The organism is Clavibacter tessellarius (genome assembly GCF_001618005.1).
In the GTDB taxonomy this organism is placed as follows: domain Bacteria; phylum Actinomycetota; class Actinomycetes; order Actinomycetales; family Microbacteriaceae; genus Clavibacter; species Clavibacter tessellarius_A.
The window spans coordinates 1-54,841 of sequence record NZ_LQXA01000047.1; the positions used below are offsets into that span (position 1 = coordinate 1).

The following is a 54,841-nucleotide window of genomic DNA, read 5'->3' on the forward strand; positions in this document are numbered from 1 at the left end:
CCGCGAGCACCCGCCGGTGGTCCTCGCCCGTGTCCTCCAGGCCGAGCTTCGCGAAGATGCTCGTCACGTGCTTCTCGACCGCGCCCGTGCCGATGACGAGCGCCCGCCCGATCGCCGGGTTGGTGCGGCCCTCGGCCATCAGCCCGAGCACCTCGAGCTCGCGCGGCGTGAGGGCGCTGAGGGGATCGCGTCGTCGGGCCATCAGCTGGGTCACCACCTCGGGGTCGAGCACGGTGCCGCCGGACGCGACGCGGCGCACGGCGTCGTCGATCTCCTCCAGGCGCGTCACCCGGTCCTTGAGCAGGTAGCCGATCCCGGCGGTGCCGCTGCGGAACACCTCCTCGGCGTACGCGGCCTCCACGTACTGGGAGAGCAGCAGCACGCCGATCCCCGGCACGCGGCGGCGGGCCTCGACCGTCGCGCGGATGCCCTCGTCGGTGTACGACGGCGGCATGCGGACGTCCATCACCACCACGTCGGGGACGTCGTCGGCGAGCGCGGCGAGGAAGGCATCCGCGTCCTTGTACTGGGCGACCACGTCGATCCCGGCCTCCACGAGCACCCGCGCGAGCCCCTCCCGGAGCAGCACCGCGTCGTCGACCACGATGGCCCGGATGCGCGCTGCATCCGGGCCGTCGTCCATGGCCCCGATCGTATCGAGCGGGCGGGTCACGCGGCGGGCGGGGCGGCGATCGCGCCGTCGGATCCCGTGCCGTCGGCGGCCGACCCGGCCGCGGCGGTGCGCGGGTCGGTCGGCACGCCGTTCAGCGCGACGAGCGGCACGCGCGCGGTGATGCGCGTCGGTCCGCCGGCGGGGCTGGAGATGCTGACGTCGCCGTCGAGGGCGCCGAGCCGACCGAGGAGCCCCTCGAGCCCGTGGCCCTCCTGGACGGACGCGCCGCCCTGCCCGTCATCCGTCACGCGGGCGGCCAGCACCCGGTCGCCGTCGAGGTCGCTCACGAGCGCCAGCGTCACGTCGGCCCGGGTCGCGCCCGAGTGCTTCGCGACGTTGGTGAGCAGCTCGCTGACGGTGAAGTACAGGTTCCGCTCGACCTCGGTCGGCAGCGCCAGGCTCTCGGGGAGCTGCACGTCGAGCGCCACGGGGACCGTCGAGCGGGACGCGAGCGCCTCGAGGGCGGCCACCAGCCCGCGGTCGAGGAGGATCGGCGGGGCGAACCCGCGGGACAGCGCGCGCAGCTCCTCGAGCGTGTCGTGGGCGTGGGCGGACGCCTCGGCGATGAGCGTGCGGGCGCGCTCGGGATCCGCGTCCAGCGCGCGCTCGGCGGCCGCGAGGTCCATGCGGAGGCGCACGAGCCGCTGCTGCGGACCGTCGTGCAGGTCGCGCTCGATCTGGCGGAGCGTCTGCCCCTCGGCCGTGACGGCGCCGGCGCGGGACCGCTCGAGGCCCTGCACCCGGCGCTCGAGGGCGTCGGACCGGAAGCCGCCGAGGAGGGCGTGGTCGGTCCAGTAGTGGGCGAGCGTGGCGCCGCGGGTCCAGAGGGGCAGGAGCACGACGGACAGGATCATCGTCACGCCCGAGAGCACGAACGCCAGCGTCCAGGTGCGCGCGGGGTCGTAGCCGAAGCGCTCGAGGAGCAGGTTGATCTGCCAGCCCTGCGCCAGCACCGCGATCCCGCCGAGGGCCGGCGCGATGAACCCGAGCGCCAGGAGGACGCCCGCGCCGAGCGTGACGATGGCCACGACCGGGTACACGACGACCGCGTGCAGCAGGTACAGCCAGTAGTGCGGATTCGCGACCGCCGAGAGGAGGCGCATGGCGCGGTTCTGCGTCCAGCGCGGGGTCCAGTCGACCGGCCGGATCGGCCGCGGCTCGGCCCACCCGATGCGGACCCGCTCCACCGCCCCCAGCCCGCGCGCCGCGAACAGCGACCCGAAGAGCACGACGGAGAGCGCCAGGGCAGCGAACAGGCCGGACGCCGACCACAGGAGCTCGCTGATCAGGCTGAAGACGATGTTGGGGAGCGCGAGGTAGACCGTGGCGCACAGGATCCCGGTCAGGAGCATGTAGCCGATGTCGCGGGGGAAGCGCCGCCAGGCGGAGGAGTAGAGGGAGCGGCGGCGCGCGACGGGCGGGGCCGCGTCGTCCGGGTCCACGTCGTCGCTCCCGCCCGCGGCGTCGGACGGAGGACCGCCGGCGTCGGACGCGTCGGCGGCGTCGGGCAGGAGCTCTTCGGGTGGCACGGGCGTCGATTCGGCCTCGGTGGTGGGCGGTGTCGTGTTCATGATCCCAGCCTCGCGAGCGACGGGCACGTGGCCCATCCTGCTCGCTCCCGGATCGAGGTGGGGTATGCCCCCGTGCGGCGGGCGCGGGCGCGGGCCGCGGAGCCGACGTCGCCCATCGTCTCTCCGGGAGCCGCACCTAGGCTGTTCTGCAAATGAGGGAACCGAGGACGCCGGCGATGGCCGGGCGGGGCACGCGCGTCGCACGCGGCGCCGTCACGGCCGCCTTCGCGATCCTCGTGTCGATGCTGTCGCACCTCGCCGGCGGCGGCCCCATCCCGGGAGCGGTCGGCCTCGTCGTCGCGGCGGCGCTCGCGCTGCCGACGTGCGTGCTGCTCGCCGGCCGCACCGTGTCGACCGCGCGGCTCGCGGTCGCCGTCGCGTGCAGCCAGGCGGTCCTGCACCTCCTCTTCACCGTCGGCGCCCCGACCACGACGACCCTGCAGGTCGTCGGCGGGCACCACGGCATGGGCGGGCACGTCGTGAGCGCCGGCGGGGCCGCGGCCGGCGCCGGCGACATGGGCGGCATGCACCACGGATCCGCGATGTGGGTCGCGCACCTGCTCGCCGCCGTCCTCACGATCGTGGCGCTCCGCTCCGGCGAGCGCGCCTTCTGGGACCTCGTCGCGCTCGCGCGCACGAGCCTCCGCGCGCTGATCCTCGTGGCCGCGCTCGACGTCGTGCCGCGCGCCGAGGTGCGCCACCGCGTCGCGCGCGCGATGCGCCCGGAGATCCGCGACCTCGGCGTCTGCGTCGCCGCGTCGCCCCACCGTGGGCCACCCGCCGCGGCCTGATCCGGCCCCGGTCCGGCGCGCTCCCGCGCGCCCGGACGACGCACGACGCCTCCCGGCGCCGTGCCCTCGCGCGTCCTCGGACGCGCACCCCGACGCGCCCGCGCCCTCCGCGACCCGAGCCCATCCGACCCGCTCGGATCGCCCACCCGGAGAGCCGCCGTCCCGCCGCGCCCGATCCCGGCGCCCACCCAGGACACCCCATGCCCCCACGCTCCGCCCTGCCCTCCCCCGATCCGGTCACCGACCACGACCGCCCCGATCCCGACGACCCCGTCTTCGTGCCCCGCACGCTGGCCGTCCCGCGCATCCGCGCCCGCCCCGCGCTGCTCTGGGCGTGCCTCCCGCTCGCCGTCGCCGTGACGCTGGCCGCCGCCGCCTTCACGGGCGCCACCACGCGGACGCTGCTGGTGGATCCCGGCGACGTCGTCACCTACGGCCTGCCCGTCGCGCGCGTCATCCACGACGCCGCCGCCGCCGTGACCATCGGCCTGCTCGTGGTCGCCGCGTTCGCGCTGCCCGGGCAGCGGAAGCACCCCGGGATGGCGAGCTTCGCGCAGTGGCGGGCGACCCGCTGGGCGACCCGCGCCGCCGCCGTGTGGCTCGCCGCCAGCATCGCCGTGCTCGCCCTCTCGGGCGCGAACGTGATCGGCGTCCCGCTCACCTCCCCGACCTTCCGGGGCCAGCTCGGCTACTTCGCGTTCCAGCTCGAGCTCGGCCAGACCCTGCTCGCGTCGCTGGTGTGCGTGGCCGTCGCGTTCGGCATCAGCGCGTGGACGCGGAGCGTCTCCGGCATCGGCGTGGCCGCGGCCGTCGCCCTCGCCTCGCTGCTCCCGCTCTCGCTGTCGGGCCACGCCGCGGGCACGTACGAGCACGCGAACGCGGTGGACAGCCTCGGGATCCACCTCGTCGGCGTCACCGTGTGGGCCGGCGGGCTGGTCGCGGTGATCCTCTGCCAGAAGCTCACGAAGGGCGCGCTGCCCGCGGTCGTCGCCCGCTACTCGACGCTCGCCGGATGGGCGTTCGTCGCGGTCGCGCTGTCGGGGATCGTCAACGCGTCGCTCCGCATCGGCACGCCGCTCGACCTCATCACGACGCCGTACGGGCTCCTGCTCCTCGTGAAGACGGCGATCCTCGTGGCGCTCGGCGTCGCCGGGTTCGCGCACCGCCGGATCCTCATCCCGGGGCTCGTCCGCGACGCGACCCGGCGGACGGCGTTCCTCCGCCTCGCGGTCGGCGAGGTCGTCGTGATGTCCGTGGCGATGGGCGTCTCGGTGGCGCTCTCGCGCAGCGCCCCGCCCGTGCCGCAGACGACCATCGCCGACGTCGACCCGCTCGCGTCGCTCATCGGCTTCACCTTCCCCGACCCCGTGACGCCGCTCCGGATGCTGACCGCCGTCCACCCGGACTTCCTGTTCCTCGGGGTCGCCGCGGTCATGGCCGGGCTCTACCTCGTCGCGGTGCGGCGCCTCCGCCGGCGCGGCGACGCCTGGTCGGCCGCGCGCACGGTGCCGTGGCTGCTCGGCTGCGCGATGCTCGTCTACGCGACGAGCGGCGGGCCCGCCGTGTACGGGGCGGTGCACTTCAGCACCCACATGATCCAGCACATGATGCTGATGATGTACGTGCCGCCGCTGCTCGTGCTCGGCGCCCCCGTGCTCCTGCTGCTGCGCGCGCTGCCGGCCCGGAAGGACGCCAGCCGCGGCGTGCGCGAGTGGGTGCTCGCCGCGATACACTCCCGGTACTCGCGCCTGGTGACGAACCCGATCGTCGCCGCGGTCGTCTTCGCCGGCAGCCTCGTGGCCTTCTACTACACGCCGTGGTTCGAGTGGTCGCTCGCCACCCACCAGGGCCACATGCTGATGACCGTCCACTTCCTGATCAGCGGGTACCTCTTCTTCTTCGTGCTCATCGGGGTGGATCCGGGCCCCACGCGCCCGCCGTACCCGATCCGGCTGATGCTCCTGCTCGCGACGATGGCGTTCCACGCGTTCTTCGGCCTCGCGATCATGTCGGGCACGCAGATCCTCGCGATCGACTGGTGGCACCAGCTCGGCCTCGCGACCGACGCGCAGCTGCTCGCCGACCAGGCCGCGGGCGGCGGCATCGCGTGGGGCGCGGGCGAGCTGCCCGTCGTGCTCGTGGCGCTCATGGTCGTGCGGCAGTGGTCCGGATCCGAGCAGCGCGCCGCCACCCGCTACGACCGGGCGGCCGCCCGCGACGGCGACGCCGAGCTCCGCGCCTACAACGCGCGGCTGTCCGCGCTCGACGAGCGCGCCGACGAGCGGCGGCCGACGCCGTGAGCCGCCACAGCGCGGGCGACCGTCGCCTGCCCTCCCCCCTCCACCCCGCAACCGTCCGAACCGACGACAGGAGCACCGCATCATGAGCAAGAAGTCCAGCGCCGACCGCGACCGCACCCGCGAGATCCGGGAGAAGGCGAACGCGCAGCGCCGCCTCGAGGAGGCGAAGCGGAAGCGCCGCCGCCTCCTCACCCAGCTCGGCGTCGCCGGCGCCGTCGTGATCCTCGTCGCCGGCATCTGGGGCGGCGCGAGCCTCCTCCGCCAGCAGGCGGAGGCCGGCAGCGTGGCGCCCACCGCGGACGCCACCGTGCAGCTGGCGAGCGCCGGCGAGGCGCACCTCGCGACCGAGCCGGATGCCGTGTCGGTCGGCGCCGCGGACGCGCCCGTGACGCTCGACATCTACGAGGACTACTCCTGCCCGCACTGTCAGGAGTACGAGGCCGCCACCGGCCCGCTCCTCGACCGGGTCGCCGCATCCGGGCAGGTGCGCGTCGTGTACCACCCCATCCGGATCGTCACGAACTACGGCCGCGTCGCCGGCAGCACGGCCGCGTGCGTCCTGCAGCACGACCCGTCCGCCTGGCCCGGCGTGCACTCCGCCCTCTTCGCGAACCACTCGGCCGCGACCGACTCGTGGACGGGGAAGGACTTCTCCTCCTGGCTCGGCTCGCAGGGGGTCACCGACCCCGAGGCCCTCACCTGCACGGAGAAGGGCGCGTACGCCGGCTGGATCACGGCCAACACCGACACGGCGACCGCCGCGGGCGTCACCGGCACCCCGACGCTGATGATCGGCGGGCAGAAGACCACCACGGTGAGCGGGCAGCAGCTCGTCGACGCGCTCACCGCGGCAGGAGCGACGCTGTCCGCGGGCATCGCGGAGGGGTGACGATCGCGGCCCGCCCGGCACCGGGCGGGCCGCGGCGGCATCAGCCCGCGGGAGCCTCCGCCGGTCGCCGCCCGATGGACGACTGGAACCGCACCAGGTAGCCGTCGGGATCCCGCACGAGGAACTGGCGGACGCCCGTCTCCTCGTCGCCGATCCGGTACCAGGTCGTCTCCGGCTCGAGGAAGAGCGCGATGCCGGCCGCGGCGAGCGCCTCCGCCACCGCGTCGGCGTCCTCGACGGCGATCTGGAAGTTGATCCCCCGCCCGAACGGCCGCTCCAGCGGCCCCGTCACCCAGTTCCGGATGATGCCGGCCTGCTCGAGCATGAGGTGCGCCCCGCCGCGCGCGATGTACGCGAAGCCCTCGTCCGGGCGGTCGTACCGCACCTGGAAGCCGCACAGGTCGCGCCAGAACGCGAGGCTCGCGGCGAGGTCGGTGACCAGCAGCTCGGGGACCAGGTCGGGCTCGTCGTCGGGATCCATGCGGCCATGCTCGCAGACGGGTCGCGGGCCGGACCGACACCGGCTGGCGTCACGCGACCAGGTGCTCGGCGATCGGCCATCCGTTCATGACGACGTGCGCGGCGATGATGGCGGGCAGGTTCCGGTGCCGCCACCACAGGATCCCGAGCAGGAGCCCGAACGACCCCTGCGCGACGACGACGCGGGCCACGTCGAGCACCGGGGCGCCGGTGCCGTGGGAGGCCAGGTGCATGAGCGCGAAGACCAGCGACGCGAGGGCGATGCCGGGCGCGGGGCCGAGCGACGCTTCGAGCCGCGTCTGCAGCCACCGCCGGTAGAAGAGCTCCTCGCCGATCCCGGCCGTCAGCGCCGTCGCCACCGCGGTGACGAGCAGCGTCGCGGGGTCGACGCCGTCGAGGTCCGGCCGCGGGTTCCACGGCGCGACCTGCGCCAGGAGCGCCCACACCACCACGACCACGATCGGCGCCCACCATCGCTGCGCATCGCGGACGCGGTCGATGCGGACGCCGCGCAGCACGCCGACCACGGCGGCGGGGAGGGCGATCAGCAGGAGGGCCTTCAGGAGCACGTAGCCCTCGCTCCGCGCCAGCCCGAGCGCTCCCACCGCGAGCGGGAAGGCCGCGGCGAGCGCCAGCAGGATCCACGTCGCCGCCCGGTGCCGCGCCGGCTCGGACACGATCGCGGGCTGCTCCAGCACCCGGCGCGGCAGCGTCAGCGTGAGGGCGATGCCCACGGCTGCGGGGAGGAGCACCGCCCACCACGGGACCGAGGGCGCACCCGCATCTGACGACGTCGGCGCTCCGTCGGGCACGGCGACCAGGACGATCCCGAGAGCCAGGACGCCTAGGGCCGCGCAGAGCACGAGGACCGTCCGGCCGAGGATCCGGTGAGGCACGCGCGCGCTCATCCGCGCCCCGGCGCTGGCTGCCCGTCCGGCCCCTCGCCGCGGAAACGGGCCGGGACGAAGCCCGCGAAGTCCTCGCCGATGCCGCCGGGTTCGGAGAAGCCCTCCACGAGCGCGGTCGCCTCCGCGATCAGCTGCTCGCGCGTCAGCCGTCCTCCGCCGACCGTGAACCCGTACGTGCCGCCCGCCGGGCCGCTCAGCCAGTCGAGGTCGTAGGCCGGGGTCGCGCCCCGCGGCTCCCGCTCGGCGATGCGCCACCGCTCGCCGAGCACCGCGACCTCGGACGCCTCCATGCCCCGAGCCTACGGACGCCGACCGGCCCCGTCCTCGCCCGGAGCCGGCTCCGGCTCCGGCTCCCGCCCGGCGGGCACCCGGCCGCCGTCCGTTACCGTCGACGGATGATCTCCACGCTCCCGCCCACCGCCGAGCTGCACCTGCACGTGGAGGGCACCCTCGAACCGGAGCTGGTGTTCGAGCTGGCCGAGCGCAACGGCGTCGAGCTGCCGTACGCCGGCATCGAGGACCTCCGCTCGCGCTACGCCTTCACCGACCTGCAGTCGTTCCTCGACCTCTACTACGCGTGCACGGCGGTCCTCCGCACGCGCCGCGACTTCCACGACCTCGCCGCCGCGTACCTGGAGCGGGCCGCGGCCGACGGGATCCGGCACGTCGAGATGTCGTTCGACCCGCAGGCGCACACGTCCCGCGGCGTGGCGATCGACGACGTGGTCGACGGCCTCCTCGACGCCCTCCGCGACGCGCGCGTGCGCCACGGCATCTCCGGCGGCCTGATCCTCAGCTTCCTCCGCGACCGGCCGGTGGAGGAGGCGATGGCGACGCTGGAGTCGGTCGCCGGCCGCGCCCACGAGATCCTCGCCGTCGGGCTCGACTCGGCCGAGGTCGGCTACCCGCCGTCGCTCTTCGTCGACGTCTTCGCGCGCGCCCGCGAGCTCGGCCTGCACGCCGTCGCGCACGCCGGCGAGGAGGGCCCGCCCGCGTACGTCTGGGAGGCGCTCGACCTGCTGCACGTCGAGCGGGTGGACCACGGCGTGCGCTGCCTCGAGGATCCCGCGCTCGTCGACCGGCTCGTCGCCGACCGGATCCCGCTCACCGTCTGCCCGCTCTCGAACGTGCGCCTCGGCGTGAACGAGACGCTCGACGAGCACGCCCTGCCGGAGCTCCTCGCGCGCGGCGTGCTCGCCATGGTCAACAGCGACGACCCGGCCTACTTCGGCGGCTACCTCGGCGAGAACCTCCGACAGCTGCGTGTGGCGCACGCCTTCGACGACGACGCGGTCGCGCTCCTCGCCCGCAACTCGTTCCACGCGGCGTTCCTGTCGGACGAGCGCCGCGCCGAGCTCCTCGCGGCGGTCGACGCCTGGCGCGCCTCCGCGCTCTGAGCCCGACCTGATCTCGGCGGCCGGGTCGGCAGGTCGGTCGGTCGGGGACGGCGGCGACCGCCCTCAGTCGACGACGGCCGCGACCGCCTCGACCTCCACGAGCTGGTCGTCGTACCCGAGCACGGTGACGCCGAGGAGCGTGCTCGGCGGATCGTGCGGGGCCAGTGCGTCGCGGACGACCTCCCACGCGGTCACGAGGTCGGCCTGCCTGCTGGAGGCCACGAGCACGCGCGTGCTCACGAGGTCGGCGGTCGTCGCGCCCGCCGCCTCCAGCGCGATGCGCAGGTTCGCGACGCACCGCGCCGCCTGCGCGGCGTGGTCGCCGACGCCGACGGTGCGGCCGTCCGCGTCGAGCGGGCACGATCCCGCGAGGAACACGAGCCGCGCGTCGGCGGGCGCGGTGGCGGCGTAGGCGTACTCGGCGGCGTCCGCGAGGGAGGCGGAGCGGATCAGGGTCACGGCGGTCATGGGTCTCCCGTCTCGCGCGCGGGCGGATCCGCGGCGCGTCCCAGCCTGCCAGCGCGTAGCCGCCCGCATGTCCGCGCGCGTGTCCGCCCGGCGCGTTCCGCATGTCCGCCCGGCGCCACCGCTATCCGCTCCGCCCCCGCGCGGCCGGATCCGCAGGCCGCGTCCCTAGCATCACCGCGTGACCGACTACGTCCGCTTCCAGAGCGCCGTCCCCAACCGCCGCGGGACCTTCCCGGGGGTGTTCGCCCTCGCCGACGGGCTGCGCCAGAGCGGCCGGCTCTCGGCCGAGGAGGGCGAGTGGATGGACGCGGTGAACGCACGCGCGGCCGAGTCCTACGCGGATCCGCGCTCGGTCGACCCCGACTGCTACGACCGGGTGCGCAACCCCGGCGCCCGCGCCTGGTTCCTCGCCAGCGCCACGGACCTCCTCGGGTTCACGGCCGACTACCTCGCCCTGCTCGACCGGCACGACGTGCCCTGGCAGGAGCTCCGCACGCGGACGCCCGGCCGCATCGTCTACGCCGACGACGTGCAGGTCATCGCGACCCCGCACACGATCGACGACTGGCCGTTCCGCTAGGAGGTCCGATGCTCCCTTGGCCAGACGGCCGTCTGCCCTTCATCTGCGCGACTGGGGACTGTCCGCACGGAGGCGCCCCGGCTCCTAGCTTCTCAGTGCGGTGACCGACACCGCACCCAAGGAGGCACATCACCCATGTCCATCCGTTCGAGGGCCACCCGGCCCCTCATCCCGCGCAGGATGTTCGCGACCATCGCGCTCACCGCCGTCGCGACCCTCGGCTTCGTCATCGCCGCCCCCAGCAGCGGCGCATTCGCCATCGACCACGACTCTCCCCAGGCCCGCGTCGCCTTCTCCCTCGAGCACGGCCACTACCTCGACGACATCAGCGCCGGCCGGATCACGGACGCCGACATCGACGCCGTCGGCAAGACGGGCCTGACCTTCTCCGGGCGCCACATCGACAAGTGGCTGGACCTCTCGCCCGAGGAGGAGGCCGCACGGCAGAAGGCCGCCACGGCACTGCGCTCGGCGGCCGCGGGCGACCCGGACGTGGCGGTGATGGCGCAGAAGATGCGATCCCTGCAGTCGCAGGTCTCCGCTGCCAAGGCCAGCAACTCCGCCGCCGCGGCCGACGCCTCCGCCGCCGCGGTCGAAGACTCCGCCACCGCGGCCAAGGACTCCGCCACCAGCTCCTACCGGCCGGCCCCCCTGTCCCCCAACGCGCCGGTGACGGAGAGCAAGTGGTGGAACCCCTTCCACATCCACATCCCGCCGATCCACATCCACATCCCGCCGATCCACATCCCCATCCCCCACTGGAGCTTCTTCATCGGCAACGCCATCATCCGAGGGATCATCTCCGCCCTCGGCGGCTCGATCGCCGGCGTGATCTGCGTGCTGATCCCCGACCTCACCAAGCTCACCTGCGTCTTGCTGGCCGCGGTCGCGGCCGGCTTCATCGAGTTCATCAAGACCAACGGGATCTGCGGCGGTCACGGCCTCACCTTCCGGCTCCCCATATTCTCGATCCACTGCGGGCGCGACTGACGGCACGCCCGACGGTGCGCTTCCGGCGCACGCACGACGACGGCCCGGGGCCGAGCGGGGATCCTCTCCGCTCGGCCCTCGGTCGTCCCCCGCTCGGTGCGTGGACGCCGCCGGTCCCCTCCGCGCCCGCCGGGCTACCCTCGCCGGATGCCCGACTTCGTGCGCTTCCAGAGCGCCGCCCCGAATCGCCGCGGCACCTTCCCCGGCGTCTTCGCCCTGGCGAACGGCCTCCGGGACGAAGGCCGCCTGTCCGCGGAGGAGATGGCGTGGATCGGGGCGTCCAACGCGCACATGAACGCGACGTACGCGGATCCGTCCACGGTCGTCCCGGGCTGCTACGACCGCACGCTCAACCCCCGGGCGCGCGCCTGGTTCCGCGTCGGATCCGTCGACCTGCTCCGCGTCACGCGCGAGTACCTCGACCTGCTCGACCGGCATGACGTGCCCTGGCACGAGCTGCGCACCCGCACGCCCGGGCGCATCACCTACGAGGACGACGTGCAGGTGGTCGCGGTGCCGCACACGCACGACGAGTGGCCGTTCGGCTAGGTCCGCGGGCTCAGGCCGGGCGGGATGCGCGGGCCGCCCGCGCCGCCCGCGCTGCCCGCGCTCGGGCGAGGATCCCCTGGATCACCGCGGTCTTCGCGTCCGCGTAGGCGTCCATCGACTCCCACCGCCGGGTCATCAGCTCCCGCTTCGTGCGCGCGTAGAGGTCGCGGTCGGCCCGGTCGGCGCGCAGCCGGTCGCGGAGCAGCAGGTACGCCTCCACCGCGGGATCGCCCTCCTCGTAGACGTGCACGTGCGCGTCCCGCGCGGGCGTGCGCACCAGGCGGTGCCCGGGCTCCCGGACGCGCAGCTCGTACCCCGCGGCGACGAGCCGGGCGACGTGGTCCTCCTCGGCCGTGATGTCCGCCACCACGAGCACGACGTCCACGATGGGCTTCGCGGCGAGACCCGGGACGAGCGAGACGGCGTCGTCCGGAGCGCGACCGCCACGGCGACGGACGCCAGCACCAGACCCATCCCGAGGACCTGGACGGCGGACAGCCTCTCGCCCGACCATCCGATCCCGATGCCGACGGCGACGAGGGGGCTGAGCAGCCCGAGGAAGGCGGGCACCCGGGCCGGGAGCGCACGCAGGCCGCGGAACCAGAGCGCGTACGCGAGCGCGGTGCCGACGAACGCCAGGTAGGCGTATCCCGCCACGTTGACGGCCGTGAGCGGCGCCACGGGCAGCGGCTCGGACACCGCGGTGGCCACGGCGAGGAGGATCCCACCCGCGAGCAACTGCCACGACGTGGTGAGGAGCGGCGGGTGATCCGTGCCCCACCGCTTGGCGAGCACCACACCCACCGCCATGCAGGTCGCGCCGGCGAGCGCGGCGGCGACACCGACGGCATCGAGCCGGGCATCGGCCCGGAGGACGATGAGCGCCACGCCAGCCAGCCCGACCGTCCCGGCGACGATCACCCGGAGCGCCATCCGCTCGCCGAGGATCCGGGCGGCGAGCACCGAGACGAGCAGCGGCTGGATCCCGCCGATGACGGCCGCCACCCCGCCCGGCAGACGGTCGGCCGCGACGAAGAGGAACGCGAAGAACGCCCCGATGTTGAGCGCCCCGAGCACGGCGGACCGCCACCACCACGAGCCGCGTGGGAGGCGACGTCCGATCGCGAGCAGCACCAGTCCGGCCGGCAGGGCGCGGAGCGTGGCCGTGAGCAGCGGATGCCCCGGCACCAGGAAGGCGGTCGAGGTCGCGTAGGTCGTCCCCCAGAGCGCGGGAGCGATGGCGGTCAGGAGGATGAGGCGGAGGCGGTAGCTAAGCACTGAGTCAATCTAGCTCACCGCTTAGCGGGTATGGTCGAGAGCATGGACCACGTCGACCGCATCCTCGAGCAGTGGCGCGCCGAGCGGCCCGACCTCGATCCCTCGCCCATGGCCGTCGTCGGCCGGCTCGCGCGGGCGTCGGCTGCCCTCGCGGCGGGGACAGACGCCACCTTCGCCCGGCACGGGATCGACGCATCGACCTTCGACGTGCTCGCCACGCTGCGGCGCCAGGGCGCGCCCCACCGACTGGCGCCGGCAGAGCTCGCGCGGGAGTCGATGATCACCACGAGCGCGGTCGCCCAGCGCCTCAACCGCCTGGAGGCGCTCGGCCTCGTGACGCGGCTCCCCCGCCCCGAGGACGGCCGGGGGAAGCTCGTCGAGCTCACCGCCGAGGGCCGGCAGCTCGTCGACCGCGTGCTCCCCGACCACCTCGCGACCGAGGAGGAGCTGCTCTCCCCGCTCGATGCCCGGGAGCGGCGCACGCTCGCGGAGCTGCTCGGACGCCTCGACCCGACGAGCCGCTAGCCCGGCGCGCTACTCCGGGAACGCCACGTGCTGCATCACCCACGCGTGCATCACGACCGCGGCCGCCGCCGACGCGTTGATGGAGCGGGTGGATCCGAACTGCGAGATCGCGACCGTCATGTCGGCCGCGGCCACCGCCTCGTCGCTGAGGCCCGGGCCCTCCTGGCCGAAGACGAGCACGCAGCGCTCGGGGAGGCGCGTGGTCTCCAGCAGCACGGATCCGTCGACGTTGTCGATCGCGACGATCGGCAGGCCCTCGCCGCGCGCCCACTCCACGAGGTCGGCGATGGTCGCGTGGTGCACGACGTGCTGGTACCGGTCGGTGACCATCGCGCCGCGCTTGTTCCAGCGACGCCGGCCGACGATGTGCACCGTGTCAGCCGCGAACGCGTTGGCGCTCCGCACGATCGATCCGATGTTCATGTCGTGCTGCCAGTTCTCGATGGCCACGTGGAACGGGTGCCGGTGCTGGTCGAGGTCGGCGACGATCGCCTCCATGCGCCAGTAGCGGTAGCGGTCGATCACGTTGCGGGTGTCGCCGCGCTCCAGCAACTCGGGGTCGAGATGCGGCTCATCCGGCCACGCCTCGGGGCCGCCGGGCCAGGGGCCGACGCCGTGCGTGCTGTGCTCGTGGGTGGGCGCCGGCTCGGCGCTCGATGGCGGCTCGCCGCTCGATGCCGCCTCCACGCTCGATGCCGCCTCCACGCGGGGCGCCGCATCGATGCTCGGCTCCGCCTCGACGGCGGGCGTCGGCTCCTGGCCGTGGGGCTCGGGCATCAGATGTAGATCGCCGGGTCGACGAAGAACGCCGGGTCGACGTGGGCGTCGGGCCCGCGCCCGGCGCGCTTCCCGGTCTCGACCGCCGGGATGCCGGTGAGCACGGATCCCGCGGGCGCGTCCTTCACGACCACGGCGTTCGCGCCGATGACGCTGCCCGCGCCGATGACGATGGGCCCGAGCAGCTTCGCGCCGGCGCCGATGGTGACGCCGTCGCCCACGGTCGGGTGCCGCTTGCCGCGCACGAGGCTCTTCCCACCGAGCGTGACGCCGTGGTACATCAGCACGTCGTCACCGATCTCGGCCGTCGCGCCGATCACCACGCCCATGCCGTGGTCGATGAACAGCCGCCGCCCGATGCGCGCCCCCGGGTGGATCTCCACCCCGGTCAGCGCCCGCCCGACTTGCGCGAGCAGCCGGGCGGCGAGCCGGATGCGCCGGCGCCAGAGCGCGTGCGACACCCGGTGCAGCCACACGGCGTGCAGCCCCGGGTAGCCGAGCATCATCTCCAGGTACCCGCGCGCGGCCGGATCGTGGGCGCGCGCCGAACGGAGGTCCTCGACGACGCGGGCGACGACTCCCACGCCTAGTCGCGCAGGTCGTCGAACAGCACGGTCGAGAGGTACCGCTCGCCGTAGTCGCAGACGATGGCGACGATGGTCTTCCCCGCGCTCTCGGGCCGCCTTGCGATCTCGAGCGCGGCCCACACGATGGATCCAGACGAGATGCCGCAGAGGATCCCCTCGTCGGTCGCGAGCGCGCGCGAGACGCGGATGGAATCCTCCAGCGAGACGTCGACGACCTCGTCGTAGACCTCGGTGTCGAGGATCTCGGGCACGAAGTTCGCCCCGATGCCCTGGATCTTGTGCGGGCCGGGCTTCCCGCCGTTGAGGATGGGCGAGTCGAGCGGCTCGACCGCGACGATCTTCACGTCGGGCTTCCGCTCCTTGAGCACCTGGCCGACGCCCGTGATGGTGCCGCCCGTGCCGACGCCCGCGATGAACACGTCGACGGCGCCGTCGGTGTCCGCCCAGACCTCCTCGGCCGTGGTCTCGCGGTGCTTCTGCGGGTTGGCCGCGTTCGCGAACTGCTGCGCCCAGATGGCGTTCGGCGTCTCCGCGACGATCTGCTGCGCGCGCTCGACGGCGCCGCGCATGCCCTCGGGCCCGGGCGTCAGCACGATCTGGGCGCCGTACGCGCGCAGCACCAGCCGGCGCTCGATGCTCATGGTCTCGGGCATCGTGAGGATGACCGTGTAGCCGCGCGCCGCGCCCACCATCGCGAGCGCGATGCCGGTGTTGCCGCTCGTGCCCTCGACGATCGTGCCGCCCGGCTCGAGCTGGCCCGATGCCTCGGCCGCGTCGATGATCGCCACGCCGATGCGGTCCTTCACGCTGGACGCCGGGTTGTGCGACTCGAGCTTCACGAGCACGGTCGCGTCGAGCCCCTCCGTGAGCCGGTTGAGGCGCACGAGCGGCGTGCCGCCGACCAGCTGGGTGATGTCGTCGTAGACGCGACCTGCCATGGGTTCCACCTTCGTCGTGATCCTGATCGGTGCGGGGCCGAGCCGCGCGCACTTGCTCGTCGTCGAGCCTATGCGAGCGCAACCGCGCGGGTGGCGACGGCATTCCGGGCCGGGCGGACCGTCTGTCGGGAGGAGCTGTGGAGGGGGCCGTCGCCGCCTGCACCGAGCGGGTGAGGATGCGGCCGACCACCCCGAGGCGATCCCGCTGCCGACGCGGTCCGCACCCGAACCGGGATCCCTCCTGCTCACGAAGGAGAGACATGCCCGTCCACCGCACCGCTCCGCATGCGTGACGCACCCCGGCCGGAGCAGGGAGATGAGGTCCGGCGGAACCCTCCCGACTGGACGCCGCCCGGCTTGTGGGCGCCGCTGTCCGGGCACCTCACGGTGGCTCTGCTCAAGGCGCCTCTGGTGGTGCTGGCATGCCAGGCCCTCCTGCTCGTCCCCGCCTGGGGCCCCGGTTCCCTCGACCGGACGATCGGAGGGGTGACCGCCATGACCCTGGTCTTCTGCACCGTCGAGGTCGTGGTCGAGCGTCCCTTCGTCGTCCGCGGTCGGCTGGTGTCCCCGGGCGGATGGGGCTTCGCGGTCCTCCCGTGGCTCGCCGGGTCCACGGCCGCCGCCGCGGTGGTCATCGTGTGGCTCGGCATCCCGACCGGTGCCGTGCTCGCCTCAGTGATGGCCGGCGTCGAAGGACTCGAGACGCTGTGGAGACGAGCCTGGCGACCCGGCCAGACCGACGCCGAGTTCCACGAGAAGTGGATCGCGTTCCGGGAGCTGACGAAGGAGACCTTCGCGCCCGACGTCGCCGAGATCCGCCACCGCCTGGACGAGCGGGCGATGGACGGGTACCGACGGAAGATCGCCGAGCGCGACGCGCAGCGGGCGCGGGACGAGGATCAGGAGCGAGAGGCGCAGCGGGCGCGGGACGAGGAGCGGCAGCGCGACGACGGGGACCGACCGCCGCGCGACGCGTGACCTGGGGCCCTCGGACCCGGCAGGCTGGACCCATGAGCGCGCGCATCGAGGTGGAGGGGCCGGGCGGCCCCGAGGTCATGACCCTGACGGACGGCCCGGTGCCGGATCCCGGGCCCGGCGAGGTGCGGATCCGCGTGCACGCCGCGGGCGTCAACTTCATCGACACCTACCGCCGCAGCGGCGTCTACCCGATGGCGCACCCGTACGTGCCGGGATCCGAGGCCGCGGGCGTGATCGAGGCGCTCGGCGACGGCGTGGCCGGCGTGCACGTGGGCGACCGCGTCGCGACCGCCGAGGCCGAGGGCACGTACGCGCAGCACGCGCTCATCCGCGCGGAGACGCTGCTGCCCGTGCCCGACGGCGTGGGCATGGAGGTCGCCGCGGCGCTCCCGCTCCAGGGCCTCACCGCGCACTACCTCGCGACGAGCTCGTACCCGGCCGGTCCCGGCGATCGCGCGCTCGTGCACGCGGGCGCCGGCGGCGTGGGCCTCCTCCTCACCCAGCTGCTCGCGGATCGCGGGGTCGAGGTGATCACGACCGTCTCCACCGAGGAGAAGGCGGCGCTCTCGCGCGCAGCCGGCGCCACGCACGTGCTCGGCTACGACGACGTGCCCGTGCGCGTCCGCGAGCTCACCGACGGGCGCGGCGTCGACGTGGTCTACGACGGCGTGGGCCGCGACACGTTCGACGGGTCGCTCGCCTCCCTGCGCATCCGCGGGACGCTCGTGCTCTTCGGCGGCGCGAGCGGGCAGGTGCCGCCCTTCGACCTGCAGCGGCTCAACTCGGGCGGATCCCTCTCCGTCACCCGCCCCACGCTCGCGCACTTCCTGCTCGACGCGGAGGAGCGGCGGTGGCGCGCGGGCGAGCTGTTCGAGGCGGTGCTCGACGGATCCCTCGACGTGCGGGTCGGCGCGACGTACGCGCTCGCCGACGCGGCCCGTGCGCACGAGGACCTCGAGGCCCGGCGCACGACGGGGTCGATCGTCCTGATCCCCTGAGGCCGGATCGGCGGGCTCGCACCGGCACCGCCTAGCCTCGTCGCATGCCCGCATCCGGATCCGCGCCGACGCGCCTCGGCTTCCTCACCACCGGCCCGTTCGACCCGGCCGACCCCGCGACCGGCCTCGAGGAGGCGCTCCGGCTCGTGGAGCTCGGCGACGCGCTCGGCCTCGACACCGCCTGGCTCCGCCCCGACCACCTCCGGCACGCCATCTCCTCCCCCGTCGCGATGCTCGCCGCCGCCTCGCAGCGCGCGCGCCGCATCGGCCTCGGCACCGCGTCCATCCCCGTGCGCGCCGAGAACCCGCTCCGCCTCGCCGAGGACCTCGCGACCGTCGACCTCCTCTCCGGCGGCCGCCTCCGCCCCGGCCTCTCGGTCGGCAGCCCGAAGCGCGTCGCCGCGGTCGACCGGGCCGTGCATCCGACGACGGCCGAGCACGAGGAGCCGGGGCGCGAGCGCCTCCTGCGCTTCCGCGACCTGCTGCGCGGCGGCCGGGTGCCGGGCGCGGACGACCGGCCCGACGGATCGCACGACGCGCACGACGCGCACGACGAGGAGGCCCTCACCCCCACGGTGCAGCCGGCGTCCCCCGGCCTCGCCGACCGCTTGGGGTACGGCGCCGCGACCCTCCGCACGGCGGCGTGGGCCGGATCCAACGGCTTCCGCCTGCTCTCCTCGGACGTGACCGAGCGCGGGTCGGGCGCCGCCGGCTTCGCGGCCGACCAGCGCGGCCTCATCGACGCCTACCGGGCGGCGCACCCGGATCCGGCCGCCGCGCACGTCACGCTCGCACTCGTGGTGGTGCCCACCGACGGCGCGACGGCCGAGCAGATCGCCCGGTACCGGGCCGACGCCGCGTCGCGCGCCGAGCGGGCCCGGCGCGCCGACCAGTCGGAGGATCCCGGGGCCGCCTCGAGCATGGTCCGCGCGCCGGACCTGGTGGGCCCGTCCGACGAGCTCGCCGCCGCGCTCCTGGCGCACCCGGCTGTGCAGGCCGCCGACGAGCTCGCGATCGCGCTGCCCGCCGGACTGCCCGCGGCCGATCTCGCGCGGATCCTCACCGACGTCGCCGAGCGCCTCGGCCCCGCGCTCGGCTGGTCGCCCGCGGCCTGACCCGCTGCACGCACGACGACGCCCCTCCCGCGCACGGCGGGAGGGGCGTCGTCGATCCGGGCGGGGATCAGTGCATGCTCACGGCCTCGGTCGAGGCGCCCTCGCGGAAGCGCTCGATCGGGACGCGCACCATCGACCAGGAGATGATCGAGGCGCAGGCCACGCCGATCGCCGCCGCCAGGAACACCACGTGGTACCCGTCGACCTGCTGCTGGAGCCGGTCCTGGACGCCGTCGGTCGTCGCCGCCGTGACCGCGGACGCGAACAGCGCCGTGAAGACGGCCGTGCCGATGGATCCGCCGATCTGCTGCGTGCCCGTGAGCGCCGCGCCCGCGACGCCCGCGTCCCGCGGCTCGATGCCGGAGAGCGCCACGTTCTGCATCGGCACGAACACGCATGCGAGCCCGATGCCGAGGAGGATCTGGCCGGGCAGCACCTGCACGACGTACGCGCCGTCGACCGTGATCCGGCTGAACCAGAGGAGCCCGGCGGCAGCGATCAGCGGCCCGACCGTCATGAGGATGCGCGGGCCCACCCTCGGCAGGAGCCGCGCGACCTGCGGCGCCGTGAGCATGATGGTCGCGGCCATCGGCAGCGACGCGAGGCCCGAGATCAGCGGCGACATGCCGAGCACGATCTGGAAGTGCAGCGTGAGGTAGAGCAGCCCGCCGAGGAGCGCCGCGCCCACCATCACCGACGTGAGGTAGGCGCCGCCGCGCGTGCGGTCGGCCACGACGCGGAGCGGCAGCAGCGGGTTGCGCGCCTTCGACTCCCACCAGACGAACGCGACCATGATGCCCACGCCTAGCGCGAGGAAGCCGATGGTGTCGAGCTGGCCCCAGCCGTTCTCGGCGCGGGAGAAGCCGTAGACGATGGAGGCGAGGCCGACCGTGACGAGCAGCGCGCCGGGCACGTCGTAGCTGCGGTCGCCGTCGGCGCGGCTCTCCTTCACGAGCGGGATGCCCGCGACGATCGCCACGATCGCGATGGGCACGTTGACGAGCAGGCACCAGTGCCAGCTGAGGTACTCCGTGAGCACCCCGCCGAGCAGCAGGCCGACGGCCGCGCCGGATCCGGCGATCGTGCCGTAGACCGCGAACGCCTTGACGCGGTCGGGCCCGGACGGGAACGTCACCGACAGCAGCGCGAGCGCGGCGGGCGCGAGGAGCGCCGCGAAGACGCCCTGCAGTCCGCGGGCGATGAGGAGCATCTCGCTCGAGACGGCGAATCCGCCGAGCGCGCTGGCCGCAGCGAAGCCCACCATGCCGAGGAGGAAGGAGCGCTTGCGACCCCAGTAGTCGGCGACGCGGCCGCCGAGCAGGAGGAGCGAGCCGAACGCGAGCGCGTAGACGGTGACGACCCAGGTGCGGTCGGCGTCGGTCATGCCGAGGTCGCGCTGCGCGGCGGGCAGGGCGATGTTCACGATGGTGCCGTCGAGCACGACCATGAGCTGGGCGAGCGCGACGACGGCGAGGAGGATCCACTTGCTGCGGGCGGAGGTCGCGTCCGGGGCGGCGGGGGCGGCGGCCTCGGCGGAGGCGGCCGGACCGGCGGGAGAGGTGGAGGGCGTTGCGTGCTCAGGGGTGCGTGCGTGCGAGATCTGATGCTCCTGGATGGTCGTGCGGCGCCCGGGCGGGCGAGGACGGTCCAATCTAGGGCCGCCCTGAGCACAGAGTCAAACGAACCGGTTCGTTTGACATACGCTGTTCACATGGCAGCGACGACGGGGTCCGCCCGATCCACCACCGACGAGAAGCAGGACGACGTCCGGCACCGCATCCTCCTGGCCGCACGCGAGGAGTTCGCCGCGCACGGGCTGGCGGGCGCGCGGGTCGACCGCATCGCCCGCTCGGGCCGCGCGAGCAAGGAGCGGCTCTACGCGCACTTCACCGACAAGGAGTCGCTGTTCCACGCGGTGCTGAAGCTCAACGGCGTCGAGTTCTTCTCCGCCGTGACGCTGGATCCCGCCGACCTCCCCGGCTTCGTCGGCCAGCTCTTCGACCACGCGTACGAGCACCCGCAGCACCGCCGCATGCTCGCGTGGGCCCGGCTCGACGGCCTGGAGCTCGACGTGCCGCACAGCGCGACGTCGCCGTCGGCCAAGGTGCAGGCGGTCCGTCGCGGGCAGGAGGAGGGGCACATCGACCCGTCGTGGGATCCGCAGCGCCTCCTCACGATGCTGTTCGCGCTCGCGCAGGCGTGGGTGCAGTCGCCGTACCCGGCCATGCACGCGGACGGCCCGAAGGCGCGCGCCGCCGACCGGGCGGCCGTCGTGGAGGCCGCCCGACGGATCATCACGGCGCCACCCGCGCGGTAGGCGTCCGGCCGGCGGCGCATCCGTCACGGCACCCTGCGGATTCGCCGGATGAGGGAGACGCCTCCCAGGACCCGCCCGTAGCGTTGGGGCATGTCCGACACCCTGACCCGCGAGTTCGAGGCGGGGTCCAGCCACTCCCACCCCCTCCGCCGGTTCCTGCGTCGCTGCCGGGCCTGGATCGAGCTGCACCCGAAGGCGCGCTGGCTCTACCGGATCCTGGTCGGCCTGCTCGGCGTGGGCATCGTGCTCGTCGGCATCGTGCTCATCCCGCTGCCCGGTCCCGGCTGGCTCATCGTCTTCCTCGGCATCGCGGTGCTCGGCACCGAGTTCCCCGCCGCGCACCGCGTGAACGTCTTCCTCAAGCGCCAGCTCCACCGCTTCTGGGACGCGTGGCGCCGCTGGCGCGCTTCCCGCGCCGCCCGCAAGGCGGAGCGCGTCCGCCGCTGACCACCGCGCGACGAGAGCGGCCGCCCCTCGGGGCGGCCGCTCTCGTCGTGTGAGGCGTCGCGGCGGATCAGCTCGCGAGCGCCGGGTAGTCGGTGTAGCCCTCGGCGCCAGGGCCGTAGAACGTGGCCGGGTTCGGCTCGTTCGTGGGGGCGCCGGACTCCCAGCGCTCGACGAGGTCGGGGTTCGCGATGACCATGCGGCCCACGGCCACGACGTCGGCCGTGCCCTCGTCGACGAGCTGGACAGCCTCGTCGTACTCGGTCTGCACGCCGAAGCCGCTGTTGATCATGAGCGGTCCGCCGAACGTCTTCCGCAGGCCCTGCACGAGCTCGCCCGCGGGCTCCGCGTGCAGGATGCTCACGTACGCCATGCCGAGGGGCGCGATGCCGGACAGCAGCGCCTCGTAGGTGGCGCGCGTCTCGTCGGCGTCCTCCTCGAGCACGTCCTGGATGTTGTGCGACGGCGAGATGCGGATGCCGACGCGGTCCGCGCCGATCTCGCGCGCGACCGCGTGGGCCACGTCGATGCCGAGCTTGGCGCGGGCCGCGGGCGATCCGCCGTACGCGTCCGTGCGCACGTTCGACACGGGCGACAGGAACTCGTGCAGCAGGTAGCCGTTGGCGGAGTGGATCTCGACGCCGTCGAACCCGGCGTCGACCGCGTTGCGCGCGGCGACCGTGAGCTCGTCGACGATGAGCGGGACCTCGTCGGTCTCCGGCTCGCTCGGCACGGGGTAGGGCTTCTTGCCGGTGGGCACGTGCACCTCGCCCTGGATCGCGATGGCGCTCGGAGCGAGCAGCGGGAGGCCGCCCGTGATGTCCTCGTGCGAGACGCGGCCGCCGTGCATGAGCTGCATGACGAGGCGGCCGCCCGCGGCGTGCACCGCCTCGGTGACCCGGCGCCAGCCGGCGATCTGCTCGTCCGTCACGATGCCGGGCTGTCCCGGGTACGCCTTGCTGCGCTCGCTGGTGAACACGCCCTCGGTGACGATGAGGCCGGTGGATGCGCGCTGGCGGTAGTGCTCGACGATCAGGTCGCCGGGGACGCCGTGCTCGTCGGCCCGCATGCGGGTCAGGGGCGCCATGGCGACGCGGTTGGGGAGCTCGAGGGCGCCCAGGGTGACGGGGGAGAAGAGCTTCACGTGGTGGATCCTTCGTCTCGCGGGTGGCCCGGCGCGCACGGCGACGGATCACGTCGGGATGCGGGCGGGGACCAGCGGCCCGGGCGGACCGCCTTCCGGGAACACGGACGGGCACGGACGCCATTCCTCGCCCGCTGCTTCTCCCAGGCGCTCGTCAGGGTCGACGGCGGCCGGGCGCGTCGGCGCGGCGGGGCGACGTCCACGAGCGGTGCACGAGCACGATGTCGTCCGCGGCCAGATCGTGCCAGCCGCGCAGGAGGCGACGGGAGTCCCAGGCCACGGAGGCGTAGGGCAGCCACTCGAGGATGACCGGGCCGAAGGCGAAGCCGTTCTTCACGACGCCGCGGAGGAGGGCGCGCCGGAACCCCAGCGTGCCGGGCTCGGAGAAGCGCTGCACGCGGATCCCGACCATGGCCTTGCCCGGCGTGGCACCCGTGCGGCCGAGCCACCACGCGGAGATGAGCAGGTAGGCGACCACGCTGATGGCGGCAGCCACCAGGGCCCCGCTGAAGTACGTGCGGAACACGTCCCGGGCGGCGGTGCTGCCGAGCCCCTCTGCATCGATGCGCTGGAGCGCCAGGGCGCGGAGCGAGAGGATCCACGCGAGCAGGCAGACGAAGACGACGACCAGGGCCACCGCGCGGTCCAGCATCACCCCCACCGCGCGTCGGCCGACACCGGCCAGGCGCCACTCCGGAGCGATGTGCGGGGGCAACGGCCGCTGGTGGTACGGGAGGAGGCCGATGTCGAAGCCGGGCTGCGGGCCGACCGCACCCGCCGCCGTGCGGTCGTGTCGTGCGTGCTCCTGGTCGTGCGCGTCGCTCATCGTGTCCCCTCGCGTCGGTGGCGCGCCCCTCCGACGCGGCGCAAGGGTACCGATTCCGAGCACGCCGGCAGGCCCGCGGCCCGCAAGGGTGACGTGCGCGCCGGGACGTGCTATGCGAGGGGCTCCTCCGCCTCTGCGCGCGCCGCGGCGCGGCCTGCAGCACGCAGCGAGGGCCCGGCACCCTCGCGGATGCCGGGCCCTCCCGGTCGTGCTGGACGTGCGGTGACGCTCGCGTCAGCCCTGGATCTCGCCGCGGGACACGGCCTCGGCGTACTTGCGGAGGTCTGGTCCGGGCTCGAAGTCGATGAACCGGCCCTTCAGCTGCTCGAAGAGGCGCTGGTACACGGTCTCCCAGTCCTTCCCCTCGAGCTCCTTCGCCGCCTGCTGCACGGCCTCCTGGAGCACGCGGTCGCTGTCGTCGAGGATCTTGTCGCGCGCCTCCTGGTTCCAGACGATCTCGGAGGTCTCCATGATCAGGCCTGGACGTCCCCGCGCCAGGCGCCCTCTTCGGAGCCGCGCTTCTCGATGAACTCCTTGAAGTTCTTGAGGTCGCCCTTGATGACGTGGTCGTCGACGCCGATGACGGCGCCGACCTTCTCCACGAGGCCCTTCGCGGCCCAGTCCAGCTGGACGGTGACGCGGGTCTCGGTGTCGCTCAGCTTGTGGAAGGTGACGACGCCAGCGTGGTCCTCGTCGCCGCCCGTGGAGTTCCAGGCGACGCGCTCGTCGGGGTGCTGCTCCGTGATGTTCGCCTCGAACGTGCGCTCGACGCCGCCGATCTTGACCTTCCACTCGGTGAGCGTGTCGGTGACCTGCGTGATCGACTCCACGTAGCTGAGGAAGTTCGGGAACGACTCGAACTGGGTCCACTGGTTGTAGGCGGTGCTGACGGGGACGTTGACGTCGACGGTCTCGATTACCTGGGGCATTGCTTCTCCTCGTTCGATCTCGGTGCGTGGGGTCGGGTCGCGATGCGACCCGGGAGCCCGGGCTCCGGTGAGGACACCGGGGTGGGCACGCGTCCGACGCTACGCCCGGCCCGCGACGGGAATCCTGCACCCGGGGAATGCACAGGCAACGATCACGCGGCGGTCACGCCTCGCGCGGGGACGGGGTCGCCGGGCCCAGCATCCGGGTGAGGAAGGCGCGCGCCCACGTCGCGTAGACGCGCGACGCCTGGGCGGAGTCCGGGTCGCCGAGGTCGATGACGCTCTCGCTGGGGAACGGGACGGATACGACCGCGGGCCGCGACGCGATCACCTCGGCCGTGACCCGGTTGAGCAGGCGACCGTGCCGGGCGGCGATGGTGCGCCAGGGGCCGGGGAGGCCCGCGCTGTCGTTCAGCGGCGGCACCTCGGAGACGAACACGTGCGCCCCCGCGGGGAGGCCTCGGATGAGATCGTCGATGGTGGCGCACAGGAGCCGTCGCCAGGTGCGCTGCGGCGTGAGCCGGATGCTGTCGCCGACGCCCAGCATGAGCAGCACCACGTCGACGCCCTCCAGGAGCTCGGGATCGCGGACGGTGCCGGCCGCCGTGTGGATCGTGAGGTCGGAGAAGGGGCGCGTCGACCACTCGACACCGCGGGCGGTGCGCCGGGACAGCTGGCGAGCGAAGTGGCCGGCCATGCCGAGCTCGTGCGAGAGGACGCCGAAGCCGACGGCGGTGGCCTCGCCCATGACGAGGATGCGCTGCGGGGCGTCGCCCGGGACGGTGCCGGAGCCGGCGTCACGCGGGAAGACGTTGCTCTGCAGACCGGCGCGGAGGGCCAGGTACTGCACGAAGATCACGGGTCGGACGACGCCCTGCACGACACGCCTCAGCCGACCTGCCACGCGCCGCACCCCCCGGTGATCGTCGGATCCAGGCTACTCCCCCGGGTCAGACGCCGCGCCCGCGCAGGAAGGGCATGGGGGACGTGGCCACTCCGCCCTGGCGGATCTCGAAGTGGAGGTGGCATCCGGTGCTGTAGCCGTCGTTCCCGACCGCGCCGATCTGCTGGCCCGCCTGCACGGTCTGGCCCGTGCGCACCATGACGCCGTAGGAGTACATGTGGCCGTAGACGCTGGTGACGCCGCCGCCGTGGTTCAGGGTGATCGCGTTGCCGAACCCGCTGGATCCGCCCGCGAACTGCACCGTGCCGGCCGCCGTCGCGTAGATGGGCGTGCCGCAACCCGCGCCGAAGTCGTCGCCCGCGTGCAGGCGCCAGACCTTGGCGATGGGATGCAGGCGCATCCCGAAGGACTGGTAGGAGCCGTAGCTGCGGATGGGCATGGTCCAGCCGGAGGCCGAGGGCGCGCCGCCGGCCGACGGCGGACGGGGTGCGTTGGCCGGCGGTCGCGCGGCGGCGTTCGCCGCGGCGGCAGCGGCTGCGGCCGCGGCACGGGCCTCGGCCTGGCGGCGCGCCTCGGCGGCGGCCTCCTCCTGGCGCTTCCGCTCGCCGATCGCGAAGCCCTCCTCGACCGAGATGCGCGAGTCGCGGAGCGTCGTGAGCTGGGCCTGGAGCTCGGAGCTGCGGGCCTCCTGCTCGGCGAGCGCCTGATCCGCCCGGGCCTGGGCCGCGGACGCCTCCTGCAGCTTCGCCTCCGCGTCGGCGGCGAGCGCCGCGAGGGCGTCCTTCGCGACGGCGGCCTGCTTGCCGAGCGACTCAGCGGTGCGCGCCGCGGTGACCGCGTTCGTGAACGCGGTGTCCTGCCGGTCGGCGAGCTTCGTGGCGGTGCCCATGCGGGCGAGGAGCGCGTCGGCGTCCTCGCCGCTCGCGAAGAGGCGGAGGGAGACGTCGCCGCCGCCGCGCCGCGCGAGCTGCGCGACGAGCTGGCCGACCTGGCGCTTGGCGTCGTCGGCCTCCGTCCGGGCCTTGTCGGCCTTTGTCTCGAGCGCCTGCGCCTTCCCGGTCGCCTCGTCGAGCGCGTCGACCGCGGCCGCGTGCTCGTCGGCGCGCTGCAGGGCGAGGGCGGTGGCGGCCTCGACCTCGCCGGCGAGGCCGGAGATGAGGGAGGTGATGCGCGTGACCTGGTCGGCGGTGCCCTGCTCGCTCGAGCGCGCGGCCTGCACCTCGGACCAGGTGGGGTACTCCTCCGCCGCCTGCGCCGACGGCACGCCGAGGCCGATCAGCAGGCCGCTCGCGGCGAGCACGGCGGCCGTCCGGATGCGCGGCGCGGTGCGGGCCCGCGGGCGCGATGCGGCGCGGCGGGAGGGGCGGGCGATGCGGGAGATGGCGGGCCTCGTCGGTGTCGGTGGAGCGCGGTTCTTTCGACGGTAACCGAAATACGCAGGAACACCATCATCCACTTTCGTTTCCGCAGTTGAGGAAATCCACTTCGCGGCACGGGAGGGGACGCGGTCCGGCGAGGCGGGTGCACCTCCGCGCTCCGGACACCGGCGACCCCGCGTGGCAGACTCGATCGACACGAGGAGCGCGACGCCGCATGAGCCACGACACCACCCCCGCATCGCCCGGAGCCGGAGCCGGAGCGGACCCCGACGTCACCGCGCCGCGCGACACCGAGCTGCAGAGCACGACCTGGACCCTGGTCCTCGCGCTCAGCGCCGAGCAGGTCTCGGGCGACGGCACCCGGTCCGCCCGCCTGGCCGAGGCGCAGGCCGCGTTCGAGCGCCTGCTGCCCGCCGACCACGTCGTCGTCCGCTGGACCCGCGCGGTCGGCCGCATGATGACCGAGGAGGCGCGCCTCTGGACCCGGTGGGAGCTGTTCACGCCCACCGTCGCGACCCCGCTGAAGCTGTGGTCGGAGGGCTACGTCGACGAGGCCTGGTTCGCCGAGCGGCTCGAGGACGACCCGTTCGTGCCCGTCGTGATGAAGGCGCCCGAGGGCCAGGCGGGGGTCGGCGCGTGAAGGTCCTCGTCACCGGATCCCGCGGCAAGGTCGGCCGCGCCGCCGTCGAGGCGCTCGTCGCCGCCGGGCACGACGTGACGGGCGTCGACCTCGTGCGGCCCGTCTTCGACGCGGGCGTCGTGGTCCCCGGCCGCTACGTGATGGCCGACCTCACCGACCAGGGATCCGCGTTCGCGCTCGTCGCCGGCATGGACGCCGTCGTGCACGTCGCCGCGATCCCGCAGCCCACCGGGCACCCCGCCCACGTGGTGCTGCAGACGAACCTCATGTCGACGTTCCACCTCATCGAGGCCGCCGTGCGCTTCGGGGTGCCGCGCTTCGTCAACATCTCGAGCGAGAGCATCGTGGGCAACTTCTTCCCCGAGCGGCCGTTCCTGCCGGACTACGCGCCCGTCGACGAGGACCACCCGCTGCACCCGCAGGATCCGTACGCGCTCTCGAAGGCGTTCGGCGAGCAGCTGATGGACGCGGCCGTGCGCCGGTCCGACATCCGCGTGATCTCGCTCCGCCCGAGCACCGTGCACAACGAGGACAACTACGCGTCGAACCTCGGGAAGCAGGTGCGCGACGCGTCCGTGCTCACGGCGAACCTGTGGAGCTACATCGACGCGGACGACCTGGCGGACGCGATCGTGCTGTCCGTCGCGTCCGACCTGCCGGGCCACGAGGTGTTCTACATCGCGGCGGCCGACAACGCGGGCGGTCACGACTTCGCCGCGGAGCTGCGCCGCCACTACGGCGACGCCATCGAGCTGCGGTCGCTCGAGCGCGTGGACTCCTCGGGCATCTCGACCGCGAAGGCCCGCCGCCTGCTCGGCTGGGAGCCGAAGCGGAGCTGGCGCGACCACCTCGACGCCGACGGGGACGCGCTGCCCCGCTAGGCGGATCCGCCGGCGGGCGCCGGTCCCGTCGAGGCGCGGGCGACGAGCGACGTCGACACGACCGTGGTGCCGGCATCGCCGCCGTCGAGCCGCTCGATGAGCCGGCGCGCGGCCGCGGCGCCGAGCGCGGCCCGGTCGACGGCGATCGTGGTGAGCGCCGGCGCGAGGAAGCGGCTGGTGCCGAGGTCGTCGTGGCCGACGACGCTGACATCGACCCCGATGCGGAGGCCGGCCGTCTCGGCGGCCGAGTAGACGGCGGTCGCGAGGTAGTCGCTGCTCGTCACGATCGCCGTGGGGCGCGTGGCGGCGGGCTCGGCGAGCGTGCGGGTGAGCGCTTGCACGGCGGCGTCGTGCTGCATGGCCGTCTCGATGACGCGCGGAGCGAGACCGCGCTCGGCGCAGATCCGGTGGAAGGCCGCCACGCGCTCGTCGTCGGCGCTGCGGTCGCGGGGCGCCGCGACGATGGCGATGCGCCGGTGCCCGAGGCCGGCCAGGTGCGCCATGGCCTGCGCGACCGCCGCCTCGCCGTCGACGTGCACGCGGCTCGCGTCGATCCCGGTCGCGTGGCGCGCGCCGTTGATGAGCACGACGGGCTTGCCGGTGGATCCGTCCCAGTCGGCCGCCGCGCTCCCCCCGCCGATGGGCGCGAGCGCGAGCCCGTCCACCCCGCGCGCCGCGAAGGTCGCGACGAGCTCGGCCTCGCGCGCGGGCGAGTAGTCGGCGGATCCGATGACGACGCCGAGACCGGCCGCCGCGCATGTGGCGTCGAAGCCGTCGATCACGTCGAGGAAGAAGGGGTTCCGCATGTTGCGGATGAGGAGGCCGACCGCGCCCGAGCGGCCGGTGCGCAGCGCGACCGCGGAGGTGGACGGAACGTAGCCGAGGCGCGCGGCGGCCTCCTTGACGCGCGCCCGCACGACCTCGCCGACGCCCGACCGGCCGTTGAGCGCGAAGCTCGCCGCGGTCGCCGAGACGCCGGCCTCGCGGGCCACGTCGGTGAGCGAGACCCGGCGGCGCGGGGCGGGGTCTCGGGTCATCCGTCATTCCTAGCGCCTGGGGGCCCGCGCGCCGGCCGGGGCCGGGCCGAGGACCGGTTCGACCGCCGGCGTTAAGGCGGCGTTCACGTGGCGGACCGGAGCGGGCCGCTCCTCGACTTTAACGTTTTAGTCATCCCCGACGAAAGGCCCACCCGCATGTCCCTGCTCCGCACCCGCGTCGCCGCCACGGCCATCGCCGCCGTCGCCGCGCTCACCCTGGCCGGCTGCACCTCGGCCAGCACCGGCACCGGATCCACCGCCGCGGCGGGCTCCGGCGACACCTCGGCCGGCACGCTCATCACCTACAACTCCCCCACCTCCTTCGCGAACTTCGGCGCGCTGCTCACGCAGTTCGGCTCCGAGCAGTCGGTCGCCGCGCCCAGCGACACCAAGAACTCCGGCCAGGCGCTCGCCGCGCTCGTCGCCGAGCAGGCCGCACCCCAGGCCGACGCCGTCTACCTCGGCATAGCCTTCGGGCCGAAGGCCGTCGCGGCCGGCGTCACCGAGCCCTACGAGCCGGCCGGCTTCGACGCGATCCCCGACGGCCTCAAGGACCCCGAGGGCCGCTGGTTCGCCGTGCACACGGGCGCCATCGCCTTCATCTGCAACAACGAGGCGCTCCACGGCCTCCCCTGCCCCACCAGCTGGGCGGATCTGCTGAAGCCCGAGTACAAGGGGATGACCGGCTACCTCGATCCGTCGCAGGCCGCCGTCGGCTACTCGGTCGCCGCCGCCGTGAACCTCGCGATGGGCGGGACGATCGACGACTTCGGCCCCGGCATCGACTACCTGAAGCAGCTCAAGGCGAACGGCGCGGTCACGCCCGCGCAGACCGCCACGGCCAAGGTCGTGCAGGGCGAGATCCCGATCCTCATCGACGCCGACTTCAACGGCTACGCGGCGAAGTACAACGACGGCGCCCCGCTCGACGTCGTGATCCCCGCCGAGGGCTCCCTCCAGGTGCCCTACGTCGCGGCGCTCGTGAAGGACGCCCCGCACCCGGAGCTCGGGAAGGAGTGGCTCGACTACCTGCTCTCCGCGGAGGGCCAGTCGACGCTCGCGGGCGGCTACGTGCGCCCGATCTCGGGCGAGGTTCCCGCGGAGATCGCCGACAAGGTCGAGAGCGCGGAGGACTTCGCGCGCGCCCAGGTCGTCGACTACGCCGCCCTCGCCGACGCGCAGGCGGCCTTCGTCACGCGCTACCAGGCCGAGGTCCGCTAGACCGTGCCCACGCGCCCCCTCCGGGTCGGCTGGGGCGGCCTCGTCGTCGCCCTCCCCGCCCTCGCGCTCCTCGTCTGGTTCCTGCTGCGGCCCCTCGCGGGTCTCGTGATCGACTCGCTGCACCGCACGGTCCTCGGCGTGCGCGAGGGCGGGCTCACGCTCGACAACTACGCGGCGCTCGTGGCCGACGACCGGCTCCGCGCCTCCCTCGTCACCACGGTGCTGCTGTCCGCGGGCGTCACGCTCGTGACGCTCGCCATCTGCACGCCCGCCGCCATCACGCTCGCCCGCTCCGGGCCGCGCACGTCCGCGCTGGTGGACGCCGTGCTCGTCTTCCCGCTCGCGTTCCCGGGCATCGTCATCGGCTTCTTCGTGATCGTCATGCTCGGCCGCAACGGGCTGCTCTCGCAGGCGATCGAGGCCGTCACGGGCGATCCCGGCGGGCGCTGGGCCTACACGGCCGGCGGGCTCGCGGCGGCGTACGTCTACTTCTGCATCCCGCGCGTGATCGGCACGCTGCGCGGCGCCGCGTCCGGGCTCGACCCCGAGCTCACCGCCGTCGCCGCGTCGCTCGGCGCGTTCCCCGCCCGCGTCGCGTGGTCGGTGACAATGCCGCTGCTGCGCGGCCCGCTGCTCGCGGCGGCCGGCGTCTGCATGGCGACCTCGCTCGGGGCGTACGGGACGGCCGCGACGCTGTCCGAGGGGATCCGCGTGCTGCCGCTGGATGTGGCCGACGCCCTCTACAACCAGGGCGACCAGGGCCTCGCGGCCGCGCTCTCCGTGGTGCTCGCGCTGCTCGCGGTGCTGTCGCTCGTGCTGTGCGCGGTCGGGGCGCGGATCGTCGACGGGCGGGGGGCCCGCTCGGGCGGGGCGTCGGATGCGCTGGTCGCATCGGTCGCGCCGGTCGCCGTGCCGCCCGCGCACGCCGCACCCGCGGCCGCTGCTGCCCCCGACCCCGCCGCGGCGCCCCTCGCCGCAGGCCGGGGCATCCGATGAGCCGCCGGCCCGGGCACCGCGATCGCGTCGGCCCCGCCGCCCTCGCGCTGTGCGTCGCGTTCGTGCTCGTCCCGATCCTCGGCACCCTCGCCGTCTCCGTGTCGCCCGACGCCTCCCGCGGGCCGCTCGTCGGCGGGATCACCGCGGACTGGTACGCGATGGCGTGGGAGCTGCTGCGCCCGCGCGTCGGCCCGACGCTCGCCGTGACCGCGGTCGTGCTGGTGCTCGCGCTCGTCGTCGTGCTGCCGCTCTGCCACGCGCTCGCCCGCCGGCTGGTGCCGGGCGGGTCGGCCGTGCGGCAGATCACGATGCTCCCGCTCGCGGTGCCGGGCGTCGCGCTCGGCCTCGCCCTCGCGGCGTCGGATCCCGCGCTCCGCTCCAGCGGCACCCTCCTCGTGGTGGGCCAGCTCCTCATCGCGCTGCCGTTCCTGGTGGCCGGGCTCGTGCCGTCGCTCGCGGCGGTGGAGCTCGTCGAGGCGGAGCGCGTGGCCGCGACCCTCGGCGCGGGACCCGTGCGGCGGCTCGTCACGATCACGCTGCCGGCGATCCGCCTCCCGCTCGCGGCCGCGCTGCTCATGGCCGCGGCGCTGTCCATCGGCGAGTTCAACCTCAGCTTCTTCGTGGTGCCGCCCGCCAACCAGACCGCGCCGTTCGCGCTCTACTCCGCCTTCACCACCCAGCGGCTCGAGCTCGGCGCCGCGGGATCCCTGCTCTTCGGCGTGGCCCTCGTGCCCGCCGCCGTCGCCGCCGCCCTGCTGGCGCGCAACGCCCTCTCCCGGAAGGAGAACGCATGACCGTCATCGACGCCCCAGCCGTCCCCGCGACCGCCGCCGTCCCCGCGCTGCGGCTGGAGGGGATCGGGCACCGCTACGGATCCACCCAGGCGGTCGCCGACGTGAGCCTCGAGGTCGCGCCGGGCCGCGTGCTCGCGCTCGTCGGCCCCAGCGGCTGCGGGAAGTCCACGCTGCTGCGCCTCATCGCGGGCCTCCTCACCCCGTCGAGCGGATCCCTCCACCTCGACGGCGAGGACGCCACCCGCCTCCGCGCCGAGCGGCGCCGCATCGGCTACGTGCCGCAGTCGTACGCGCTGTTCCCGCACCTGAGCGTGCGCGACAACGTGGCGTACGGCCTCCGCGCGCAGAGGGTGCCGCGCGCCGAGCGCGACGAGCGGGTGGACCACGCGCTCGAGCTCACCCGCATGACCGCGTACGCCGACCGCTCCCCCGCCCAGCTCTCCGGCGGGCAGCGCCAGCGGGTCGCGCTCGCCCGCGCCCTCGCGATCCGTCCCCGCGTGCTCCTGCTCGACGAGCCGCTCTCCGCGCTCGACCCGCAGCTGCGCGACGGCATGCGCCGCGACCTCCGGCGCCTGCTCGCCGAGGCGGACTGCTGCACCATCATCGTCACGCACGACCAGGCCGAGGCGCTCGCGCTGGCCGACGAGGTCGCGGTGATGCGCGACGGGCGCCTCGTCCAGCGCGACTCCGTCGACGGGGTGTGGAGCAGGCCCCTGGATCCGTTCGTGGCGGAGTTCGTCGCGGGCGCCGCGGCCCTGCCCGCCATGGCGGCCGACGGCGAGCTCGTCGTCGCCGAGGGCTGGCGCATGCCGCTCGCGCCGTTCCTCGCGGACGGCGCGGCCCCGGTCGACGGCGCGTGCTTCGCGGTGGTCCGGCCGGTCGACGGCGCGAGCCTGCACGAGCGGCCGGTCGACGGATCCCGCGCCGCCGTGATCGTCGACGTCGAGCCGCGCGGATCCAGCTGGTCGCTCCGGCTGCGGCTCGTGGGCGACGGATCCAGCGCGGTCGACGGCACCGAGCTCACGGTCTCGAGCGCCACCCCGCGCCTGCCGGGCCACGCCGTGCACCTGCGCCTCGACGCATCGGGCACGACCGTGCACGCCTCCCCCGCCGCCTCCCCGGACGCGGCACCCCCGACCCCCGGCCCGGACGCGCGACGCCGCGACCGCGCCCGCACGAGAGGACGACGCGCATGACCTGGACCCTCGACATCCTGGGCGTCGCGGCCACCGCGCCCGTCGCCGGATCCGCCGCCAGCGGCTACCTGCTCCGCGGCCCGCACGGCTCGGTGCTCGTGGACTGCGGCCCCGGCATCGTGCGCGAGCTGGCCGAGCGCGGCGCCCTCGACGACCTGGTCGCCGTGGTCGTCACGCACCGGCACGCCGACCACGCGCTGGACCTCGGCGCCCTCGCGTTCCGCCTGCAGTTCCCGCGGCCGCGCGAGAGCCGCGTGCCCCTCCACCTGCCCGCCGAGAGCCTCGACTACGTGGAGTCCTTCGACGAGCTCATCGGGATCCCGACCGTGCCGACGCTGCAGGCCCCCCTCGCGCAGGCCTTCGACGTGCGCGGGCTCGACCTCGCGACGCCGACCCCGTTCGAGGTCGCGCCGGGCCTCCGCCTCACCGCCTTCGCCGCGCACCACGCGGTGCCGAGCGCGTCGCTGCGCTTCGAGGACGCGGATACCGGCGCGACGATCGCCTTCTCGAGCGACACGTCCGACTGCCCCGGCCTCCGCGCCGCCGCGCACGAGGCGGACCTGTTCGTCTGCGAGGCGACCTACCTCTCGGCCACGCCGCAGGAGCTCGAGGGCCACGGGCACCTCACCGGGCAGGGCGCGGGCCGCGTCGCCGCGGGATCCCGGGTCGGCACGCTGCTCGTCAGCCACATCGCGGACCAGGCCATCGCCCCGCGGATCCTCGCGGACGCCGCGGGAGCGGCCGGCACCCCGGTGTCCACGCTGCTCGCCCGCCCGGGCGCGCGGTTCCCGCTCGAGCGGCGGACCCCGGCGCGGGAGCGGGCCGCGGGCCGCTGACCGGCGGGGCGGGAGACGGACCCGAGTAGCGCGACCGCCCGTCCCCGCATCGGTACGCTCGCGAGGTGACCAGCCCCGGGGACGCCGCCGACGCCGCGGGCGCGCACCCGGGATCCGCGCCCGGCACCACCCCGGCCGGCGTCGAGGCCGCGGTCGCCGACGTGGCGGACGCGACGGACCCGACGGACGCGGCGAGCGCAGGGCACGCCTCGAGCCCCGGGGACGCCGCCGCGGGCGCCGCGCTCCAGGTCGGCACCATCGTGAGCGTCAGCCTCGGGTCGTCGCTCGCCGGCCTCGCGATCCCCGCGGTCGGCCCCGTGCTCGTCGTCGCCGCCCGGCAGGTGATGATGGCGGCGCTCGTGCTGCCGGTCGCGCGGCCGCGGATCCACCGCATGACGCGCGCACAGCTCGTGCCGGCCGTGCTGCTCGGCCTCTCGCTCTCGCTGATGAACCTGTCGTACTACGCCGCCGTCGACCGCCTGGGCCTCGGCATCGCGGCGACCATCGAGTTCCTCGGGCCGCTGTCCATCGCGCTGCTCGCCTCGCGCCGCCTGCTCGACGCGGCGTGCGCGCTCGTCGCGGCCGCGGGCGTCGTCGTGCTCACCGGGCTCGAGGGGCGGATCGACGCGTTCGGCCTGGTCTGCGGCGCGACGGCGGCCGTGACCTGGGCCGCCTACATCGTCTTCACACGGCGGGTGGCGGAGCGGCTGCCGGGCTTCCAGGGGATCGCGGTCGCCAGCGTCGTGAGCCTCGTCGTGCTGGTGCCGTGGGCGCTCCTCACGCTCGACGTCGCGGCGCTCGACGGGCGGATCCTCGGCCTGCTCGTGGCGATCGGCCTGCTCTCGTCCGCGGTGCCCTACTCGCTCGACACCGTGATCCTCCGCCGCATCACCCCGCGCCTGTTCGCCGTGCTCACGAGCCTCAGCCCGGTGGTCGCGGCGATCCTCGGCGTGATCGTGCTGCACGAGACGCTCACGCCGGTGCAGCTCGGCGCGATCGTGGTGGTGTGCGGCGCGGCGGGCGTCGCCATCGCGACGCGCCCGCCGGCCGCTCGGCCGCCCTCCTGAGGGCGGGGCCGACCTCGACTCCTAGCTGTGCCCGAAGGGGGTGCACTGCCCGGCCGGGCCACCACGGTAGGTGACGCAGCGCGGGGAGTCGTTCGTGACGTGCCAGTGCTCGCCCGGTCGGACGTTGACCCGGTAGGTGTTCAGTCCGCCGATGTCGCTGCAGGACCGCGAGGCATTGAGCTGTGCCCCGTACCGGCCCCCGGCCGGCGCCTCGACGGGGACGGCGTTCCATCCCGGGGACAGCGGGACGCAGTACACGTGCCCGTGCGAGAACGTCCGGACGTTCATCCCGTGGAGCTGGCCTCCCGATACGTAGACGTCGACGCCGTTCCACGGCGCCGTGTGCGGGCCCGCCTCCGGGGAGGCGCTCGCCGACTGGGCGGCGAGGGGCAGGACGCTGACGACGCCCGCGAGGGCCAGCGCGCAGGCGAACAGCCGCATGCCGCGGCGGGGGGGGCGCGGAGGGACAGGGAGGAGGGAGCGGTGGGCATGGTGGTGAGCTTTCTGGAAAGGGGTGGGATCCGGTGCGTGCGCACCGGCCGATGCACCGTATCCGCGGCCGCCCCGCGTACGCGCTCACTCTCCCCACCGCCCGTCGCGCCCGGCCGCGGCGAGCGGCCGAGCGCGAGATCGGGCTCGCCGTCTACGAGCGCCGGTACGGGGTGCACTGCCCTGCGGGGCCGCCGTGGAACGGCACGCAGCGGGGGCTGTCGTTCGTGACGTGCCAGCGCTCGCCGGCTCGGACGTGGATGATGTAGGTGTTCGTGCCGCCGAAGTCGGTGCAGGACTTCGAGGGCGCCAGCTCGGCGCCCGACCGGCCCGCGACCGGCGCCTCGATGGGGACGGCGTTCCACCCCGGGGACAGCTCGACGCAGTACTGGTGCCCGTTGGAGAAGGTGCGGACCGCCATCCCGAACAGCTTGCTGTGCGTGATGTAGACGTCGACCCCGTTCCAGGGCCCCGAGTGCGGGCCCGCTTCCGGCTGGGCGCTCGCGGACTGCGCGGCGAACGGGAGGACGCTGACGGCGCCCGCGAGGGCCAGCGCGCAGGCGAGCATCCGCATGCGGCGGCGCGGGGCGCGGACGGACGGGGAGGAGGGAGCGGTCGGCATCATGGTCGGCCTTCTGAGAGGAGGGGGTCCGACGCGTACGCGCCGGCGGCTGCACCGTACCGGCCGGCCCCCCGGCGGGGTGCCGGCTCTCCCCACCGCCGCGCGGGACGACGACGCCCGCCCGCCCTCACGGGCGGACGGGCGCGACGAGTGGGCGACGGATCAGCGCGCCCCGAGCTCCGTCAGCACGTCGGCGAGCTGCTCCACGGCCCAGACGAGGTCCTCCTCCTCCACCACGATGGGCGGCGCGAGCCGGATCGTGGAGCCGTGCGTGTCCTTGGCGAGCACGCCGCGCTCGGCGAGCCGCTCGCAGACCGCGCGGCCCGTGGCGAGATCCGGGTCGATGTCGATGCCGGCCCACAGCCCGCGACCGCGCACCTCGAGCACGCCGTGGCCCACGAGATCCGCCAGCCGCGCGTGCAGCACGCCGCCGAGCCGACGCGCGCGCTCCTGCGGCTCGCCGGTCGCGAGCATGTCGACCACCGCGTGGCCGACCGCCGCGGCCAGCGGGTTGCCGCCGAACGTGGATCCGTGCTGCCCCGGCTGGATGACGCCCAGCACGTCCGCGTCGCCGACGACCGCGGAGACGGGCACGATGCCGCCGCCGAGCGCCTTGCCGAGGAGGTACAGGTCGGGCACCACCCCGGCGTTGTCGCACTCGAAGGTCGCGCCCGTGCGGCCGAGGCCCGACTGGATCTCGTCCGCGATCATCAGCACCCGCTCGCGCGTGCAGATCCGCCGCACGTCCGCGAGGAACGTGGCGGGCGGCACGACGATGCCGGCCTCGCCCTGGATCGGCTCGACGAGCACGGCGACCGTGTCCCCGTCGATCGCGGCCTCGAGCGCCGCGGCGTCGCCGTACGGCACGGTCACGAACCCGGGCGTGAACGGCCCGAAGTCGGCGCGCGCCTCCTCGTCGTCGCTGAAGCTCACGATGGTGGTGGTGCGGCCGTGGAAGTTGCCGGCCATCACGATGATCTTCGCGCGGCCCGCGGCCACGCCCTTCACCCGGTAGCCCCAGGCGCGCGCGACCTTGATCCCGGACTCCACGGCCTCGGCGCCCGTGTTCATCGGCAGGACCATGTCCTTGCCCGCGAGCTCGGCGAGCGCGGTCACGAACGGGCCGAGCTTGTCGTTGTGGAACGCGCGGCTCGTGAGCGTGATCCGGCCGAGCTGCTCGGTCGCGACCCGCACGAGCTCCGGGTGCGAGTGCCCGAAGTTCACGGCCGAGTAGGCCGCGAGGCAGTCGAGCAGGCGCCGGCCGTCGAGGTCGGTGACCCACGCGCCCTGGCCGGACGCGACCACGACGGGCAGCGGGTGGTAGTTGTGCGCGGCGTGGGCCTCCTCGGCGTGGATGGCCAGGGCGCCGGCCTCGGAGGCGGCGGGGCGGTCGATGGTGTCGGTCATGTCCTCGTCCGTCCTGATCGTCACTGTCGCAGCTCGAGCGTGCAGCACTTCACGCCGCCGCCGCCGAGCAGCAGCTCGGACAGGTCGACGCCGATGGGCTCGTAGCCGCGCTCGCGCAGCGACGCCTCGAAGCCCACGGCCTTCTCGGCGATCACGACGTGGAGGCCGTCGCTGTAGGAGTTGAGGCCGAGGATCGACGCGTCCTGCTCGCTGACCTCGATCGCGTCCGGGTAGCGGCGCTCGAGCTCGTCGAGGCTCGCGGCGTCGAAGGCGCTCGGCAGGTAGGCGATGTTGCTGTCGTCGAGCACCGCGATCGCGGTGTCCAGGTGGTAGAACGACGGGTTCACGAGGCGGAGGGTCACGACCTCGCGGTCGAAGATCCGGGCCACCTCGGCGTGGCTGGTGCTGTCGCTGCGGAAGCCGGTGCCCGCGAGGATCGTGTCGCCGACGAGGAGGATGTCGCCCTCACCCTCATTGACCTGCTCGGGCACGCGCACGTCGAAGCCCGCCTCGCGGAACCAGTCCATGTACGCGGGGCCCTCGGGCTGGCGCTCGGGAAACTGGAACGCGGCGCCGTACGCGATGCCGTCGAGCGTGAAGCCGCCGTTGGCCGCGTAGACCATGTCCGGCAGGCCCGCGATGCCGTCGATCAGCTCGACCTGGATGCCGAGGCCCACGTACGCGTCGTGCAGGGTCTGCCACTGGCGCACCGCGAGCGAGGTGTCGGTCGGGACGGCCGGGTCCATCCAGGGGTTGATCTTGTAGACCACGTCGAAGTGGTCGGGCCGGCACATCAGCACGCGCTTCGCGACAGGGGTGCGGCCGGATGCGGTGTCCGCGGGCCGGGAGAGGGTGGAGGGCATGGTGCTCCTGCTTCGTGCGGCGCGCCTCGCGGCGCGGTCGTGGAGGCGGACGATGTCCCAGAGCCCCGAGGGGACGCCTTCCCGTCAGCCTGGCAGGCGCATCACGCCCGTTCGAGAGGGTGCCGCGCGGATTCCGCGCGTCCGACCCCCGTCCCACGCAGGATCCCGCCATAGGCTCGGAGCATGGACAACCTCGACCACCGGATCATCGACCTCCTCCGCCAGAACGGACGCGCCGGCTACGGCGACATCGGCGGCACCGTCGGCCTCTCGGCCAGCGCGGTGAAGCGGCGGGTAGACCGACTGGTGGCCGACGGCGTGATCCGCGGCTTCACGATCCAGGTCGACCCCGCGGTCGACGGCCTCAGCACCGAGGCCTACGTGGAGCTGTTCTGCCGCGGGACGGTCGCGCCCGACGAGCTGCGCCGGATCCTCCAGGGCGTCCCCGAGGTCGTCGACGCGGGCACCGTCACGGGCGACGCCGACGCCATCGTGCGCATCCGCTCCCGCGACATCCCGAGCCTCGAGGACGCGCTCGAGAAGGTGCGCCTCGCCCCGAACGTCGACCACACCCGCAGCGCGATCGTGCTCTCGCGGCTGGTGAACCGGACGCTGGAGTAGGGCTGGCCGATCCGCCTGCTCCGCGGACCAGTGCGCCATGTAGCATCCGGTCCCCACCATCGACGACTCGGAACAAGAGTGCCCTCTCGCTCATGGCAACGCCCCTCGTCGTTGGACACGCGTCCTCGCTTCCGCGCGTCTGCAGTTCGTGGTGACATCCGCTTCATGCGGAGATGATCGAAAGGATATGAAGTGGGCGTGGATTGGGCGGAGGTTGCCGATCGAGCCGTCGTTGCCTTCCTGTTGGTCGCCGTACTCGAGGGCGCCGTATTGGCCGGGTTCCTCGTGTGGGTCGGAACAGGTGCTTTCTCATCGAGGAACGCGGCCCTCCGACAGGCATCTGAGCGCATCAGCGAGTTGAACGGAGGGAGGGGCATCTCCTTCGTGCAATCCGCTGCGGGCATCATCGGGCACAGCTTCTCCACCCTCTTCCGCCCCGTCGCCGGACTGCGTCGCGCAGATGCGAGCTGGGCGCGCGACGTGCAGAAGCGCGCAAAGAATGCGCTCACTGCAGAGGACGAAGTCACTCTCTTGGCGATGCTCACTTCTGTATGCGCTGGAGTGGGCATCGCTGCTGAGGCCGTCGGCGACGCCCGCAGCCAGGATCCTGCGGCGTCCTCAAGGCGCCCTTCGCCGTCGGAGACGAGGACCCGCATGCAGGTGCTCCGGGAGCGCACGCGCGAGGACCTCGAGGATGCCCGGAACCTGAGCGACGTGCGTAGCCGACTGAAAGCAGCGCGATGGGGCCTTCTCGTCGCCGGAATCCGCTCTCTGAAAGAGGAACGACACCGGGCACACTGGCAACGGCTGGGGGCGACATGTGCTGACTACATCGGTCGCGGAGCGGCCTTCAACCTCGTCGTGACGATGTTGATCGCCAGACGGGTGGCGGACATCGAGACCCTCCTCAGCATCACTTCGTTGCTCGGAGGAGCCATCGGAGCCATCGCGTTCGCGGCGATGCTACTGAAGAAATGCCAGGGCGCCACCACGCCCGAATCGTCGAGATTCCTCTCGCGCTTGACGCAGCGACCACTCGTGATCGCGCTCTCGGCTCCTACCTGGACCGCGGGATTTACAGCCGGCGCATACGCCTTCATGCAGTGGCTGCCGACTGTGCTGCCGGCTTGACGGAATCGATCAGGCGAACAGCGCCACCAGGATCACGACGTAGATGACGACGAAGAGCGCCGGGATCGCGTAGCGGATCAGGTTCGTGAGGCCCTCGGCGGCGATGACCGTGCGCGCCGCGTGCGAGGTGGCGCCGGACTCGCGGAGGTCGCGGGCGATCGCGATGGCCTGCGAGTTGATGGAGAACTGCACGGCGGCGCCGAGGGCGCCGGTGGCGAGCAGGATCAGGGCGGCGGCGAGGCGCGTGCCGAGGTCGGCGTCGGCGAGGCCGGTGCGCAGCAGGAACACCGTGGCGGTGAGCAGGAAGATGGGGCCGAGCTGGCTCGTGATCATCTGCTTGCGGGCGCGCGACCACATCGTGATCAGCTCGAGCTCGGACATGCGGGACCTCCTGTCGGCGGCCGTGCGTGCCGCAGGTACATTCTGCCTCGCCGAAGACCTCTGCGCACTTAGATCGTCAGGCCATCCGCCTGAGAAGCGGGAAGCTCAACAGCCTCCGCAAATTAGACCTTCCGCATCATTGCGGATAAGAAATCGATCATCTGCGCGAGGGGCATCTCTGAACCTTCGCTCGGGCCAGCTTTTAGATCCGGCGGGGAACCCAAAATGCGCCCTGCAAAGGCAGCGTAGATAGCATCGCGTTGACTATCACCTTGAATTGCATCCACGAAAGCAGGTAAAGACTGTAGCTGAACTTCAAGGGCCCGAGCCCAGTCGGCAATACGTCGATGGCCAGTCGCCTGCCTTCCACAGTAGGCAGCCAGCCCCACTATCGCCGCAATTGAAGTCAACCGAACCACAAGTGCCGGCCATTCCGCCACAGTAGGATGAGGCAGCGCGAAGGATGAAACACCGGCGGCAACTATGAGCACAATAGTCGCCCCTCTGAATATATTTGCTGACTTATGCTGAGCGTTTGCATAAGCTTGAAAATAGGAATAGAGCTTTAATCCCCCAACCTCACCAGACGCGCTTTTCACAACGCGGGCCGTGTTCTCGATGCTTTCGACGGCAACCTTGGCCCTCTCCTCCATTTCTTCGGAAGTTTTTGAGGAAGCAATGTCCTGTAAGTCGCCGGTGAGCAAGTCCTGAATCTCGAACGCAATTTGCCTTTCTGCCCGGGTTCCGTCGTCAATATCGATAAACGTCTCAACGTGCTGAAGAAGTTTTTGAATTAGCTCGCGCGCCCAGTCATGCAAAGCACCGGCTTTATCGCGCGGAACGCTGGGCAGGGCCCCGAGGACATCTTCAACATCAGTCCAGAACGCACTTCGCACGTCAGAGCCATCTAGAATATCTGGACTGGTGGCTGCCGCTTGCCTCACCCGCCGAACCGCTACGTCCGCCAGTCGCTGCCCTTCTGCACTAACCCCGTCCATTTCAGCGATGGCCATAAGAAGCGCATCGAGACGGCGAAGGAATGGATCATTTAGGGGCACATGCCACACAATACAGTGAATACGTACCCTGTGGCTAGAAATACTTAAATGAGAGAAGCAGCGTTGAGCCGGTGCCACGGACGTGCATGTCGCGCCCGTCGGCGGCCCGCGGCTCGCTAGCCTCGGCGCATGGATCCCGCGCCCGGCTACCGCATCGACCCGGGCTCCGCGACCCCTCCCTTCGAGCAGCTCCGCGCCGAGGTCGCGCGCCGGGCCGTCGACGGCGAGCTGCCGGCTGGCGCGCGGCTGCCGACCGTGCGGGCGCTCGCCGAGCAGGCGGGCGTCGCCGTCAACACGGTCGCGCGGGCCTACAAGGAGCTCGAGGCCGACGGCGTGATCGAGACGCGCGGACGCGCCGGGTCGTTCGTCGCCGCGCGGGACGACGTGCCACAGGCGCTCCGGGCATCCGCCGCCGCGTACGCGCAGCTCGCCCGGCGGCTCGACGCCTCCGACGCCGACGCGCGACGGCTGGTGGACGAGGCGCTCGCGGCCGGCTGATCCGCCGCCGCGGGCTCCGGAGCCCCGGGGTCGCCGCGATTCCACCTCCCGTTCACCCGGAGGCCCGACAGTACGCACGCCGCCCGTCCCGATCGGAGATCACATGCCCGAGTCCTCCCCGGAGGCGGCGACGCCGCACGACGACGCGCAGGCCGTGAGCGCACCGGCTCCGGCTCCCGCTCCCGCTCCCGCTCCCGCTCCCGCTCCCGCTCCCGCTCCCGCTCCCGCTCCCCCCGTGGCGACCACCGGACCCGGGACCGAGACCGACGCCGATGCCGCCGTCGCCGCGTCAGCCTCCCGCGCGCAGCGCGTCCTCGACGGGGCCGACGCCGTCACTCCCCCGCGCACGCTCGTCGACGTGCTCCGCGCGACCGTCGCCGCGCACCCCGACGCGTCCGCCATCGAGGACGGCGACGGCGCGCTCAGCTACCGCGAGCTCATGGCGCGCGTCGTGCAGGTCGCCGCATCGCTGCGGGAGGCGGGCGTGGAGAAGGGCGACCGGGTCGGGATCCGCATGCCGTCCGGATCCCGCGACCTCTACGTCACCGTGCTCGGCGTGCTCGCGGCCGGCGCCGCCTACGTGCCGGTCGACGCGGACGACCCCGAGGAGCGCGCGCGTCTGGTGTTCGGCGAGGCGCGCGTCGCGGGCGTCGTGACGGGCACGGGCGAGTTCACGCCGCGAGCTGGGGACGCGGACGCCGACGACAACGCCGACGCCGCCGCCGCCCGGGTCACGGCCGCCGCGCTCCGCATCCTCCCCGCCGCCGCCGCGCACGCCTCCACCTCCGCGCTGCCGCTGGTCGCGCCGCCCGCGCCCGAGGACGACGCGTGGATCATCTTCACCTCCGGGTCCACCGGCACCCCCAAGGGCGTCGCGGTCTCGCACCGCTCGGCCGCGGCCTTCGTCGACGCCGAGGCGCGCCTCTTCCTCCAGGACGAGCCGATCGGCCCCGGCGACCGCGTGCTCGCCGGCCTCTCGGTCGCGTTCGACGCGTCGTGCGAGGAGATGTGGCTCGCCTGGCGGCACGGCGCGTGCCTCGTGCCGGCGCCGCGCAGCCTCGTCCGCAGCGGCATGGACCTCGGGCCGTGGCTCACGACGCACGGCGTGACCATCGTGTCCACCGTGCCGACGCTCGCGGCGCTATGGCCCGCGGAGTCGCTCGAGAACGTGCGGCTGCTCATCTTCGGCGGCGAGGCCTGCCCGCCCGAGCTCGGCCAGCGCCTCGCGACCGACGGGCGCGAGGTCTGGAACACCTACGGCCCCACGGAGGCGACCGTCGTCGCGTGCGCCGCGCCGCTCGGCGGCCCCGGTCCCGTGCGCATCGGCCTGCCGCTCGACGGCTGGACCCTCGCGGTCGTCGACGCCGACGGCACCCGCGTGCCCGAGGGCGGCGTGGGCGAGCTGATCATCGGGGGCGTCGGGCTCGCGCGGTACCTCGATCCCGCCAAGGACGCCGAGAAGTACGCCCCGTTCCCCGCGCTCGGCTGGGACCGCGCCTACCGCTCGGGCGACCTCGTGCGCTTCGAGGCGGAGGGCCTCGTGTTCCAGGGTCGCGCCGACGACCAGGTGAAGGTCGGCGGTCGGCGCATCGAGCTGGGCGAGATCGAGGCGGCGCTGCAGGGCCTCGACGACGTGCAGGGCGCGGCCGTCGCCGTGCAGACCACGGGCGCGGGGAACCAGGTGCTCGTCGGCTACCTCGTGCCGCGGGATCCCGCGACCTTCTCGCGCGAGGACGCCGTGCAGCGCCTCCGCGTCGCGCTGCCGGCGGCGCTCGTGCCGCTCATCGGCGTGGTCGAGTCGCTGCCCACGCGCACCTCCGGCAAGGTCGACCGGGCCGCGCTCCCCTGGCCGCTGCCCGGCGCCGCGGGCGACGAGGGCGCCGACCTCGACGCCGAGCTGCGTCCGCTCGCCGAGATGTGGTCCGCCGCGCTGGGCACGCCCGTCGCGAGCGCCGACGCGAACTTCTTCGACCTCGGCGGCGGATCCCTGTCGGCGGCGCAGCTCGTGGCCCGGATCCGCTCGGTCGACCCCGAGTTCACGGTCGCCGACGTCTACGCCCACCCGCGCCTCGGCGCCATGCACGCGGCCATGGCCGGACGCGCGCCGCGGGCCGTGCGCACCGGGCCGCAGGTGGACGTGACGCCGACGCCGCGCCGCACCCAGTGGATCCAGACCCTCCTCGGCGCACCCCTGCTCGCCCTGCAGAGCCTCCGCTGGCTCGCGCTGCTGCTCACGGCGAGCGCGCTGCTGCGGCCGCTCGGCGGCTTCGACGCGCTGCCGGACGTGTCGTGGTGGCTGCTGATCCCCGGCCTCCTCCTCTTCGCGACGCCGTTCGGCCGCATGGCGATCTCCGCCGCCTCCGCGCGCCTGCTGCTCCGCGGCCTGACGCCCGGCGACCACCCGCGCGGCGGGAAGTGGCACCTGCGGCTCTGGCTGGCCGAGCAGATCGCGCAGCAGATCGGCGCGGTCGGGCTCGCGGGCGCGCCCTGGATCACCTACTACGCGCGGGCGCTCGGCGCGCGCATCGCCGACGACGTCGACCTGCACACGCTGCCGCCCGTCACGGGCATGCTCCGCATCGGCCGCGGCGCCTCCGTCGAGCCCGAGGTCGACCTCTCCGGGTACTGGATCGACGGCGACACCGTGCGCATCGGCGCGGTGCGCATCGGCGCGGGGTCCACGGTCGGCACGCGCTCGACGCTGCTGCCGGGCACGCGCATCGGCAAGGGCGCGGAGATCGCGCCGGGATCCGCCGTCTTCGGGCGCGTGCCGTCGGGCCAGCGCTGGGCCGGGTCGCCCGCCGCGCGCGAGGGCAAGGCGCGCGTCTGGTGGCCCGACCACCGGCCGCCGCGGAACACGCGCTGGGTCGCGGCGTACGGCGCCGCGTCGGTCGCGACCGCGCTCGTGCCGGTGGTGGCGTTCGTCGCGGGCGGCGGGATCCTCGCGACGGCGATCCGCGGATCCGCCGACCTCGGCGACACGTGGTGGCGCGGCCTCGGCGCGCTCGTGCCCGCCGTGCTCGTGACCGGGCTCGTGCTCGCGCTGCTCGTGGTGGGATCCGTGCGCCTCCTCGGCCTCGGCGTCACGGAGGGCATCCACGCCGTGCGCAGCCGCGTCGGCTGGCAGCTCTGGACCACCGAGCGCCTCCTCGACCTCGCGCGCACCGTGCTCTTCCCGCTCTACGCCGGCCTCTTCACGCCCGTGTGGCTGCGCCTCCTCGGCGCGCGCGTGGGCAAGGACGTCGAGGCGTCGACCGTGCTCCTCATCCCCGCGATGACGACGATCCGCGACGGCGCGTTCCTCGCCGACGACACGCTCGTCGCCGGCTACGAGCTCGGCGGCGGGTGGATGCGCGTCGCCCGCGCCGAGATCGGCCAGCGCGCGTTCCTCGGCAACTCCGGCATGGCGGGGCCCGGCCACAAGGTGCCGAAGGACGGCCTCGTCGCCGTGCTCTCGGCGGCGCCGACCAAGTCGAAGGCCGGATCCTCGTGGCTCGGCTCCCCGCCCGTCCGGCTCCGGCGCACGGTCGCCGCCGCCGACGACTCCCGCACGTTCCGGCCGCCGACGCGACTGCGCGTCGCGCGCATCCTCTGGGAGCTGCTGCGCGTCGTGCCCGTCTTCGTGACCTGCGCCATCGGCCTGGCCGTGCTCGTGACGCTCGCGGCGATCACCGAGGCGTGGGGTCCGCTCGTCGCGTTCCTGCTCGGCGGCGTGGTGCTGCTGGTGGCGGGCGCGGTGGCGGCGGCGGTCTCGACGGCGGCGAAGTGGATCCTCATCGGCCGCATCCGCGCGGAGGAGCACCCGCTGTGGTCGTCGTTCGTGTGGCGCAGCGAGGTGTCGGACGTGTTCACCGAGATGGTGGCCGCGCCCTGGTTCGCGTCCTCGGCCGCCGGCACGCCCGCGCTCGTCTGGTGGCTGCGGAGCCTCGGCGCGCGCATCGGATCCGGGGTGTGGTGCGACTCGCACTGGCTGCCCGAGGCCGACCTCGTGACCCTCGGCGACGCGTCCACGATCAACCGCGGCTGTGTCGTGCAGACGCATCTGTTCCATGATCGGATCATGAGCATGGACACCGTCACCCTCGACGCCGGTGCGACCCTCGGGCCGCACAGCGTCATCCTGCCCGCCGCGCGCATCGGCCCGCAGGCCACCGTGGGCCCCGCGAGCCTCGTGATGCGCGGGGAGCTCGTGCCCGAGGCGAGCCGCTGGAGCGGCAACCCGATCGGCCCGTGGCGCGAGGTGAAGACGGGTCGGTACCTGCCCGCCGAGGCCGCGCCCGCCGCCGGCGACGCCGCCCCGGCCTCCGCCGAACCCGCCGCTCCCGCGACCGCCGGTCCCCGGTGAGGACCGCCGCGGGTCCCGAGGCCGGCGACGGCTACACCCCCGAGGTCGGCTCCACCGCGTACTCCGTGGAGCGCTACGACCTCGACCTCGACTACCGCGTGGCCCGCAACCGCCTGAAGGCCCGGGCCGTGATCACCGCCACGGCCCGCGAGACCCTCCCCCGGTTCGAGCTCGACCTCACGGGCCTCCGCGTGGGCGCCGTGCGCGTCGACGGCCGGCGCGAGACCCGGCACGTGCAGCGGGGCGGGCGCCTCGTGGTCACCCCGGCCGCGCCGATCCCCGCGGGCGCGTCCTTCACGGTCGACGTCGCCTACTCCGGCGAGCCCGGCCCCCGCCGCACCGTCTGGGGCGAGCTCGGCTGGGAGGAGCTCGGCGACGGCGTGCTCGTCGCGTCGCAGCCGAGCGGCGCGTCGACGTGGTTCCCCTGCAACGACCGGCCGGACGTGCGGGCCGCGTTCCGGATCCGCGTCGCGTGCGAGGTCGACTACACGGTGGTCGCGAGCGGCCGCCTCGTCTCCCGGCTCGAGCGCTCGGGCCGCGCCACCTGGACGTACGAGCAGGACGCGCCCACCGCGCCGTACTTGGCGACCGTGCAGATCGGCCGGTACGCGGAGCGGCGCGTGCCCGCCGGATCCACCGAGGCGGTCTTCGCGTACCCGAAGCCGCGCGAGGCGCGCGTGCTGCAGGACCTCGCGCTCGTGCCGCGCATGATGGCGTTCTTCGAGACGCTGTTCGGGCCCTACCCCTTCGGCGAGTACCGCGTCGTGGTGACGGACGACGAGCTGGAGATCCCGCTCGAGGCGCAGGCGATGGCCGTGCTCGGCTCCAACCACGCCGACGGCACCGGCGGATCCGAGCGGCTCGTCGCGCACGAGCTCGCGCACCAGTGGTTCGGCAACTCGGTGGGCCTCGCGTCGTGGCAGCACATCTGGCTCAACGAGGGCTTCGCCTGCTACGCCGAGTGGCTGTGGTCGGAGGAGTCCGGCGGGCCGACCGCGGATCAGCTCGCCCGCCAGCACCACGCGCGCCTCGACCGCTACGGCACGCAGGTCGGCATCGGCGACCCCGGCCCGGAGGCGATGTTCGACGACGTCGTCTACAAGCGCGGCGCCCTCGCGGTGCACGCGCTCCGGCTGACGCTCGGCGACGCCGCGTGGCGCGCGCTGCTGCTTCGCTGGACGGATCCGGCGTGGACGGCTCCCCGCACCACCGCCGACCTCGTCGGCGCGGCCGGGGACGCGGGCGCGCTCCTGCGGGCGTGGCTCGCGGACGTGCCGCTGCCGCAGCTGCCGAAGGTCGGGCGGCGCTGAGGGGCCGCTGGCGACACCTCGGGGTCTGTGCCATCGTCGTTATACTTCGGGTCGATGTATAACAACGATAGACGTCATCCGAGCGAGTCGCTGAGCCCCTACACACCGGGATCCGTGCCGACGAGCCTCCCCGGCCGAGCGGACAAGCTGCAGCAGTTCCGCGAGGCCGCCCAGCGCATGGCATCCGACGGGCTGTTCATCCCTCGAGTGCACGTCGACCACGGACCCCGTGGGATCGGCAAGACGTCGTTGCTCCGGGAGGCGCAACGCATCTTCGGCGGGTACCGCATCCGGACCGTGCTGATCACGGCGGATCCCGACGAGGATCTGGTGCGATCCCTGCTCGGTGAGCTCCGGCAGGTGGTGGGAACCGGCACGCGTCTGCGGAAGGCCGCACTCGAGGCGATCGACTCGGCGACGGTCACATTGGGGGCGCCCGGCATCGTGCAGGTCGGCGTCTCGCTGACCCCGGAGCGCACGCCGACGGCCGCGTCGGCGAAGCAGATCCAGCAGGCGATCCGCGCCGCGATCGACGCGGTGATCCATGACGGGGACGCGGGGATCGCACTGCTCATCGACGAGATCCAGGAGGCGGACCCCGAGAGCCTGCGCACGCTCGCCTACGCATGGCAGGAGATGGCCCCGCTTCGCGCCTTCGAACCCGGGCAGCCGCGGACCGCGCTCTTCGCCGTCGGGCTGCCCGGCGCCCCGACGAAGATCAACAAGGCGGTGACGTTCAGCGAGCGCTTCAGCTTCCAGCCCCTGCACGGCCTGTCCGACGCCGGCGCGCGGGAGGCGCTCCAGGCCACGGCTGCGACCGTCGCCGTCGCCTGGGACGTAGCGGCCCTCGATCGGGCCGTATCGGAATCGAGCGGCTATCCCTACAAGGTCCAGCTGATCGGCGATGCGTCTTGGAGGGCGGCCTGCAGGCGACTCGCCCGAGAGGGCTTGCGACCGGATGACGCCATCGCGCTCGACGATGTCGTGGCCGCGCTGCCGTCCGTCGATGCGGAGATGGAGACGCTCTTCACCGCACGCTGGAGGTCGGCCAGCCCAAGCCAGCAGGACATGCTCGTCGCGGTCGCGCGGCTGGGCGGAACGGACGTGAAGCGCGCCGACCTCGCCGATGCCCTGGCGACTACCACTCGAGCCATCTCGGTCGCCCGCCAGAAGCTGCTGGACAAGGGGCTCCTCGACGCGAACAAGCACGGGCACCTGTCGTTCACCGTGCCGGGGTTCACGGAGTTCGTGCTGGACCAGGCGGAGAACGAGTGAACCCGCGTCTCCCCTGCCGCGTCCCGTTCAGCGGTCGAGCGCGCGGATCTCGACCCTGAGCGACTCCTCACCGGCGCGCCGCACACGGCGGGCGATGGCGACCACGAGGTCGGGCGCGAGCGCGACCTCCATGAGGCGGTAGCGCGCGGGCTCGCCGTCGATCCAGGCGAGCAGGCCGCGCGCGTCGTCCGCGTCGTCGGCGAACCGCACGCGCTCCGGGTCGACGCGGAGCCCGCGGCCGTCGGCCTTCAGCACCGCCTCGATCCGCACCCATCGCCCGAGCGTCATCCCGGGCGGCGTCGCGCGACCGCGCGGCTCGGCGTCGATCCCGATCGGGCCGTCGGCGCTGACCGCGACGACCACGGCGTCGCCCGCGTGCGCGACGCTGGCGTGCAGGCCGTCGAGCGCGCGGGATCCGCCGAGCACCGGGCGACCGTGCGGCCTCCCGCAGTCCGGGCATCGGGCGCGCACGGTGACGTCGGCGGGATCCGCGCCCACGATCTCCGCGGCGAGCGCCCGCAGCGCGTCGCGCCCGGCGGTGGTGCGGGCGGCGCGATCGGCGGATGCGTCGACCGGCACCACCGACACGTGCACGGCGGCGGGAGCGGGGGTCACGTGACGACCCTAGGCGGCGCTCAGAGCGCCATGCGGGCGAGCGCCACGGCGGCCGCCACCAGGGCGACCGCGGAGATCACGGCCGACGGGCCGACCCACCACCAGCCGCGGCGGGCCCGCGTGCCCTCCACGACCGCGGCCACGGCGAGCAGGAGGAGCCCCAGGGCGACGCCGCCGCGCGCGGGGGATGTGGCGTCCTCGCCGGCCAGCGCCACGAGGCCGGACATCATCAGGGCTCCCGCGAGCAGCACCCAGCCGAGCACGTGGACGGCGTGCGCGATCCGGCTCCGCAGGTCCCGCGGCCGCAGCGGCTTCGCGCCGCGCCAGCCGTCGGGGGCGCGGAGGCCGCCGACGATCGTCATGACCTCGGCGAGCTCGGCGGGCCGCTCACCCGCGGGCAGCGCGAGGAAGCGGCCGAGGTGCTCGTCGCGCACGCCGGAGGACGCGATCAGGCGCGCCAGCAGCTCGCGCTCCCGCGCGGTGGTCCACCCGGGGAACGCGATGCCCCAGCGGGCGGCCTGGTCCGGGGCGCGGACCTCGCGGTACCAGGACGCCAGCAGCAGGCGCGCGACCGCGTCTCCCGGTTCCCGCCGCACGCGGGTGCGGAGCTCGACGATCGCCTCGCGCCGCCGGCCGTCGTCCCACAGCGTCCGGGCGCGGTCGACGGTCTCGGAGCGCTGCATCCGTCCAGGGTCGCGGATCCGGGCGGGCCGCGCGCGGATCATCCCCGGTGCCGGCTGTGGAGACGGGCGCCGCCGGTGCACGAGGATCGCGGCCCTAGGCGATCCTCGCCAGGCTCCAGTACGCGGCGATCAGCGCCACGGCGACGACCCGCATCCCACATCGCCCGGGCGCGGGCGATGGCCTCCCTCTCGCGCATGCGCTCATCGTGGCAGGTCGGCGAGGCCGACCGGGCTCAGCCCAGGTCGCGCGCCAGCGTCTCGTCCGTCTCCGTGGCCTGCCGGGTGACGCCGTCGTCGTCGACGTAGGCGTACGTGGTGGTCGTGACCTCGCCCGTGCCGCGGTAGCCGAGCCGCTCGTACAGCGCGCGGGCCCGCGGGTTGTCGAGGCCGACGCCGACCGTGAGGCGGCCCGGCGCGACGCGTTCCTCGGCCGCGCGGATGATCGCCGTGCCGACGCCGCGCCCGCGCTCCGCCGCGTCGACCCGCAGGTTCCGCAGCTCCGGCGCGGCGCCGCGGAGGTCGAGCTGGCCGGAGCCCACGGGACGGTCGCCGTCCCACGCGACGAGCAGCGTGCATCCGCCCGCCTGCTGGAGCGCCCACATCGCGCGCGCGAACCCGCGGCCGGGCGGCTCCCCCTGCTCGAGCCGCCCGACCTCCGAGGCCCGGAGCGCGCGGACCTCGATCGCGGTCACCTAGATGACCGCCTCGCTCCAGTCGTCCGGGTTGCCGAAGCGGTGGGCCGTGATGCTGATGGCCTGCTCGCGCAGGAACGTGAGCATCTCGACGCGGCCGGCCGCCGTGACCTCGTCGGCGTACACGGCCACGTCGGGCGTGCCGCGGAGCGCGTCCGACAGGGCGCGCGCCTCCACGAGCCGCGCGTCGCGCGCGGCGACGAGGCGCACGCGCTCGGTCGCGATGCCGTCGGTCGCGACGCGGGCGAGCCACGCGTCGTCCGTCTCGATGATCACGTGCACGCTCGGCAGGTCCTCGAGCACCTGGCCGAGGCCGGCCGGGAGGATCCCCGGGACCGACACGTGCATCTCCGCGCGGGCGAGGCGCCCGGCCGCGAGCACGCGCAGCAGGTCGGCGAGCGCGCCCGACTCCGTGAGCCGCACCGTGACGGGCAGCGGCCGGTAGCGGAACAGGTTCCGCTCCACGCCGAGGCCGCTCGGGTCCTTCACCTGGCCGAACTCGTCGTGCCAGGCGACGGCGTCGCTGAGGGCGGAGCGGCGGACGAGATCGAAGTCCTCGTAGCGGATCGCGGGCTGCGCCGACTCGATGAGCTCCGTGACCCGCGGCGACAGCCCGCGCAGGTGCAGCGAGCTGGAGTGCCGGCCCTCGTCCGCGACCCAGGAGCCGAGGCCCATGAGGTAGTTCGGCCCGCCGGCCTTGGTGCCGGATCCGACCGAGGAGCGCTTCCAGCCGCCGAACGGCTGACGCTGCACGATCGCGCCCGTGATCCCGCGGTTCACGTAGAGGTTGCCCGCCTCGACGGTGTCGAGCCACTGCTCGAGCTCGCGCGCGTCGAGGCTGTGCAGGCCCGCGGTGAGGCCGTAGGGGATGGCGTTCTGGAAGCGGATGGCCTCCTCGAGGTTCCGCGCGCGCATCACGCCGAGCACGGGGCCGAAGAACTCGGTGAGGTGGAAGTACGACCCGGGCTTCACGCCGTCGCGGACGCCCGGCGACCAGAGGCGGCCGGTCTCGTCCTTCGCCAGCGGCTCCACGAGCCACTTCTCGCCGACGCCGAGCTGCGTGAGCGCGTGCTTGAGCTTGCCGGCGGCCGGCTCGATGATCGGGCCCATCTGCGTGGTCGGATCCGACGGGTAGCCCACGCGCAGCGACGACACCGCGTCGACGAGCTGGGTGAGGAAGCGGCGCGACTTCCCGACCGAGCCCACGAGGATCACGAGGCTCGCGGCCGAGCACTTCTGGCCGGCGTGGCCGAACGCGCTCTTCACGACGTCGGCCGCGGCCAGGTCGAGGTCGGCGCTGGGGGTCACGATGATGGCGTTCTTGCCGCTGGTCTCCGCGAGGAGCGGCAGATCCGAGCGCCAGGAACGGAAGACCTCGGCGGTCTCGTAGCCGCCCGTGAGGATCACGCGGTCGACCGCCGGGTGCGCGATGAGGTGCTCGCCGAACTCGGCCTCGCCCGCGTCGACGAGCGCGAGGAGCTCCCGCGGCACGCCGGCCTCGCGGAGCGCCTCGACCAGCACGGCGCCGGAGCGGCGGGCCTGGCCGGCGGGCTTGACGACCACGCCGCTGCCGGAGGCGAGGGCCGCGAGCATGCTGCCCGCGGGGATCGCGACGGGGAAGTTCCACGGCGGCGCCACGACGGTGACGCGCGACGGCACGAACCGGGCGCCCTGCACGCGGTCGAGGTCGCGGGCGCGCTCGGCGTAGTAGTGCGCGAAGTCCACGGCCTCGCTGACCTCGGGGTCGGCCTCCGCGATGGTCTTGCCGGTCTCGGACGCCATCACCTCGATGAGGCGCGCGCGGTTGCGCTCGATGGCCACGCCCACGCGGTGCAGCAGGGCCGCGCGCTGGTCGCCGGGTCGGGCCCCCCACGCCGCGGCGGCCGTGCGCACGCCGTCGATGATGTCGTCCAGCTGGTCGGTGGAGTCGATGCGCGCGGCGTCGATGGTGGCGACGCCGAGCCGCGAGGCCTCCACGCGCGCCAGGATCTCGCGGCCCCAGGCGCGGTTCGTCGGCAGCGCCGGATCCGTGTCCGCCGCGTTGTGGAACGGCGTGGTGGAGGCCCCGGGGTCGACGAGCGCGTCGGGCGTCAGCAGCGAGCCGCGTGTGAAGCCCTGGACCACGTTCGTGAGCTGCGGGTCGATCTCGTCCGCCGGCTCCGCGGCCGGCTCGGGCTCGGCGAGCGGATCCACGTCGTCGAGCTCCGGCGGGAAGCGGCGGTCCTGCGTGCGGTTCGGCGCCGGGATCGTGTCGTCCACGCCGGCGAGCGACGAGCGGAACCGCGACTCCTCCCGCGCGAACAGCTCGGACGACGTGCTCAGCTCGAACACCGCCGACATGAAGTTCTCCTGGCTCGCGTTCTCCTCCAGGCGGCGGATGAGGTACGAGATGGCCACGTCGAACTCGGTCGGGTGCACGACGGGCGTGTAGAGCAGCAGCCCGCCGACCGTGCGCTTCACGGCCTCGGCCTGGCCGGTGGCCATGCCGAGCAGCATCTCGAACTCGATCCGGTCGGTGACGCCGCGCTCCTCGGCGAGCAGCCACGCGTACGCGACGTCGAAGAGGTTGTGGCCGGCGACGCCGACCTTCACGGCGTCGGCCGCGGCGGGCTGGAGCGCGTGCTCGAGCATCCGCTTGTAGTGCGTGTCGGTCTGCTCCTTGGTGGCCCAGGTGGCGACGGGCCAGTCGTGCATCCGGCCGTCGACCTGCTCCATGGCGAGGTTCGCGCCCTTGACGATGCGGACCTTGATAGGCGCCCCGCCCGCCGCGCGGCGCTCCTGCGCCCACGCGGTGAGCCGCTGGAGCCCGGCGAGCGCGTCGGGCAGGTACGCCTGGAGCACGATGCCGGCCTCGAGGTCCTTCAGCTGCGGCTGGTCGAGCACGCGCGTGAACACCTCGATGGTGAGGTCGAGGTCCTTGTACTCCTCCATGTCGAGGTTGATGAACTTCGGGGTCGCGGCCCCCGATGCCAGCTCGTACAGCGGGGTGAGCCGCTCGACGACCTTCTCCACGGCCTCGTCGAACGCCCACATCGACAGCTGCGAGACGACGCTCGACACCTTGATGGAGACGTAGTCCACGTCGTCGCGGGCGAGGAGCTCGCGCGTGCCGGCCAGGCGCCGCGCGGCCTCCTGCTCGCCGAGCACGGCCTCGCCCAGCAGGTTGAGGTTGAGGCGGGATCCGCCGGCGCGCAGCTTCTCGATGGCCGGGCCGAGCTTGTCGCTCGTGGCGTCGACGATGAGGTGGCCGACCATCTCGCGCAGCACACGACGCGCGACGGGCACGACGACCTGCGGGAGGACCGGGCCGAGGATGCCGCCCGCGCGGATCGCGCCCTGCATGTACCAGGGCAGGAAGCCGGGGGTCTTGGCGGTGAGCGCGGCGAGGCTGTTGCCCGCGACCGGCAGGTCCTCCGGGCGCACGACGCGGTCGACGAAGCCGATGGTG

Annotated in this window: 55 protein-coding genes and 1 pseudogene (1 of these 56 cut by a window edge); 27 read left to right on the forward strand and 29 right to left on the reverse strand. The window is 74.0% G+C overall.

What is annotated here, in order from left to right:
• Together AWH51_RS12210 and AWH51_RS12215 are read right to left on the reverse strand one after the other, a co-directional pair.
• A partial coding sequence (locus AWH51_RS12210; protein ID WP_063072344.1) for a response regulator transcription factor occupies window positions 1–643 on the reverse strand: 643 nt, incomplete at its 3' end.
• Window positions 644–669: 26 nt separating this feature from the next.
• A complete protein-coding gene (locus AWH51_RS12215) occupies window positions 670–2,244 on the reverse strand; it encodes a sensor histidine kinase (protein WP_063072345.1) in 1,575 nt (524 codons plus the stop codon).
• A 152-nt stretch (window positions 2,245–2,396) separates the two neighbouring features.
• Between AWH51_RS12215 and AWH51_RS12220 the strand changes: the two genes are divergently transcribed.
• The 3 genes from AWH51_RS12220 (at window position 2,397) to AWH51_RS12230 (ending at window position 6,224) form a co-directional block, all read left to right on the forward strand.
• A complete protein-coding gene (locus AWH51_RS12220) occupies window positions 2,397–3,035 on the forward strand; it encodes a hypothetical protein (protein ID WP_131798137.1) in 639 nt (212 codons plus the stop codon).
• 200 nt (window positions 3,036–3,235) lie between these two features.
• A complete protein-coding gene (locus AWH51_RS12225) occupies window positions 3,236–5,335 on the forward strand; it encodes a cytochrome c oxidase assembly protein (protein WP_063072347.1) in 2,100 nt (699 codons plus the stop codon).
• Between the two features lie 82 nt (window positions 5,336–5,417).
• Entirely contained in the window at window positions 5,418–6,224 is an 807-nt protein-coding gene (locus AWH51_RS12230) for a thioredoxin domain-containing protein (protein WP_063072348.1), read from the forward strand.
• 40 nt (window positions 6,225–6,264) lie between these two features.
• On the opposite strand, the gene AWH51_RS12235 is transcribed toward AWH51_RS12230, so the two are convergent.
• Genes AWH51_RS12235 through AWH51_RS12245 form a run of 3 tightly spaced genes read right to left on the reverse strand, consistent with a single transcriptional unit; the run spans window position 6,265 to window position 7,902 of the window.
• The gene (locus AWH51_RS12235) at window positions 6,265–6,705 is read right to left on the reverse strand and encodes a bleomycin resistance protein (RefSeq protein ID WP_063072349.1); all 441 of its coding nucleotides are present in this window, start codon (window positions 6,703–6,705) and stop codon (window positions 6,265–6,267) included.
• A gap of 49 nt (window positions 6,706–6,754) precedes the next feature.
• Window positions 6,755–7,600: a CPBP family intramembrane glutamic endopeptidase gene (locus AWH51_RS12240; RefSeq protein WP_254654570.1), complete on the reverse strand. Its 846-nt coding sequence runs from the start codon at window positions 7,598–7,600 to the stop codon at window positions 6,755–6,757.
• Between the two features lie 8 nt (window positions 7,601–7,608).
• Window positions 7,609–7,902 (reverse strand): hypothetical protein, encoded by a 294-nt coding sequence (locus AWH51_RS12245; protein WP_063072351.1) that lies wholly within the window; start codon window positions 7,900–7,902, stop codon window positions 7,609–7,611.
• Window positions 7,903–8,007: 105 nt separating this feature from the next.
• Between AWH51_RS12245 and AWH51_RS12250 the strand changes: the two genes are divergently transcribed.
• Window positions 8,008–9,009, forward strand: coding sequence for an adenosine deaminase (locus tag AWH51_RS12250; RefSeq protein WP_063072352.1), 1,002 nt, complete (start codon window positions 8,008–8,010; stop codon window positions 9,007–9,009).
• 63 nt (window positions 9,010–9,072) lie between these two features.
• Here AWH51_RS12250 and AWH51_RS12255 read toward each other — a convergent pair whose 3' ends face one another.
• A complete protein-coding gene (locus AWH51_RS12255) occupies window positions 9,073–9,477 on the reverse strand; it encodes a RidA family protein (RefSeq protein WP_063072353.1) in 405 nt (134 codons plus the stop codon).
• 178 nt (window positions 9,478–9,655) lie between these two features.
• On the opposite strand from AWH51_RS12255, the gene AWH51_RS12260 reads away from it, so the two are divergent.
• From AWH51_RS12260 to AWH51_RS12270, 3 genes are all read left to right on the forward strand, one after another.
• On the forward strand, window positions 9,656–10,057 hold the full coding sequence (locus tag AWH51_RS12260) for a hypothetical protein (RefSeq protein ID WP_063072354.1): 402 nt from the start codon (window positions 9,656–9,658) through the stop codon (window positions 10,055–10,057).
• A gap of 135 nt (window positions 10,058–10,192) precedes the next feature.
• Entirely contained in the window at window positions 10,193–11,047 is an 855-nt protein-coding gene (locus AWH51_RS12265; RefSeq protein WP_131798138.1) for a hypothetical protein, read from the forward strand.
• 147 nt (window positions 11,048–11,194) lie between these two features.
• Window positions 11,195–11,596 (forward strand): hypothetical protein, encoded by a 402-nt coding sequence (locus AWH51_RS12270; protein ID WP_063072356.1) that lies wholly within the window; start codon window positions 11,195–11,197, stop codon window positions 11,594–11,596.
• A 10-nt stretch (window positions 11,597–11,606) separates the two neighbouring features.
• Here the strand turns inward: AWH51_RS12270 and AWH51_RS12275 are convergent, their stop codons facing one another.
• Together AWH51_RS12275 and AWH51_RS12280 are read right to left on the reverse strand one after the other, a co-directional pair.
• Entirely contained in the window at window positions 11,607–11,981 is a 375-nt protein-coding gene (locus AWH51_RS12275; RefSeq protein ID WP_254654571.1) for a GrpB family protein, read from the reverse strand.
• A gap of 116 nt (window positions 11,982–12,097) precedes the next feature.
• Window positions 12,098–12,874 (reverse strand): annotated as a pseudogene (locus AWH51_RS12280) (EamA family transporter); the annotation flags it as partial.
• Window positions 12,875–12,916: 42 nt separating this feature from the next.
• Here AWH51_RS12280 and AWH51_RS12285 point away from each other — a divergent pair.
• Entirely contained in the window at window positions 12,917–13,399 is a 483-nt protein-coding gene (locus AWH51_RS12285) for a MarR family winged helix-turn-helix transcriptional regulator (RefSeq protein ID WP_063072357.1), read from the forward strand.
• Between the two features lie 9 nt (window positions 13,400–13,408).
• On the opposite strand, the gene AWH51_RS12290 is transcribed toward AWH51_RS12285, so the two are convergent.
• From AWH51_RS12290 to cysK, 3 genes are read right to left on the reverse strand one after another with little or no spacing between them, the layout of a single operon-like run.
• Window positions 13,409–14,176 carry a TrmH family RNA methyltransferase gene (locus AWH51_RS12290; protein WP_254654572.1) on the reverse strand — a complete coding sequence of 256 codons (768 nt, stop codon included), beginning with the start codon at window positions 14,174–14,176 and terminating at the stop codon, window positions 13,409–13,411.
• Entirely contained in the window at window positions 14,176–14,760 is a 585-nt protein-coding gene (epsC, locus tag AWH51_RS12295; RefSeq protein ID WP_063072358.1) for a serine O-acetyltransferase EpsC, read from the reverse strand. The genes AWH51_RS12290 and epsC overlap by 1 nt, the downstream gene beginning before the upstream one ends.
• A gap of 2 nt (window positions 14,761–14,762) precedes the next feature.
• Window positions 14,763–15,701, reverse strand: a complete 939-nt coding sequence (cysK, locus tag AWH51_RS12300; protein WP_063072359.1) for a cysteine synthase A — start codon at window positions 15,699–15,701, stop codon at window positions 14,763–14,765.
• Between the two features lie 486 nt (window positions 15,702–16,187).
• Here cysK and AWH51_RS12305 point away from each other — a divergent pair, with 486 nt between their 5' ends.
• From AWH51_RS12305 to AWH51_RS12315, 3 genes are read left to right on the forward strand one after another with little or no spacing between them, the layout of a single operon-like run.
• Window positions 16,188–16,679, forward strand: a complete 492-nt coding sequence (locus tag AWH51_RS12305; RefSeq protein WP_175345523.1) for a hypothetical protein — start codon at window positions 16,188–16,190, stop codon at window positions 16,677–16,679.
• Between the two features lie 32 nt (window positions 16,680–16,711).
• Window positions 16,712–17,677 (forward strand): quinone oxidoreductase family protein, encoded by a 966-nt coding sequence (locus AWH51_RS12310; protein WP_063072360.1) that lies wholly within the window; start codon window positions 16,712–16,714, stop codon window positions 17,675–17,677.
• Window positions 17,678–17,721: 44 nt separating this feature from the next.
• Window positions 17,722–18,792 (forward strand): LLM class flavin-dependent oxidoreductase, encoded by a 1,071-nt coding sequence (locus AWH51_RS12315; RefSeq protein WP_063072361.1) that lies wholly within the window; start codon window positions 17,722–17,724, stop codon window positions 18,790–18,792.
• A 67-nt stretch (window positions 18,793–18,859) separates the two neighbouring features.
• On the opposite strand, the gene AWH51_RS12320 is transcribed toward AWH51_RS12315, so the two are convergent.
• On the reverse strand, window positions 18,860–20,443 hold the full coding sequence (locus tag AWH51_RS12320; RefSeq protein WP_063072362.1) for an MFS transporter: 1,584 nt from the start codon (window positions 20,441–20,443) through the stop codon (window positions 18,860–18,862).
• A gap of 60 nt (window positions 20,444–20,503) precedes the next feature.
• Between AWH51_RS12320 and AWH51_RS12325 the strand changes: the two genes are divergently transcribed.
• Window positions 20,504–21,109: a TetR family transcriptional regulator gene (locus AWH51_RS12325; RefSeq protein ID WP_063072363.1), complete on the forward strand. Its 606-nt coding sequence runs from the start codon at window positions 20,504–20,506 to the stop codon at window positions 21,107–21,109.
• Between the two features lie 90 nt (window positions 21,110–21,199).
• Window positions 21,200–21,556 (forward strand): TIGR02611 family protein, encoded by a 357-nt coding sequence (locus AWH51_RS12330; protein ID WP_063072364.1) that lies wholly within the window; start codon window positions 21,200–21,202, stop codon window positions 21,554–21,556.
• A gap of 67 nt (window positions 21,557–21,623) precedes the next feature.
• On the opposite strand, the gene AWH51_RS12335 is transcribed toward AWH51_RS12330, so the two are convergent.
• The 6 genes from AWH51_RS12335 to AWH51_RS12360 all read right to left on the reverse strand — a co-directional run bounded on the left by AWH51_RS12335 (window position 21,624) and on the right by AWH51_RS12360 (window position 26,656).
• Complete coding sequence (locus AWH51_RS12335) at window positions 21,624–22,697, reverse strand: alkene reductase (RefSeq protein WP_063072365.1); 1,074 nt, start codon at window positions 22,695–22,697, stop codon at window positions 21,624–21,626.
• A gap of 154 nt (window positions 22,698–22,851) precedes the next feature.
• Window positions 22,852–23,523, reverse strand: coding sequence for an RDD family protein (locus tag AWH51_RS12340; RefSeq protein WP_063072366.1), 672 nt, complete (start codon window positions 23,521–23,523; stop codon window positions 22,852–22,854).
• 234 nt (window positions 23,524–23,757) lie between these two features.
• Window positions 23,758–23,994 carry a hypothetical protein gene (locus AWH51_RS12345; protein ID WP_063072367.1) on the reverse strand — a complete coding sequence of 79 codons (237 nt, stop codon included), beginning with the start codon at window positions 23,992–23,994 and terminating at the stop codon, window positions 23,758–23,760.
• Between the two features lie 2 nt (window positions 23,995–23,996).
• The gene (locus AWH51_RS12350) at window positions 23,997–24,452 is read right to left on the reverse strand and encodes an SRPBCC family protein (protein ID WP_063072368.1); all 456 of its coding nucleotides are present in this window, start codon (window positions 24,450–24,452) and stop codon (window positions 23,997–23,999) included.
• Window positions 24,453–24,615: 163 nt separating this feature from the next.
• Entirely contained in the window at window positions 24,616–25,332 is a 717-nt protein-coding gene (locus tag AWH51_RS12355) for an SGNH/GDSL hydrolase family protein (RefSeq protein WP_254654573.1), read from the reverse strand.
• 70 nt (window positions 25,333–25,402) lie between these two features.
• Complete coding sequence (locus AWH51_RS12360) at window positions 25,403–26,656, reverse strand: M23 family metallopeptidase (RefSeq protein ID WP_063072370.1); 1,254 nt, start codon at window positions 26,654–26,656, stop codon at window positions 25,403–25,405.
• 293 nt (window positions 26,657–26,949) lie between these two features.
• Between AWH51_RS12360 and AWH51_RS16325 the strand changes: the two genes are divergently transcribed.
• A complete protein-coding gene (locus tag AWH51_RS16325; protein WP_063072371.1) occupies window positions 26,950–27,375 on the forward strand; it encodes a hypothetical protein in 426 nt (141 codons plus the stop codon).
• Complete coding sequence (locus AWH51_RS12370; protein WP_063072372.1) at window positions 27,372–28,256, forward strand: NAD-dependent epimerase/dehydratase family protein; 885 nt, start codon at window positions 27,372–27,374, stop codon at window positions 28,254–28,256. The genes AWH51_RS16325 and AWH51_RS12370 overlap by 4 nt, the downstream gene beginning before the upstream one ends.
• Here the strand turns inward: AWH51_RS12370 and AWH51_RS12375 are convergent.
• The gene (locus AWH51_RS12375; RefSeq protein WP_063072373.1) at window positions 28,253–29,293 is read right to left on the reverse strand and encodes a LacI family DNA-binding transcriptional regulator; all 1,041 of its coding nucleotides are present in this window, start codon (window positions 29,291–29,293) and stop codon (window positions 28,253–28,255) included. The genes AWH51_RS12370 and AWH51_RS12375 overlap by 4 nt on opposite strands.
• 156 nt (window positions 29,294–29,449) lie before the next feature.
• On the opposite strand from AWH51_RS12375, the gene AWH51_RS12380 reads away from it, so the two are divergent.
• The 6 genes from AWH51_RS12380 to AWH51_RS12405 all read left to right on the forward strand — a co-directional run bounded on the left by AWH51_RS12380 (window position 29,450) and on the right by AWH51_RS12405 (window position 35,403).
• The gene (locus AWH51_RS12380; RefSeq protein WP_063072374.1) at window positions 29,450–30,514 is read left to right on the forward strand and encodes an extracellular solute-binding protein; all 1,065 of its coding nucleotides are present in this window, start codon (window positions 29,450–29,452) and stop codon (window positions 30,512–30,514) included.
• A 3-nt stretch (window positions 30,515–30,517) separates the two neighbouring features.
• Window positions 30,518–31,510 carry an ABC transporter permease gene (locus AWH51_RS12385; protein ID WP_063072375.1) on the forward strand — a complete coding sequence of 331 codons (993 nt, stop codon included), beginning with the start codon at window positions 30,518–30,520 and terminating at the stop codon, window positions 31,508–31,510.
• Window positions 31,507–32,304, forward strand: coding sequence for an ABC transporter permease (locus AWH51_RS16330; RefSeq protein WP_063072376.1), 798 nt, complete (start codon window positions 31,507–31,509; stop codon window positions 32,302–32,304). The genes AWH51_RS12385 and AWH51_RS16330 overlap by 4 nt, the downstream gene beginning before the upstream one ends.
• Complete coding sequence (locus AWH51_RS12395; protein WP_063072377.1) at window positions 32,301–33,500, forward strand: ABC transporter ATP-binding protein; 1,200 nt, start codon at window positions 32,301–32,303, stop codon at window positions 33,498–33,500. Before AWH51_RS16330 ends, AWH51_RS12395 begins: the two co-directional genes overlap by 4 nt.
• Window positions 33,497–34,336 carry an MBL fold metallo-hydrolase gene (locus AWH51_RS12400; RefSeq protein ID WP_063072378.1) on the forward strand — a complete coding sequence of 280 codons (840 nt, stop codon included), beginning with the start codon at window positions 33,497–33,499 and terminating at the stop codon, window positions 34,334–34,336. The genes AWH51_RS12395 and AWH51_RS12400 overlap by 4 nt, the downstream gene beginning before the upstream one ends.
• Before the next feature lie 65 nt (window positions 34,337–34,401).
• Window positions 34,402–35,403 carry an EamA family transporter gene (locus AWH51_RS12405; protein ID WP_175345524.1) on the forward strand — a complete coding sequence of 334 codons (1,002 nt, stop codon included), beginning with the start codon at window positions 34,402–34,404 and terminating at the stop codon, window positions 35,401–35,403.
• Window positions 35,404–35,424: 21 nt separating this feature from the next.
• Here the strand turns inward: AWH51_RS12405 and AWH51_RS12410 are convergent, their stop codons facing one another.
• The 4 genes from AWH51_RS12410 to ddaH form a co-directional block, all read right to left on the reverse strand.
• A complete protein-coding gene (locus AWH51_RS12410) occupies window positions 35,425–35,844 on the reverse strand; it encodes a hypothetical protein (protein ID WP_063072379.1) in 420 nt (139 codons plus the stop codon).
• Between the two features lie 202 nt (window positions 35,845–36,046).
• On the reverse strand, window positions 36,047–36,517 hold the full coding sequence (locus AWH51_RS12415; RefSeq protein WP_063072380.1) for a hypothetical protein: 471 nt from the start codon (window positions 36,515–36,517) through the stop codon (window positions 36,047–36,049).
• Between the two features lie 159 nt (window positions 36,518–36,676).
• Entirely contained in the window at window positions 36,677–37,921 is a 1,245-nt protein-coding gene (gene rocD / locus AWH51_RS12420; RefSeq protein ID WP_063072448.1) for an ornithine--oxo-acid transaminase, read from the reverse strand.
• A gap of 20 nt (window positions 37,922–37,941) precedes the next feature.
• Window positions 37,942–38,784 (reverse strand): dimethylargininase, encoded by an 843-nt coding sequence (gene ddaH, locus AWH51_RS12425; RefSeq protein WP_063072381.1) that lies wholly within the window; start codon window positions 38,782–38,784, stop codon window positions 37,942–37,944.
• A gap of 183 nt (window positions 38,785–38,967) precedes the next feature.
• Here ddaH and AWH51_RS12430 point away from each other — a divergent pair, with 183 nt between their 5' ends.
• On the forward strand, window positions 38,968–39,405 hold the full coding sequence (locus AWH51_RS12430) for an Lrp/AsnC family transcriptional regulator (protein ID WP_011931848.1): 438 nt from the start codon (window positions 38,968–38,970) through the stop codon (window positions 39,403–39,405).
• A 192-nt stretch (window positions 39,406–39,597) separates the two neighbouring features.
• Window positions 39,598–40,536 carry a hypothetical protein gene (locus tag AWH51_RS12435; RefSeq protein ID WP_063072382.1) on the forward strand — a complete coding sequence of 313 codons (939 nt, stop codon included), beginning with the start codon at window positions 39,598–39,600 and terminating at the stop codon, window positions 40,534–40,536.
• A 9-nt stretch (window positions 40,537–40,545) separates the two neighbouring features.
• Here AWH51_RS12435 and AWH51_RS12440 read toward each other — a convergent pair whose 3' ends face one another.
• Complete coding sequence (locus AWH51_RS12440; RefSeq protein ID WP_063072383.1) at window positions 40,546–40,917, reverse strand: hypothetical protein; 372 nt, start codon at window positions 40,915–40,917, stop codon at window positions 40,546–40,548.
• A 122-nt stretch (window positions 40,918–41,039) separates the two neighbouring features.
• A complete protein-coding gene (locus tag AWH51_RS16085; protein ID WP_131798139.1) occupies window positions 41,040–41,930 on the reverse strand; it encodes a hypothetical protein in 891 nt (296 codons plus the stop codon).
• A gap of 174 nt (window positions 41,931–42,104) precedes the next feature.
• On the opposite strand from AWH51_RS16085, the gene AWH51_RS12445 reads away from it, so the two are divergent.
• The 4 genes from AWH51_RS12445 to AWH51_RS12460 all read left to right on the forward strand — a co-directional run bounded on the left by AWH51_RS12445 (window position 42,105) and on the right by AWH51_RS12460 (window position 49,403).
• Window positions 42,105–42,473 (forward strand): GntR family transcriptional regulator, encoded by a 369-nt coding sequence (locus tag AWH51_RS12445; protein ID WP_063072384.1) that lies wholly within the window; start codon window positions 42,105–42,107, stop codon window positions 42,471–42,473.
• A gap of 103 nt (window positions 42,474–42,576) precedes the next feature.
• On the forward strand, window positions 42,577–46,818 hold the full coding sequence (locus tag AWH51_RS12450) for a Pls/PosA family non-ribosomal peptide synthetase (protein ID WP_063072385.1): 4,242 nt from the start codon (window positions 42,577–42,579) through the stop codon (window positions 46,816–46,818).
• Entirely contained in the window at window positions 46,815–48,128 is a 1,314-nt protein-coding gene (locus tag AWH51_RS12455) for a M1 family metallopeptidase (protein WP_063072386.1), read from the forward strand. Before AWH51_RS12450 ends, AWH51_RS12455 begins: the two co-directional genes overlap by 4 nt.
• A 114-nt stretch (window positions 48,129–48,242) precedes the next feature.
• Window positions 48,243–49,403 carry an ATP-binding protein gene (locus AWH51_RS12460; protein ID WP_063072387.1) on the forward strand — a complete coding sequence of 387 codons (1,161 nt, stop codon included), beginning with the start codon at window positions 48,243–48,245 and terminating at the stop codon, window positions 49,401–49,403.
• A gap of 27 nt (window positions 49,404–49,430) precedes the next feature.
• Here the strand turns inward: AWH51_RS12460 and AWH51_RS12465 are convergent, their stop codons facing one another.
• The 4 genes from AWH51_RS12465 to AWH51_RS12480 all read right to left on the reverse strand — a co-directional run.
• Window positions 49,431–50,018 (reverse strand): 4'-phosphopantetheinyl transferase family protein, encoded by a 588-nt coding sequence (locus AWH51_RS12465; RefSeq protein ID WP_063072388.1) that lies wholly within the window; start codon window positions 50,016–50,018, stop codon window positions 49,431–49,433.
• Between the two features lie 20 nt (window positions 50,019–50,038).
• Window positions 50,039–50,701 (reverse strand): hypothetical protein, encoded by a 663-nt coding sequence (locus AWH51_RS12470; protein ID WP_254654574.1) that lies wholly within the window; start codon window positions 50,699–50,701, stop codon window positions 50,039–50,041.
• Window positions 50,702–50,934: 233 nt separating this feature from the next.
• Window positions 50,935–51,393 (reverse strand): GNAT family N-acetyltransferase, encoded by a 459-nt coding sequence (locus AWH51_RS12475; RefSeq protein ID WP_063072390.1) that lies wholly within the window; start codon window positions 51,391–51,393, stop codon window positions 50,935–50,937.
• Window positions 51,394–54,841, reverse strand: the 3' portion of a protein-coding gene (locus AWH51_RS12480) for a proline dehydrogenase family protein (protein ID WP_063072391.1). It continues 203 nt past the right edge of the window; the window shows 3,448 of its 3,651 coding nt (coding positions 204–3,651); its start codon lies off the right edge, out of view; the stop codon is at window positions 51,394–51,396.

What these genes read in the sequence shown, in the direction of transcription:
- AWH51_RS12285 (WP_063072357.1), top strand. Translation starts at nt 12,917, where the DNA reads ATGGACCACGTCGACCGCATCCTCGAGCAGTGGCGCGCCGAGCGGCCC.
- AWH51_RS12230 (WP_063072348.1), top strand. Translation starts at nt 5,418, where the DNA reads ATGAGCAAGAAGTCCAGCGCCGACCGCGACCGCACCCGCGAGATCCGG.
- AWH51_RS12380 (WP_063072374.1), top strand. Translation starts at nt 29,450, where the DNA reads ATGTCCCTGCTCCGCACCCGCGTCGCCGCCACGGCCATCGCCGCCGTC.
- AWH51_RS12325 (WP_063072363.1), top strand. Translation starts at nt 20,504, where the DNA reads ATGGCAGCGACGACGGGGTCCGCCCGATCCACCACCGACGAGAAGCAG.
- AWH51_RS12290 (WP_254654572.1), bottom strand. Translation starts at nt 14,176, where the DNA reads ATGCCCGAGCCCCACGGCCAGGAGCCGACGCCCGCCGTCGAGGCGGAG.
- AWH51_RS12265 (WP_131798138.1), top strand. Translation starts at nt 10,193, where the DNA reads ATGTCCATCCGTTCGAGGGCCACCCGGCCCCTCATCCCGCGCAGGATG.
- AWH51_RS16085 (WP_131798139.1), bottom strand. Translation starts at nt 41,930, where the DNA reads ATGGCCATCGCTGAAATGGACGGGGTTAGTGCAGAAGGGCAGCGACTG.
- cysK (WP_063072359.1), bottom strand. Translation starts at nt 15,701, where the DNA reads ATGGCAGGTCGCGTCTACGACGACATCACCCAGCTGGTCGGCGGCACG.
- AWH51_RS12445 (WP_063072384.1), top strand. Translation starts at nt 42,105, where the DNA reads ATGGATCCCGCGCCCGGCTACCGCATCGACCCGGGCTCCGCGACCCCT.
- AWH51_RS12395 (WP_063072377.1), top strand. Translation starts at nt 32,301, where the DNA reads ATGACCGTCATCGACGCCCCAGCCGTCCCCGCGACCGCCGCCGTCCCC.
- AWH51_RS12350 (WP_063072368.1), bottom strand. Translation starts at nt 24,452, where the DNA reads ATGCCCCAGGTAATCGAGACCGTCGACGTCAACGTCCCCGTCAGCACC.
- AWH51_RS12345 (WP_063072367.1), bottom strand. Translation starts at nt 23,994, where the DNA reads ATGGAGACCTCCGAGATCGTCTGGAACCAGGAGGCGCGCGACAAGATC.
- AWH51_RS12400 (WP_063072378.1), top strand. Translation starts at nt 33,497, where the DNA reads ATGACCTGGACCCTCGACATCCTGGGCGTCGCGGCCACCGCGCCCGTC.
- rocD (WP_063072448.1), bottom strand. Translation starts at nt 37,921, where the DNA reads ATGACCGACACCATCGACCGCCCCGCCGCCTCCGAGGCCGGCGCCCTG.
- AWH51_RS12215 (WP_063072345.1), bottom strand. Translation starts at nt 2,244, where the DNA reads ATGAACACGACACCGCCCACCACCGAGGCCGAATCGACGCCCGTGCCA.
- AWH51_RS12340 (WP_063072366.1), bottom strand. Translation starts at nt 23,523, where the DNA reads ATGAGCGACGCGCACGACCAGGAGCACGCACGACACGACCGCACGGCG.
- AWH51_RS12245 (WP_063072351.1), bottom strand. Translation starts at nt 7,902, where the DNA reads ATGGAGGCGTCCGAGGTCGCGGTGCTCGGCGAGCGGTGGCGCATCGCC.
- AWH51_RS12235 (WP_063072349.1), bottom strand. Translation starts at nt 6,705, where the DNA reads ATGGATCCCGACGACGAGCCCGACCTGGTCCCCGAGCTGCTGGTCACC.
- AWH51_RS12415 (WP_063072380.1), bottom strand. Translation starts at nt 36,517, where the DNA reads ATGATGCCGACCGCTCCCTCCTCCCCGTCCGTCCGCGCCCCGCGCCGC.
- AWH51_RS12225 (WP_063072347.1), top strand. Translation starts at nt 3,236, where the DNA reads ATGCCCCCACGCTCCGCCCTGCCCTCCCCCGATCCGGTCACCGACCAC.
- AWH51_RS12450 (WP_063072385.1), top strand. Translation starts at nt 42,577, where the DNA reads ATGCCCGAGTCCTCCCCGGAGGCGGCGACGCCGCACGACGACGCGCAG.
- AWH51_RS12470 (WP_254654574.1), bottom strand. Translation starts at nt 50,701, where the DNA reads ATGCAGCGCTCCGAGACCGTCGACCGCGCCCGGACGCTGTGGGACGAC.
- AWH51_RS12410 (WP_063072379.1), bottom strand. Translation starts at nt 35,844, where the DNA reads ATGCGGCTGTTCGCCTGCGCGCTGGCCCTCGCGGGCGTCGTCAGCGTC.
- AWH51_RS12250 (WP_063072352.1), top strand. Translation starts at nt 8,008, where the DNA reads ATGATCTCCACGCTCCCGCCCACCGCCGAGCTGCACCTGCACGTGGAG.
- ddaH (WP_063072381.1), bottom strand. Translation starts at nt 38,784, where the DNA reads ATGCCCTCCACCCTCTCCCGGCCCGCGGACACCGCATCCGGCCGCACC.
- AWH51_RS12220 (WP_131798137.1), top strand. Translation starts at nt 2,397, where the DNA reads ATGAGGGAACCGAGGACGCCGGCGATGGCCGGGCGGGGCACGCGCGTC.
- AWH51_RS12310 (WP_063072360.1), top strand. Translation starts at nt 16,712, where the DNA reads ATGAGCGCGCGCATCGAGGTGGAGGGGCCGGGCGGCCCCGAGGTCATG.
- AWH51_RS12330 (WP_063072364.1), top strand. Translation starts at nt 21,200, where the DNA reads ATGTCCGACACCCTGACCCGCGAGTTCGAGGCGGGGTCCAGCCACTCC.
- AWH51_RS12375 (WP_063072373.1), bottom strand. Translation starts at nt 29,293, where the DNA reads ATGACCCGAGACCCCGCCCCGCGCCGCCGGGTCTCGCTCACCGACGTG.
- AWH51_RS12430 (WP_011931848.1), top strand. Translation starts at nt 38,968, where the DNA reads ATGGACAACCTCGACCACCGGATCATCGACCTCCTCCGCCAGAACGGA.
- AWH51_RS12440 (WP_063072383.1), bottom strand. Translation starts at nt 40,917, where the DNA reads ATGTCCGAGCTCGAGCTGATCACGATGTGGTCGCGCGCCCGCAAGCAG.
- AWH51_RS12270 (WP_063072356.1), top strand. Translation starts at nt 11,195, where the DNA reads ATGCCCGACTTCGTGCGCTTCCAGAGCGCCGCCCCGAATCGCCGCGGC.
- AWH51_RS12315 (WP_063072361.1), top strand. Translation starts at nt 17,722, where the DNA reads ATGCCCGCATCCGGATCCGCGCCGACGCGCCTCGGCTTCCTCACCACC.
- AWH51_RS16325 (WP_063072371.1), top strand. Translation starts at nt 26,950, where the DNA reads ATGAGCCACGACACCACCCCCGCATCGCCCGGAGCCGGAGCCGGAGCG.
- AWH51_RS12255 (WP_063072353.1), bottom strand. Translation starts at nt 9,477, where the DNA reads ATGACCGCCGTGACCCTGATCCGCTCCGCCTCCCTCGCGGACGCCGCC.
- AWH51_RS16330 (WP_063072376.1), top strand. Translation starts at nt 31,507, where the DNA reads ATGAGCCGCCGGCCCGGGCACCGCGATCGCGTCGGCCCCGCCGCCCTC.